The sequence below is a fragment of the Bacteroides sp. ET71 genome (assembly GCF_023336905.1).
GTDB lineage: Bacteria > Bacteroidota > Bacteroidia > Bacteroidales > Bacteroidaceae > Bacteroides.
In genome coordinates, this window is sequence record NZ_JAMBLS010000020.1 from 1 (window position 1) to 57671 (window position 57671).

Sequence of the window (57671 nt, forward strand, 5' to 3'; positions counted from 1 at the left end):
GGAGTAAGGTTAATAGGTTCAAAATTAGTTCAGTGCAAGGTGCAAGCCTATTTATATATATAGGCTCGCACCTTGCACTTGAAAAAAAGGCTGAAAAAATATTGTCAAGAACTTGCATGTTTCAAAAATGTGTAGTACTTTTGCACTCGCAATCGAAAGGTGACACGATGGTGTCATAAGCTACGAAAATTGACAAAATGAAATCGTAACCAAGTCGTAACCATTAAATTTTAGGTTACGCATAAGTTACTGATTAAAAAGATATTATAAGCGGCAGGTACGATTACCGTCCGCACCGCTTCTGAAGAAGTAAGCACTAAGAAAAGCTCTGATTCCCAAGGGAATCGGAGCTTTTTATTTGCTGTCCCCGGCAGCAGGTGGACGATGGCCCGATGTCTTTTCCCTTCAAAATAGCCTTCCTTTCTTGCTCAGATATTTAGGATTGTGTATTTTTGTCATTGCTTATTGAACAGTCGTGATGAAACAGAATTTCTATAAATGCGTAAGGTTGGCGGCGGGGCTGCTGTTGTGTGTGTCGTTGACGTTTTGCTCCGGCAAGGCTGGCGGCAAGCCGGTCTCTTCTTCGTCCCGTTCCGTTGGAGATGCGGAATCGACCCCGCAAAACGTTGCCGGACAAGATGCTTTCCCTTTCCCTGCCATTCCCGAAACGATGACCGAACCGCAGGAGCGCAGAAGTTATCTGCTGCTGCATTATTGGGACAACTACGATTTTGCCGATACGGTGTTGCTGCATCGTGCCGACGTGACGGAGCAAGGGCTGGTGAATTATGTGGCTTTGGCCGGGACTCATCCTGACAAGGCGGAGGCCGACGAAGCATTGGGCGTCTTTTGCGAGAAAATAGTCCTTTCGGCCGAAGCTTGCAAGGAGATGCCTGCCTTGGTGGAGAAATATTTGTATGACCCCATGTCACCCATGCGCGACGAGGAACTTTATGCACGTTTCCTCGATGCCTTGCTGGCTCATGCCCCAGCCGAAGACGTGCGGCGTGAGCGTTGGACATTTTTGCGGAAACTGACTGGACGCAACAATCCCGGGCAGGCGGCGGAAGATTTCACCTATTATTTGCCCGATGGGCAACGGCGGACTCTGTCGTCGACCCAGGTGGAAGCCCCGGTGCTGATACTCTTCTTCTACGACCCCGAGTGTGAGAACTGTCATGCCACGTTGCAGGAGATGAAAGGCAACACGCTCTTTGCCGAAGCTGTCAGCAGCGGGCAGGCCCAGGTGCTGTCCATTTATACGGAAGGGAATCTCCGAGTGTGGCGCGACCGCCTGGATGAAATACCTGCTGACTGGACGGTAGGGACCGACCGCGAACTTATCAAGACGCAAGCTTTGTATGACCTGAAAGCCATGCCGGCGCTCTATCTGCTGGATGCCGACAAACGGGTGCTGCTGAAAGACGCTTCTTTCGCTCAAATCTGCGAAACAATGGGTTGGTGAAACCACGTCTCCATAGGAAAACGCCTTTGTTCTTAGCGTATTTTAATGACATTCTTTAGTCGTTTGTCGGGAAAAAAGCGTAATTTTGCGCCCTGATAATTATCATCATAAATACGACGTATGAAACTGGATGTTTTAACCGCCATCTCTCCGATTGACGGACGATATAGGGGGAAGACGGATGTCTTGGCCGCCTATTTTTCTGAGTATGCATTGATCAGATACCGCGTACGGGTAGAAGTGGAATACTTCATCGCTTTGTGCGAATTGCCCCTTCCTCAACTGAAAAACGTAGATAAAGGCGTATTCGAACGCCTTCGTGCCATCTATCAGAACTTCTCGGAGGAAGATGCTGCCTGCATAAAGGAAATTGAAAGCGTGACGAACCACGACGTGAAGGCTGTCGAATATTTCCTGAAAGAACAGTTCGACAAACTGGATGGCATGGAGCCATATAAGGAATTTATCCATTTCGGACTCACCTCGCAAGACATTAACAACACCTCCGTGCCCCTCTCGGTGAAAGAAGCATTGGAACAAGCCTACTATCCGCAGTTGGAGGAACTCATTGCGCAGTTGGAAGCCTATGCGGCCGAGTGGGCCAATATCCCGATGCTGGCCAAAACACATGGACAGCCCGCATCGCCCACACGCTTGGGAAAGGAAATTAACGTCTTCGCCTACCGCTTGAAACAGCAGTTGACCTTGCTGAAAGCTTGTCCCCTGACTGCCAAGTTCGGTGGAGCCACAGGCAATTACAATGCCCATCATGTAGCCTATCCCGCATATGATTGGAAGGCTTTCGGCAATCGTTTCGTCTCCGAGAAGTTAGGCCTGGAGCGTGAAGAATATACCACGCAGATTTCCAACTATGACAACCTGGCTGCCGTTTTTGACGCCCTGAAGCGCATCAACACTATCATGATAGACATGAACCGTGACTTCTGGCAGTATATTTCGATGGAATATTTCAAACAGCGCATCAAAGCCGGCGAAGTAGGCTCGAGTGCTATGCCCCACAAGGTAAATCCCATTGACTTCGAAAACGCTGAAGGAAACCTCGGAGTGGCTAATGCCTTGTTGAACCACCTCGCCGTGAAACTGCCTGTATCGCGTTTGCAGCGTGATTTGACAGACTCTACCGTGTTGCGCAATGTCGGAGTGCCTTTCGGCCATATACTGATAGCCATACAGAGCTCCTTGAAAGGGCTTCGCAAACTGTTGCTGAACGAGCCGGCCATTTCTCGTGACTTGGATAATTGCTGGAGTGTGGTAGCAGAAGCCATCCAGACCATTTTGCGTCGCGAAGGCTATCCGCATCCTTATGAAGCTTTGAAAGAGCTGACGCGCACGAACCACGTAGTCACCGAGTCTTCCATTAAGGAGTTCATTGAAGGCCTGAATGTCGGAGAAGACATTAAGCAGGAATTGCGGGCTATCACGCCGCATAATTATACTGGAATGTAAACGCTTGAAAGATTCTGATTCTAAAAAACTCAATCTACAATTCATAAGGCCGTGAGGCCAAAGGTTTAATTTTATCTGAATAAAACAATGACAACAGAAAACGAAAACTGGCAGGATGCTTCTCCATCAGCAGAGAACTCTGGTGCCGACCGTGAGGGAACCCAGTCTAATAAAGAGAATAACTATTCGCGTGTGCCTTATAACCGTGAGGGAGGAACCCGCCCTTACCGTCCGCGTTTTAACAGCGAGAATGGTGGCAGTCGCCCACAGCGTGCGTATAGCAGCGACCGGCCCTATCGCCCTCGTTTTAACCCGAACAATGAAAACGGCGATCGGCCGCAGCGCCCTTATGGTGGCGACCGTGTTTATAGCAGTGACCGCCCTTATCGTCCGCGGTATAACAGTCCGGAGAATGGGGGAAATGACCGTCCTCAGCGTCCGTTCCGCCCGCAGCAACGTCCCTACAATGCTGAACAGCGTCCGAACCACCCGAGGTTTAACGGCGAGAATGGCGAGCAGCGTCCGCGCCCGTACAATAACGACCGTGCCGCTTACGGCAACGTAGACCGTACGCTTCGTCCGCGCTATAATTCTGCTTCTGGCGACCGTCCTCAGCGTCCGTTCGGCAACAATGCGGGACGTCCCCGTTTCAATAACTTCAATAACGCCGGCAACCGTCCGTATGGCAACGCTCCCCGTCGTCGTACAAACGATTACGACCCTAACGCAAAGTACAGCAAAAAGAAGCAGATAGAGTATAAGGAACAGTTCGTCGACCCGAACGAGCCGATTCGCTTGAACAAGTTCTTGGCCAATGCAGGTGTTTGCTCTCGTCGCGAAGCCGATGAATTTATCACGGCAGGTGTTGTTTCGGTCAACGGGGAAGTGATTACGGAGTTGGGAACCAAAATCAAGCGCGGAGACGAAGTGAAGTTCCACGACCAGCCTGTCAGCATCGAGCGCAAAATCTACATCCTGCTGAACAAGCCGAAGGACACGGTGACGACTTCCGATGACCCGCAGGCCCGCCGTACGGTGATGGATCTGGTGAAAGGGGCTTGTCCTGAGCGCATTTATCCTGTGGGACGTTTGGACCGTAACACTACCGGTGTGCTGCTGTTGACAAACGACGGTGATTTGGCTTCGAAATTGACACATCCGAAGTATCTGAAGAAGAAAATCTATCACGTACATTTGGACAAAAACTTGACCAAGGCGGACATGGACCAGATTGCTTCCGGTATCCAACTGGACGATGGGGAAATCCATGCCGATGCCATCAGCTACACCGATGAGAACAAGAAGAGCGACGTCGGCATCGAAATCCATTCGGGCAAGAACCGCATTGTCCGCCGTATCTTCGAGTCTTTGGGCTATAAGGTGCAGAAGCTGGACCGTGTTTACTTTGCCGGTCTGACCAAGAAGGGTCTGCGCCGTGGCGAATGGCGTTTCCTCACGGAGCAGGAGGTGAACTTCCTACGCATGGGGTCTTTTGAATGATAAATATAATAATGTATAGAGAAGATGGAAAAGATAAGTAGAACAAAGGTGGTTGACCTCTTGAAGCGCGACGATTTCGGGACTTCGGTCAACGTGAAAGGCTGGGTGCGTACCCGCCGGGGAAGCAAGCAAGTCAGCTTCATTGCGCTGAATGACGGTTCTACCATCAATAACGTACAGATTGTGGTCGATGTGGCCAACTTCGACGAGACGCTGCTGAAGGAGATAACCACGGGTGCCTGTCTGAGCGTGAACGGTGTGCTGACCGAGTCGGTCGGTTCCGGACAGAAAGTTGAGCTGCAAGCCCGCGAGATAGAGCTGCTGGGGGCATGTGACAATACCTACCCGCTGCAAAAGAAGGGGCACTCTATGGAGTTCCTGCGCGAAGTGGCCCATTTGCGCCCCCGTACCAATACGTTTGGTGCGGTGTTCCGTATCCGTCATAACATGGCCATTGCGATTCATAAGTTTTTCCACGAGAAGGGATTCTTCTATTTCCACACGCCTATCATCACGGCTTCCGACTGCGAGGGTGCCGGCCAGATGTTTCAGGTGACAACGATGAATCTCTACGATTTGAAGAAGGATGAGAATGGTTCCATCATCTATGACGATGATTTCTTTGGCAAGCAGGCCAGTCTGACGGTGTCCGGGCAGTTGGAAGGCGAATTGGCGGCCACGGCTCTGGGTGCCATCTATACCTTCGGCCCCACGTTCCGTGCTGAAAATTCGAACACACCGCGCCATTTGGCCGAGTTCTGGATGGTCGAGCCGGAAGTGGCTTTTGCCGACCTGAAGGAGCTGATGGATTTGGAGGAAGAGTTCATTAAGTATTGCGTGCAATGGGCGCTGGACAACTGCAAGGATGACTTGGAGTTCTTGAACAAGATGGTGGACAAGGGCTTGATAGAGCGTCTGCAGAGCGTGGTGAATACCGAATTCGTGCGTCTGCCTTATACGGAAGGTATCAAGATTCTGGAAAAGGCGGTGGCTGCAGGGCGCAAGTTTGAGTTCCCCGTCTACTGGGGCTGCGACCTGGCCAGCGAGCACGAGCGTTACTTGGTGGAGGAGCACTTCCGCAAACCGGTCATCATGACCGATTATCCGAAGGAAATCAAGGCTTTCTACATGAAGCAGAACGAAGATGGGAAGACGGTGCAGGGCACCGACGTGTTGTTCCCGCAGATTGGCGAAATCATCGGCGGCAGTGTCCGTGAAGAGGATTACGGCAAGCTGATGGCGCGCATCGAGGAGTTGCACATCCCGATGAAAGACATGTGGTGGTATCTGGACACCCGCAAGTATGGCACTTGCCCGCACGCCGGTTTCGGTCTGGGTTTTGAACGCCTGCTGCTGTTCGTCACCGGCATGGCCAACATCCGCGACGTCATCCCCTTCCCGCGTACGCCGCGCAATGCTGATTTCTAAGCCTTTTGGCAGATAAAATAAAAGCCCGCTCAGAGCGGGCTTTTATTTTAAGTATCGGCGGTTAGCTGAAGAGCGTGATGCCCATAGGCATGTTCATCATTATGTCCAGTACGATGATGAGGTCTTCGGCCTGTTCGCGGGTGACTGGGCCTGCGATGATGGCTTTTACGGTCACCTGGTTGCCGTTGCGCGAGACTTCGGGGGCTTCACCAAAGATCTCGATGTAGTCTTCGGCCTGCTCGTTGAAGCTCTCCTCCAGAGCCCAGGCCCAGGTGGCGTTGGGCAGGGTCAGCGTGGTGGTGAAGTCGGTCAGGGCATCGCCGTCATACTGCGTGGAGATTTCGTAGCGGCTGTTGGCCAGGCCCATGATGTTGTTGTTGGTGTACCGCCCGGTAGAGGCGTCGTAGGTCCCGAATATGGGTGCGTCGGGCAGGTTGTCTTGGCTGAGTCCGGTGTCCCAGGTTTGCATGACGTATTGCGTCGTTTCGCCGTCTTTTCCCTTGAAGCAATCCAGCTTGAACACGATAACCTTGCCGCTCTGCGTGCAACTGATGCCCAGCAAGTCGGCGCGCGTGGCGGGCACGGTCTTCGCCATTACTTTGCGGAGCGTCTGAAGGTAGCGCAGCGATTGGCCCAGCAATGATTTCTGGTCGGTCGTTGCGGATGCCAGGCTGTATTCCTCGTCGCCCATCAGGTCTTCGAACGTGCCGTTGTTCAGCACATTGCTGATGTATTGGGCTTCCATTTCCGATTCACACACCAGGTCGTACACAGCTTCCTGACACACACCGTCTTTGAAGTCGAAGGCGTAGTAACCGGGGTAGTCTTGATAGTCAACACCTTGCGGCGTGTAGGTGCAGACGCCGTTGTCGGTCGAGCCGGACCATCCGGGCGTGTCGGGCACTTGGTCACTTACCAACGCTCCGTTGTCCACGCCGCCATTGCCGCCTTCGTCGTCGTCGCTGCAGGCACACAAACCAGTCATGACGCCGAACAGGGCGCCAAACATCCATAAAATAGCATTTTTCTTCATTTTGATATAGTTTTTCGTTCCCGGCTGCTTCCTCTGCCGGTGTGATGGATGAGGAGGCACAGAAGCTGGCCCGTAGGTAGTAAGGGCGTGTCTCACATGAAATTGTCTTGTGGTCTTATGAGCGGCAAAGTTAACTATAAATTCTTATTATAAGAAATGAAATGTTTGAAAAAATGAGCTCTGTTTTTCTTACAAGTGCATCCGCCTCTTTTTCGGTTTTCACCCCTTTCGTTGCTCTTTTTCGTTGCCCTTTTGCTTGGTGTGCGTCAGAAGCCCGGCCGGTGCTCGAACGAGCCGCGCCTCTTGTTCGGACAAGGCATGGCCGTTTCGTACTCCGGCGTCGCTTTCCTTTTTAAGACTTTGTTTCTGATGCGAAAATCGGCTGTCTTTGTCCGCGGGTCTATCATGTTGTTATTATGGAAATACACTTCCTAAATCGGATGGACGTGGCTTCTTCCTGTTCGTCCCCGCCGCTTTCGCGACCGACTGTTCGTGTCCGCTCGCTGCATACAGACTGTCACTCAAAAAAATACGCAAAACATTTGCTGTTTGCCGGAAAATCCGTACCTTTGCAAGCCGATTATTATCAAAAAAGGTTAAGCGATTAATTCATAGTAAGTTAATGGAGTGTGTCCAACCCATTGCCTGCTGTGAAAAGCGAATTAGTAGTAACAATTTTAAAAACATTTCAAGAGTGGATACTTTAAGTTACAAGACCATTTCTGCCAACAAAACTACGGTGACCAAAGAATGGGTCGTCGTTGACGCTACGGACCAAGTGCTGGGCCGTCTGGGCGCGAAAGTTGCGAAACTGCTGAGAGGGAAGTACAAACCCAATTTTACCCCTCACGTAGATTGCGGCGATAATGTCATCATTATCAATGCCGATAAGGTGAAAATGACTGGAAACAAGTGGACGGACAAAGTCTACCTGTCTTACACGGGCTACCCCGGCGGTCAGCGTGAAATGACTCCCGCCCGCCTGATGGCAAAACCCAACGGCGAAGACAAGCTGCTGAGAAAAGTAGTAAAAGGCATGCTGCCCAAGAACAAGCTGGGCGCCAAGCTGCTGGGCAATCTGTATGTATATGCAGGCAGTGAGCACAAACATGAAGCTCAAAGCCCCAAAATGATTGATATTAACGCACTTAAATAAGAGATAATGGAAGTAGTAAATGCATTAGGCAGACGTAAAAGTGCTATTGCACGCGTTTTCGTAAGCGAAGGAACAGGCAAGATTACGATAAACAAACGGGATCTCGCAGAATACTTTCCCTCAAGCATCCTCCAGTATGTGGTAAAACAACCGTTGAACAAGCTGGGCGTTGCCGAGAAATATGATATTAAAGTCAACCTTTGTGGCGGTGGCTTCACCGGACAGTCTCAGGCTCTTCGCCTTGCCATTGCCCGTGCCTTGGTAAAAATCAATCCCGAGGACAAGGCTGCCCTGCGTGCCGAAGGCTTCATGACGCGCGACCCCCGTGCCGTTGAACGTAAGAAACCGGGTCGTCCCAAAGCACGTCGCAGATTCCAGTTCAGTAAGCGTTAATCAGTTACTCAAGTTAACAAGTGGACAGGTTAACAAGTTAACGAGGTTTTCCTTGTTGGCAAGTCAACTGATAACTCCGACAACTGAACAGCGTTTAGTATCTAAACTACCGGGACTCTTTCTCAGAAGGCTACCCGGCGGTTGGTTTAGAAGAAAAACAAAAAAGAAAGTAAACGAATTAAAGAAACAAAGACTATGTCAAGAACAAATTTTGATACACTGTTGGAAGCAGGTTGCCACTTCGGCCATCTGAAGCGTAAATGGAACCCTGCAATGGCTCCCTATATTTTCATGGAGCGCAATGGTATCCACATTATCGACCTCAACAAAACCGTTGCCAAAATAGACGAAGCTGCTGAAGCTTTGAAACAAATCGCTAAATCAGGAAAGAAAATCCTGTTTGTTGCTACTAAAAAACAAGCCAAGCAAGTGGTGGCCGACAAAGCTGCCTCTGTGAATATGCCTTATGTAATCGAGCGTTGGCCGGGCGGTATGTTGACAAACTTCCCTACTATCCGTAAGGCAGTGAAAAAGATGGCTACTATCGACAAACTGTCGAACGACGGTACGTATGCCAACCTCTCCAAACGTGAAATCCTGCAGATCTCCCGTCAGCGTGCCAAGTTGGAAAAGAACCTCGGTTCCATCGCCGACCTGACTCGTCTGCCCTCTGCTTTGTTCGTAGTGGACGTAATGAAAGAAAACATTGCCGTGCGCGAGGCCAATCGTCTGGGCATCCCCGTATTCGGCATTGTTGATACGAACTCTGACCCGACTAACGTGGATTTTGTAATCCCCGCCAATGATGATGCAACCAAGTCGGTAGAGGTTATCCTTGATGCTTGCTGCGCTGCCATGCAAGAAGGCCTGGAAGAACGCAAGGCTGAAAAAGTGGACATGGAAGCTGCCGGCGAAGGAGCAGTTGTCAACAAAGGCAAGAAACGTGTTGCCAAAGCCCGCCTCGACAAGTCGGACGAAGAAGCTATCAACGCTTCCAAGGCTGCTGCTTTCATTAAGGAGGAAGAAGAAGCTTAAAACATACGGAAGTAGTTAGCAGTCAGAGGTCAGTAGCCGGTGGAAAAATCGTGCACCATGCGCGTGAAAATTCTCCTTACTGCTTCTTCTTGCTGCTGACTACTTCTTATTTTTATTAACCCATATAAAAAGAAAAAAGATTATGGCTGTAACAATGGCTGATATAACCAAGCTCCGCAAAATGACGGGCGCTGGTATGATGGATTGTAAAAACGCCTTGACACAGGCTGAAGGCGATTTCGACCAAGCTATAAAGATTATCCGTGAGAAAGGACAGGCTGTTGCCGCAAAACGTTCGGACCGTGACGCTGCCGAAGGTTGCGTGCTGGTGAAAGCCGTAGATGGCTTTGGCGCTATGATTGCCTTGAAGTGTGAAACAGACTTCGTGGCTCAGAATGCCGATTTCGTGAAACTGGCTCAGGATATCTTGGATGCTGCTGTTGCCAACAAGTGCAAGACTTTGGATGAAGTAAAGGCTCTGAAACTGGGCGATATGACTGTGGCTGAGGCTGTAACTGACCGTAGCGGCATCACGGGTGAAAAGATGGAACTGGATGGATACCAGACGGTAGAAGGTCCTTCTATCTCTACTTATAACCACCAGAACAAGAACTTCCTTTGCACGATGGTAGTTCTGAACAAAGTGGTTGACGAGAAAGTAGGCCATGAAGTAGCCATGCAGATTGCTGCCATGAACCCGATTGCAGTGAACGAAGCTGGTGTTCCCGAAGATGTGAAGAATAACGAGATGCAAGTGGCTGTTGAAAAGACAAAGGCTGAACAGATTCAGAAAGCTGTAGAGGCTGCTTTGAAGAAGGCTGGTTTCAACCTCTACATTGCTGAAAACGAAGAGCACCTGAACGAAGGCATCATGAAGGGCAATATCACGGAAGCTCAAGCTCAGGAAATCCGTGACTTGAAAGAGAAAGTTGCTGCAGAAAAAGCTGCAAACTTGCCTGCTCAGATGATTGAGAACATTGCCAAGGGGCGTATGGCTAAGTTCTATAAAGAGAACTGTCTGTTGAACCAAGAGTATATTCAGGACGCCAAGATGACCATTGCCGACTATCTGAAGTCGCAAGACAAGGAGCTGACGGTATTGGATTTCAAACGCTTTACGTTGCGTGCTGAATAATAGTTCTTTCAGGACTATATGAGATAAGAGGAGGGTGTGTCCGTTGGATATATCCTCCTCTCTTTTTGATATGGATTGGCCTGATTGCGGAGTTTGGGGTGTCGATTGGCCTGATTTTTTCTTATCCGGCAGTTTTCGTCTGAGTGTATCCGGCTTTCAAAAGCAGTTCGGCTACTTTTTGTTTGAAGTCGCCTTGCACGATAATTTCTCCGTCTTTGGCTGATCCCCCTACGCCACATTTGCTTTTCAACATTTTGCCTAATTCTTTCAGGTCATCGTCAGTACCTACAAAGCCGGTGACAAGGGTCACCACTTTCCCGCCGCGGTTCTTGCGGTCCAGGCTGACGCGTAGACGTTGCTGGGAAGGGGGGAGGGTGCTTTCTTCCTGTTCTGTTTCTGTTTCATAGTGGAAGTTCGGGTTGGTAGAGTATACGATGTTAAGCCGTTCTTTCCAATCGTTATTCTTGTTGTCTTTTCTCATATCGGTAAGGGAGTAGTTGGTTATTCTTCATAGCATTTATGCTCCCCCGGCAGTTCATTGGGGGAGAGCTTACGCTATCACGCTCCAAAAATAGCATATTTTTGCCAGAGTAGGAAAAAAAGTGTACCTTTGCTCTACCATATACTATATATTAAAGGAAAAAGACCATGAACTGCCTCTCGCTTAAAAAAGCTACTCTTCATGTTCCCGAACCGACGTTACGTCGATTACCGTGGTATCTTTCCAATGCCAAGCTGTTGAGAAAGAAAGGGGAGCGCTTTGTCTCGTCTACACGGATAGCGGCAGAAATAAACATTGATGCTTCTCAGGTGGCAAAAGATTTGTCGTATGTGCACATTGTAGGCCGTACACGGGTGGGGTATGAAGTGGATTCATTGATTGCTGTGCTGGAGGACTTCCTGGGGTTTAGCCAGATGCACAAAGCTTTCTTGTTCGGGGCCGGTAGCTTGGGCGGAGCGTTGTTGTGCGATTCCGGATTGCAACATTTCGGGTTGGAGATAGTGGCGGCTTTCGACGTCAATCCTCAACGGATAGGGACAGCGCCAGGAGGCATCCCGGTTTTTCATACCTCTGAGTTTGAGCGGAAGATGAAGGAGTATGACGTGCGCATTGGTGTGCTGACTGTACCTATCGAGATTGCTCAGGAGGTGACAGACATGATGGTGCAAGGAGGCATACGGGCGGTATGGAATTTTACTCCTTTCCGTATCCGTGTGCCCGAGCATATTGTGGTACAGAATACTTCTCTTTATGCCCATTTGGCATTGATGTTTAATCGGTTGAATCTTATTGGTGATAAGGAATGAAAATAATAGCGGTAGGCATGAATTATGCCCGGCATAATGTGGAGCTGGGACATGCCGGGAATGATACGGAGCCGGTCATCTTCTTGAAACCGGATTCTGCGTTGCTGAAAGACGGGAAACCGTTTTTTTTACCTGATTTTTCTTCTGATGTGCAATATGAAGCGGAGGTGGTGGTGCATGTTTGCCGTCTGGGCAAGTGTATAGCTCCGCGTTTTGCCCGTCGGTATTATGATGCTGTGACGGTGGGTATTGATTTCACTGCGCGTGATTGGCAGAACCGTTTTCGTGCCGGGGGATTGCCTTGGGAGTTGTCGAAGGGGTTTGACAATTCGGCCGTTATCGGCCGTTTCCTGCCGTTGGAGCAGTTGGGAGGAGATGTGCAGCGGTTGGACTTCCATCTGGACATAGACGGCCAGACGGTGCAGCAGGGATGGACGGGCGACATGTTGTTCCGTGTGGATGACATCATCGCTTACGTCAGCCGATTTATGACACTGAAGATGGGCGACTTGATTTTCACCGGGACGCCTGCGGGTGTAGGCCCTGTGGCTGTGGGGCAACGTTTGCAAGGCTATTTGGGCGTGGAGAATGTTTTGGACTTTTATGTAAGATAATAATGTTATAAGGGCTTTATGGCAAAGATTCGCGTGGGATTCGGGTATGATGTCCATCGTTTGGTGGAGGGGCGTGAACTGTGGTTGGGTGGCATCCGTCTGGAGCATGACAGGGGCTTGTTGGGACATTCGGATGCGGATGTCCTGATTCATGCTGTTTGCGATGCCCTGTTGGGGGCGGCGAACATGCGTGACATCGGTTATCACTTTCCGGATACGGCCGGGGAGTATGAGAACATTGATAGCAAGGTGTTGCTGCGGAAGACGGTGGCTCTGCTGGCTTCGAAGGGGTATGCCGTGGGCAATGTGGATGTGACGGTCTGTGCCGAACGTCCGAAGTTGAATCCGCATATTCCGCGTATGAAGCAGGTGCTGGCTGCCGTGATGGGGGTGGATGAGGAGGATGTTTCTATCAAGGCTACTACGACGGAGCGGCTGGGCTTTACGGGGCGCGAGGAGGGCATCGCGGCTTATGCCGTGGTGTTGGTAGAGCGGGCGGCCTTGGCTTGTGAGGGCGGGAAGCCTTTGTAGCGGCGGAAGGTGCGGCAGAAGTAGGCCACGTCGTTGAAGCCGCAGGCGTAGCATGTCTGAAGCTCTACGACCTGTCCGTGCGCGAGTAGCTCAAGCGGCACTGGCTGATGAAGACGAAAAGCGCTGCGCCTGCCCGGGCGTGACGTGTGTGTTTATGAACGATGGGAGGGAGGCCGCAGGGTCTCCCTCTTTCCGTTTCGGCCCCTTGCCTCCGGGCGGTGCGATTTTTCCGGAAATATGTGGCTCGGAGATTTGGATTTCTCCGGTCGATTGCCTATATTTGCCTCGTGACCTTCGGACAATCGTCCCATGGTCATGCCAAGCCGGAATGGCGGTGAACCCGGTAACTTCTTGTTCTTTTTTTCTGACAAATTCGGAAGATTCGGGGAGAAAATCCTTCTATTGACCGGAATACTACGTAATCCTTCTGGGAATGGTACGGAACGATTCCCGGAATGGTACGGAACGATTCCCCACCCCCTTCTGTAAGGTGTCAGGAGACGGCTAAACTTATAACTATGCCCTACTATAAGAAAAAGAAGAAAAAAATTAACGGAAAGTGGTATCCACAATCCGTTACCGTGGGCGATCCTGTGACGACTGACGAGATTGCCCAGTTGCTCGCCGATTTCTCGTCGGCCAGCGTAGGCGATACGTACAACGTCCTGAAGAACCTGGCTCGGGCCATGAGCATCTACATGAGCAATGGCCGCTCGGTCAAGTTGGATGGCGTTGGCACGTTCTACTATACGCTGACAGCCGCCGGCCAGGGTGTCGATACCCCCGAGGAGGTGAATGCCAACCAGATCGTAGGCGTGCGCGTGCGTTTCTTGCCGGAATATTCGCGTGCGTCCGACCATACGGCCACGCGAGCCTTAGTGCCCGACAAACTGAAATGGGAAGAGTGGGGCGGCGAGGCGACCGGTTCCACCACCCCCGGCACCGGCGGCGAGGACGGCGACGACAGCGGCCAAGGCACCTTCGGCTGACCATAGCCGCATGAACAAGGAGAGGAGGATATGCTAATCCCCACCGCGGGGGGCATATCCTCCTCTCTTTTCGTTCCAGCCTCCGGCTGCGTGTCACTTGCCGTACGACGCCGGTACGAACGGAGCTTCCAGCAAGTAGTCCAAACTCTGCTCGACGCTCTCGATGACAGGCATCGAATAGCGTTCCACTTCCACCACGATGCCCTCCACGCCGGCCGTCTGCGCGTTGCGGAAGATGGCGTCGAAGCCCACCATGCCGCTCTGCCCGATTTCCATCTCATCCTTGATGTGCAGCAGGCGGAAGCGGCCGGGATACTTCTTGAAATATTCCACCGGGGCAGCCTGTCCGCGCACCACCCAATAGACGTCCATCTCGAAGAATACCAGCGACGGGTCGGTGTGTTGCAACATGTAGTCGTACATCACTTCCTTGTCCTCTATCTTCTGGAATTCGTGCGCATGGTTGTGATAGCCGAACTTCATCCCCGCAGCCTGGCAGCGGCGGCCTATCTCGTTGAAATAATCGCAATACGTCTGCATGTCTTTCAGCGTCTTGGGCACGTCCATCCACGGCATGACAATGTATTTCATGCCTGCGGCTTTGTGGGCGGCAATGGTCTGGTCCCACCATTTCAGCGACTCTTCGCAGTTGCCGCTGGCCAGCTCCTCGTCGCTCAGCGTGCGTCCCACGTGCGACGACAGCACCTCCATGCCATATTTCTCTATCAACGCCTTGAACTCTTCCGGCGTCCGTCCGTACAACTTCCCGTCGCCATAGTTGGCAGCCTCCACGCTCGTGTAGCCCATGGCAGCCAGTTGTTTCACTACCGGCTCCAAACTGTCGGGTTGCGACAACAAGTCGCGTACTGAGTAAAGCTGTACGCATATCTCCTTCTTCTCCTTCGGCGCATCGGTGGCAGCCGCCTGCGTCGTACATGCCGTCTGCACCATGCCCATGCATGCTGCGGCGGCCATTATCATCATTTGTTTTATCTTCATAGTCTTCTGTCTGTTTATTAAGTTGTTTGTCAATAAATGATAACCTATCGGACTGAAAGAACGTGGGGACAAGCTAACTGCCTATCTTGTCCGCTTGCCCCCACACTTTGTCTTTCTGTTAACTCGTTTCCTCGTCAACTCGTCTCCTTGTCAACTCGTCCACTCGTTAACTTGTCTCTTTCTATTAGTCCAGAATCTTCACACGGATATTACGATACCATACATCGTCGCCATGGTCTTGCAGGCCGATGTAACCCTCGTGGTTCTCGCCGCCGCAGTTGTTCAGCAGTTCGAAAGCCAGCGGCCATGCCGTCTCGCTGAACTTGCTGGCCTGCAGCATCTCTGTCCATTTCGGAGTCCACAAGTGATATTCCAATACGTTTTGGTCATTTTGTCCGTGTACCACAGTGCCTTTGTACACCATGATTTTAGCCTTGTTCCATTCGCCGAAAGGTTTTGCGTTCTGCGGAACAGCGGGAATCATGTCATACAGCGAAGCCGACTGGCGGTTGTTGTCCTTGCCCAGCTTGGCATCCGGGTGATTCGCATTGTCCAACACCTGGTATTCGGGAGCCGAGATGTAGATAGGTTCTACTACTGTGTTGCCGTCTTTGTCCTTCGTCGTTACTTCTTGTGCCAGGTAGAGGATACCCGAGTTACCGCCTTTGGAAATCTTCCATTCCAGTTCCAGTTCGAAGTTCTTAAACTTGTGTGAGAAAATCAGGTCGCCACCGTCGCCGGCCTGAGCCTCGCCACCGCCGCTGCCGTTGAACTTGATGCAGCCGTCTTCTACTACCCAGCGTCCGGGCACGGTGTCGCGTCCATAACCACGCCATCCCTTCATGGTCTTGCCGTCGAAGATGGTGATGTAGCCGTCAGCGTCTTTCTGGAACTCGTCCAGATTGGCCTGAGGTTTGTCCATTAAGGCATATTCCGGTGCTGCGGGAGCTTTCGTTTGCGCTTCTGCTTCCGTGTTTTGTGCTTTTTTACCGCCGCATGCTGCCAATGAGAAGGCCAGTGCAGCGCATCCTAATGAATAAAGAACTTGTTTCATACGATTGATTTTTGTTATGTATAAATTTGGTTGTCTGCTGTATGTTTTGTCTCGGCGAAACATTGTCTGTATTTCGCCGAGACGTATTTGTGCTTTTTTATCAGCCTTTTATTTGGGCATGGCCGGCAGTGCCCAGCCTTCGCGGTAAGTGTGCTTGATAAGTTCTTGTGCGAAAGCTTGTGCGTTGACGGGGTCTGTCCACGTCTTGTCGAACGTCGGGTGTCCGTCGTGAATCTTGAAACCGTCTTTGATAACTGTGCGGATGGTTTCGTCCGGGCCGATGTTGGTGAAGCGCATGTTCTCGCCATCCCATTCCAGCGTGCGGTTCAGGGCTTGCAAGCGGATGGCCAATACGCCCATGACAACCATTTCATTCATCGGGCCGGCTTCCGAGAAGTCCGACTTACACGGAACGCGGTTTTCTTTGCTTTCTTTGCAGGCGCGTACCCAGTCCATTTCGTGTGATGTTTTCACGCGGCGGCATACTTTCGGTGCGTTGGGCACACGGCCGGAGAGTAACCATGGATTTTCGCCGTAGCATCCGCAAATCAGCGTGTCTTTGGTACCGTGGAAGATGGTCAGGCCACCGCCGCTCTGCATCAGTTGTTTGCCTTCGGGGAAGCCTTTCGGGCGTTCGGGCATCATGCCGCCGTCGTACCAGTGTACTTCGACTTCGGGCATGGCTACCTTCGGCATGTTCTCGCGGGCGGGGAATATCATCTTGACGTGCTGTGCTTGCGGCGCGCAGGCGTTCAGCAGCAGCGTAGAAGAGCCTTCTACTTTCGTGGGATATTTCAATTTCAGTGCACGGAAGGGCTGGTGCAGGATGTGGCAAGCCATGTCGCCCAATGCGCCTGTTCCGTAGTCCCACCAGCCGCGCCAGTTCCAGGGGTGGTAGATGGGGTTGTAGGGGTTCAGCTTGGCCGGACCAGTGAAGAGATCCCAGTTCAGTGTCTTGGGGATGCGTTCTTCTTTCTCGGGCACGTTCAGACCTTGGGGCCAGATGGGGCGGTCTGTGGCACATTCTACCTTGTAGACGTCGCCTATTTCGCCGTTCCAAATCCATTCGCAGACGAGGTCGGTGCCTTCGCCGGACGAACCTTGGTTACCCATCTGCGTGACAACGCCTGTACTTTCTGCCAGTTTGGTCAGCAGACGTGATTCATATACAGAGTGGGTGAGGGGTTTCTGGCAGTAAACGTGTTTGCCCAATGTCATGGCATCGGCCGTGATGATGGCATGTGTGTGGTCGGCGGTGGCAATGATGACGCCGTCGATGCTCTTGCCCATTTCGTCAAACATCTTGCGGTAGTCCCAGTAGCGTTTTGCGTTGGGGAACTCGTCAAATACGCCTTTGGCATATTTCCAGTCTACGTCGCACAAGGCAACGATGTTCTCAGTGCCTTTCACTGCGTTGATGTTGGCGTGTCCCATGCCTCCGATACCGACGGCGGCAATGTTCATTTTGTCGCTGGGAGGAATGTGTCCGTGACTGCGCCCCAGGATGCTGCTCGGGGCAATGGTCAGACCGGCCAAGGCTAAGCCTCCGGTCTTCAGAAATTCTCTGCGTGTGAATTTCGACATGTTCGTTAGTTTTTAAAAGTTAGTTTGATTATTGATTTAGTACAATTTGGTTTCTTATTCTTTGTTGTGTCTCAGCAGTCCGTAGCCGTTGGTCATGTGGCGGCGGCGTTCCCTGATTTCTTCCAGCGTTTCCAGGTTGCCTATGGCGGGCAGGTCATGGGCGCGGGCATCGTCCAGGAAGTCCCACGCGTGTTGTGAGGCGATGGCCGAGTCACGCATCCGCGGCATCCGAGGGTCGCGTTGGCCGCTCAGGATGGACTCCGCCATCAGGGCGCACAGCTTGTCCAGGTTCTTCCCTCCGAAGGGCTTTTCAATGCGCAGCGTACGGTTGACCCCGTGCAGGTCGACAACGGCTGTCTTGAAGTCGTGCGTCATGCGCACGATGCCTTTGGTGCCGATGATGTCTGTATAGGAGTTGTGGGTTTGCTGTTGGGAGAGTTGCCCGTAGACGAAGCCTTGTGTGATGTCGTAGACGATGCCGTTTTCGAACGTGCCATGGCATTGCAGCCACCAGGGGTCTTTGTAGGACCACATGCGCAGCCCTTGGGCGTGCCAGGTTTTGTATTCGCTGCCGGCATACCAGCGTGCGATGTCGACGTAGTGCATGCCGCAATCGTGGAAGGCGGGGCCTTCGTATTCGTGCCCTTCGCCGGGGGCCAGTCCAGGAGTCATGTGGCAGATGCGTATGATGGCCAATTCACCTATTTCGCCTTCTTCGATGAACTGCTTCATGGTTTGATGGTACCACGAGTTGCGCAGATAGAGGTTGACGGTGGCAAACACGCCGCTGTCTTTCACCAAGTCTACTACTTCCCATTCGTGTTCGATGGTGTCGGCCACGGGCTTTTCAGCGATGATGTGTTTATGGGTTCTGACAGCTTTTTCGATTTGTTCTTTTCGGGAATCAGCCAGTGCGCAAAGGGCGACTGCCCGGATGCTGTCGTCGTTGAAGATTATGTTTTCGTCGGTAATTGTCCGGGTGTTGGGAAACATCTTCTGGGCTTCGGCGCGCGAAGACGGCGAAGGGTCGCAGACGTAGGCTATCTCCCAACGGTTGCTTTGCGCCATAGCCTCCCCGTACATTTTCCCCATTCGGCCAAACCCAATAAGGGCTGCCTTGATCTTAGTCGTGTCTTTCAACATAAGTTCTCTTGTTTATGATTGTGTGGGGACAAATATAGGACAAAACTTTCGATAAGTTGACAATAAGAGTGCTAAAGAAAATAAAAAGAAAGAAGATTCCTGCGCTCTTTCAGACCAATGCTGCGACAAACTGCCAGATGAAGTAGCCGCAGACAACGCATTTCAGCACAGTTCCCAGCAGGAATCCCAGCACGGAGCCCAGTCCCGACTTGAGGGCTTGGGCTGTTTCACGGCCTCCCAGCAGCTCGCCCACCACGGCACCGATGAACGGGCCGAGGATGATGCCCCACGGCATGAAGAACAGTCCGATGATGGTACCTACCAGGCAGCCGCGCGTCCCCCACTTGGTGCCGCCCGTATATTTGGTGCCCAGCAGCGGGATGAAGTAGTCCAGCACTTGGATGATGACGACGATGCCCAGCCATACCAGCAGTTGGGTGGTGGTGAACTGGACGCGGTCGGTGATGTGCAGCAACAGCATGCCGCCGTATGCCAGAGGTACGCCGGGCAATACGGGCAGTACGCAGCCCGCCAGTCCGGTGAGCAGGCAGAGGATGCCTACGATGATGAGAAAGATGTCCATAATCGGCAAGATTTAAGTTTACCGTCGGCAAAGATAAGCATTTGTGGCAGGAAGATGGTGCGGAAGGAGGGAAAAAAGTGAGGCGGTGCGTCGCTTTTTCGGTTTGGATGCGGAAGAGGCTCCGCCTTTGTCCGGACAGAGCGGCTGGTTCCGGAGCTGCTCTCCAGCCTGCACGGCTGGTTCCGGAGCTGCTCTCCAGCCTGCACGGCTGGTATCCTTCTCCAAGCATATCTCTGTTCGGCGCAAGAAGAATTTATACCAAGCAAACGAAAGTCTGAAAAGCACTCTTTGCGCTTGATGTTGCCTCTTTCCGCTACGATTCCTGCGAAAGAAGTCTTCTTACGTTTCCGTTTTTCACCTCAAACTTCTATCTTTGCGGCATAGTAACAGATATATCAAAAAAAGAGAACAATGGAAAATCAAAGACCTTTGATACTCGTCTCTAACGACGATGGCATCACTGCCAAAGGAATCAGCGAACTGATTAAGTTTCTGCGCCCGCTGGGCGAAATCGTAGTAATGGCTCCCGACACGCCCCGTTCGGGCACGGCTTGCTCGCTGACGGTGAAAGAGCCCATTCATTACCAACTCTTGCGCAAAGAAGTGGGCCTGACTGTCTACAAATGTTCGGGAACACCGACCGATTGCGTCAAGCTGGCTTTCCACACCGTGCTCGAACGCAAACCCGACCTCGTCATTGGCGGCATCAACCACGGAGACAATTCTGCCGTCAATGTGCACTATTCCGGCACGATGGGTGTCGTGATGGAAGGCTGCCTGAAAGGAGTGCCTTCGGTTGCATTCTCCCTGTGCAGCCACGAGGCGGATGCTGATTTCGAACCCGCCGGTGAATACATTCGCGACATTGTGCGCAAACTGTTGGAAAAAGGACTTCCGCCTTTGACCTGCCTCAATGTCAACATTCCCAACACCAAGGAACTGAAAGGAGTGAGAATATGCCAGCAGAGCCAGGGACAGTGGGTGAATGAATGGGAACACTTTGCCCATCGCGAAGATACGCAGTATTATTGGCTGACAGGCGAGTTCCAGCAGACCGACACTGAAAACGAAAAGAGCGACCGCTGGGCCTTGGCCAATGACTACATCGCCATCACACCTACCACCGCAGATATGACGGCTTATGAACTGATGGACGAACTGCAAACCTGGTTCTAACCCCATGAAGTATTACCTCATAGTCGGCGAAGCCTCCGGCGATTTGCACGCCTCGCATCTCATGGCAGCCTTGCAGGCAGAAGACCCGCAGGCGGAATTCCGCTTCTTCGGGGGAGACCTGATGACGGCCGTGGGCGGCACCCGGGTGAAGCATTATAAGGAACTGGCCTATATGGGCTTCGTCCCCGTGCTGTTGCACCTGCGTACCATTTTTGCTGCCATGAAACAGTGCAAGGCCGATATTACGGCTTGGCGTCCCGACGTGGTGATACTGGTAGACTATCCGGGATTCAACCTGAAGATTGCCCGTTATGTGCATGCACACACCCATATTCCAGTCTATTATTACATCTCACCTAAAATATGGGCGTGGAAAGAATACCGCATCAAGAATATCAAGCGCGATGTGGATGAGCTCTTCTCTATTTTACCTTTCGAGGTAGATTTCTTTGAGAACAAGCACGACTATCCCATTCATTACGTTGGCAACCCGACGGTAGATGAAATAGCGGCTTTCAAAAAGACTTACGTCGAGACATTTGAGGAATTTTCCGCTTCCAATGGCCTGAGCCGGCAGCCTGTCATTGCCTTATTGGCCGGCAGCCGCAAACAGGAAATCAAAGACAATCTTCCCGATATGATTCGGGCTGCTTCTTCCATCCCCGGCATGCAGATGGTCGTGGCCGGAGCGCCAGGCATTACCTCCGAGTTCTATCAGCCGTACTTAAACCATGCTCATGTGAAAGTGCTGTTTGGCCGCACTTATCCGTTGTTGGCTCATGCTACGGTTGCTTTGGTCACTTCGGGGACTGCAACCTTGGAGACAGCTCTCTTCGGAGTGCCGCAAGCCGTTTGTTACCATACCCCCGTGCCTAAATTGATAGCTTTCTTGAAACGCCACATCCTGAAGGTTCCTTATATCTCGTTGGTGAACCTGATAGCAGGCAAAGAAGTCGTGAAAGAATTGGTGGCAGACAAGATGACGGTAGAGCAGATGACGGATGAACTGCAACGTTTGCTGTACGACACACAACGGAAAGAATCTGTCCGTATGGGTTACGATGAAATGGCCCGCTGTCTGGGGGCACCAGGTGCGCCAGTCCGGGCTGCCCGTATGATGGTGGAGCTTCTGACCAGGAGACGGCACGAATCCTGAGTGTGTAATTATATGTTAAACCTTCACGAGCCGGTGCAGTAAATGCCCGGCTCGTGTGTTTTTTCAGTAAACGGTTGTTATATAGGATTGTTTATGAAAAAGATTGTTTATCTGTGGGGCATTGTTTGCCTGGTCGCGATGTTGAGCTTGCAGTCTTGCAGCGATGATGAAGGATATTCGTTGGGCGATTTTACTGCTCCTCAATTGGCTACTGTGCGTACCATATCGGGCACGGGTTTTTATTTGGATTGCGATGTCTGGGGAACTTGTTGGCCGGTCAATACCAATATGGGATGGTATGTTCCTATCGACGGACAGCGGGTGGTAGTAACCTTTAACCCTTTGTGGGATGACTATGGCGGGTTTGACCATGCAGTGATGATTCTGGATATGACGGATGTGCTGACCAGTTGTGTAGAATCCATGTCGCCTGCTGACGAAGAGGAAATGGGCCATGAAGCTATTCCTACCACTGCCGGTGACATAACCATCAGTAACGGGTATCTGAATGTATGGTTCCTTCGCCGCCTGCCGTTTTCTACCGCCGTCAGATTAGTATATCCACAACCAGATGCTGCCCAGACAACTTCTATGGGTGCATCGGACGACGGCTACATCCATTTGGAGCTGCGTTGCAATACACAGACCGATACGGATACACCCGGCACTTACAGCCTTATCTCTTACAGCCTGAACGAATTGCAGGTGACGGCCGAAACCAAAGGGATAAAACTGAAATTGAATATGGAAGGTGCCGGTGAAGAAGAACTGACCTTCGATCTGGTGACCGTATCAGAGAGTCAGAATAATCTGACTGCGCATAGGTAAATCACCGCAGCCGGGATGGCCATTAACGCGCTGTCAAAGCGGTCCAGCATGCCGCCATGTCCCGGCAATATGTTGCCTGAATCCTTTATTCCCAGTTGGCGTTTCATGAGCGATTCTGTCAGGTCGCCCCATGTGCCGAAAACAACGACGGTAAAGGCCAGTCCCATCCACTCGGCTAAGTGGAGGAAGGGAAAGTAATGGGCGAATACGAGTGAGGAAGCAATGGAAAAGGCTCCCCCGCCAATGCTGCCTTCCCACGACTTCTTGGGCGAGATGCGTTCAAACAAGCGGTGTTTCCCGATAAGTGAACCTACGCAATAAGCCCCCGTGTCGCTGAGCCAGATGAAAACGAATACCGAGAGCGGTAAAACAGGATTATAGCTTACACTGCTGGATGCCACATCGTTGTGGAAGGCCAAAATGTTGAGCAAGGCAAAAGGCAAAGCTATATACAACTGGCTCAACATTGTAAAGGCCCAGTTTCCCAGTGGATTTTCTTTCTTCAGGTATAATTCTGTAATCATCAGGTAGAGCAGCAACAGCAAGTAAGGCAGAAATACTTGTGCATCTGTCGCCCCGGTGCAAAAAGCCATCACAGCCAGAAACAAGTAGGCTCCGGCCAGGCTGGTGATTTTTTTGTTGATTGCCACTTGCTTGCTTTTGTCCATCAGTTGCCCGAACTCATATACAGACAATGCGCTGATGAGGGCGAACAAGATGCCAAACGAAATGGGGGTCAGTAAGATGCACCCCACCAATATAACAACGAACAAGATGCCTGTGATGGTGCGTTGCACGAAATTGCTCTTCATGATTACGGTCTAAATATTATTGAGGTTCATTCGACAAAGTTTCTCCTTCCCCTTCGGGTTGTGTCTTGCTTTTATCCGGCAAGGCTTTCCCCTTTTGAGCTTCTACGTCTTTCTCCGTCTGAGTGGCATTTTGGGCTTCTTGTTCTGCCAGTTCTTTCATTTCTTTAGAAGTCTTGTTGGCAGCCATGATTTCTTCTGAACGTGAAGTCCAAGGACGGGGACCGAAAATCTGTTCCACGTCGTCGGCAAAGATGACTTCCTTGTCTATCAGTATTTGAGCCAGTCTTTGGTGTCCTTCCTTGTGCTCAGACAAAATCTGTTTGGCACGGTCATATTGTTCGTTGACCATCCTCTTCACTTCTTCGTCAATCAGTTCTGCCGTCTTTTCACTATACGGGCGGTTGAAGGAATATTCATCGTTGCTGTAATAGCATAAGTTGGGCAACCTTTCGCTCATGCCGAAATAGGCTATCATGCTGTAAGCCTGTTTCGTCACACGCTCCAGGTCGTTCATGGCTCCGGTCGATATCCGTCCTAAGAACAATTCTTCGGCAGCCCGTCCGCCTAAGGTGGCGCACATTTCGTCCAGCATTTGTTCTTTGGTGGTCAACTGGCGTTCTTCCGGCAGATACCAGGCGGCGCCCAATGCCCGGCCACGCGGAACAATGGTTACTTTGATAAGCGGGTTGGCATATTCCAACAGCCAGGAGATGGACGCATGTCCGGCCTCGTGTGTGGCGATGGAGCGGCGTTCTTCTTCGGTGGTAATTTTGGTTTTCTTTTCCAGGCCGCCCACAATGCGGTCAATGGCTTCCAGGAAATCTTGCTTGCCCACGAACTTTCTGCTGTGCCGTGCAGCTATGAGGGCAGCCTCGTTGCATACGTTAGCAATGTCTGCACCCGAGAAGCCCGGCGTTTGCCGTGCCAAGAGGTCGATGTCCACACTGTTGTCTATCTTGATGGGACGCAGGTGTACGCCGAATATTTCTTTCCGTTCATTCAGGTCGGGCAAGTCTACGTGAATTTGTCTGTCGAAACGTCCGGCACGCAGCAGGGCTTTGTCCAGCACGTCCACGCGGTTGGTGGCAGCCAGGATGATGACTCCACTGTTTGAACCGAAACCGTCCATCTCTGTCAACAGTTGGTTCAGCGTGTTTTCACGTTCGTCGTTTCCACCCATGGCAGCGGCTTTTGAGCGGGCGCGGCCTACGGCATCTATCTCGTCAATGAAGACGATGCACGGGGCTTTTTCTTTGGCTTGCCGGAAGAGGTCGCGTACACGCGAGGCTCCTACGCCCACGAACATTTCTACGAAGTCGGAACCTGCCAGCGAGAAAAACGGTACGTCAGCCTCACCAGCCACAGCTTTGGCCAGCAGGGTCTTACCTGTGCCCGGAGGGCCTACCAGCAAGGCACCCTTGGGTATCTTGCCGCCCAAGTCTGTGTATTTTTGCGGTTCTTTCAGAAATTCTACAATCTCTTCCACCTCTTGTTTGGCGCCGGCCAGGCCTGCCACGTCTTTGAACGTGACTTTGGTCGAGTTGCCTCCTTTTTCAAACAGTTGTGCCTTCGACTTGCCCACGTTGAAGATGCCTCCACCGCCCATGCCGCCTCCGCCGCTCCAACGGCGTGAGATGAATATCCAGAAACCTATGATAAAGGCAATGGGGAGCACTTGCCAGAGGATGATGCCGATGTAGTTCTGTTTCTTCTTATAGCTGATGGTGCCGTCGAAGTGCGACTCGTTCTTTTCTTTTTCCAGAAACTCGTTCAGGCTGTCGTTCGAGGGTGCTTCGGTGACGACCATGGGGCTTTTGCCCACGCGGGTGGAGTCTTGCCCGAAGATGTTTCCCACGTGCTGAGGCTTGACGTACGCTTCCACGGAGTTGTCGTCGTAGCCGATAACTTCGCTGATGTAGCCCTTCTGCACGTATTGTTGGAACTCACTGTAAGAGATTTCCTTCGTGTTCAGCCCTTTGTCGCCTGTAAACACCAGAAACAGCAGCATCAGGGCTATGATGGAGAACATCCAGTTCAGGTTGAACTTAGGCATGTTCGGCTTGTTGGCAGGCTTTTGGTTTATATTTTTCTTGTCCATACGTCTGTTAATCGAGGTCGGGGATTGAGGTTAGTTTGGCATCAGCCCAGAGAGTCTCCAGGTTATAAAAATCTCTTGCTTCCGGCAGGAACACGTGCACCAGCACATCGCTATAATCCATGGCCACCCATTCGGCATTGCGTAAGCCGTCAATGGAATAAGGCTTGACATGTGCTCCTTTACGGGCGAAATCCTTTACCGATTCCACAATGGCTGTGACTTGGCTGGGAGAGTTTCCTTGGCAGATGACGAAATAACTGCAAATGGTATCGTCTATTTTAGTCAGATCGGCAATGACGATCTTTTTTCCTTTTTTATCTTGAATTCCTTCTGTGATTTGTTGAATAAGTTTTTCTGCTTCGTTCATTCTATATTGAATCTGGTTAAAATTAAGGGCAAAGATACGCTGATTTCCTGTATCGAGCACGTAAAACAGCGAAAGACTTCGTTTTTTTACTTTTTTTAGGTAATGCAACCGGTTTGCATCGGTTTCTCTATTTGATTCATTATCGGCAGGGTATAAACAAAAACTAAACAAACCCTAATGCTGCCACCGGTATGTGCCTGTTTTTTTTATTGAATCCTCCTTTGGGGTGTTTATGGTTCTCTGTTTCCAAACAGAGGATTTCCATGGACTTTATTCGTACCTCCTCCCTACCTGGTCCTTGTCATATAACAGGGACGAGGTAGGGAGCAGGTAGGGAGGAGAAACGAGTTTGGTAGGTGGAAAAGCGGTGGGGATACTTTTGTAGAATTTAAGACAGTATTTTTCTTTTAAGGAAAACGAGACTATATCATGAGTTGTCTGACATTTCAGGAAATCAATGAGCTTTGGCAGGAAAGTGGCTTGGGTTATGGCGGTGAATTACCGTTGAAGTGCAGTTAAACTACGGATTGGTGGTCGGCTGTTTAAATATGTTTACATTGTACAGGTGTCCGTCTCTTTGTGTCTTTATTGCACACTGCTGCATCATTGCTATTCCTCTGATGTCGAATCGGACAAATAGCAGTGTTGTAGCGAAGGTGTAGCGAAGGTGAAGCGAAGGTGTAGCGAAGGTGAAGTGGAGAATTGTTTGGAGAATGTAAGAAATGTTTTTTTGGTGGGGAGTTGTATAAATCCTTGATAAATAATGCAATATTTGTTTTCGATGGAAAGTCTGATAGTTTGTATGGACTTCGGTTTTTATTTGTTTCATGGCTCGTTGGGGGCGTTTGACGTTTGCACACCGGTTCGGAGAATGGTTGCTCATATCATTTTTTGTATTGGTAAAATAATTGTACTTATTGCAGACGGTACCCCTTAGTCAGCCTCTATCGTTCTATACGGAGAATCCTAAAAGGAGCTTTTTTTCTATACTTTTTCGAGAAAAAGTCTTCAAAAGTTTGCTATATCCAAAAACGTTCGTACCTTTGCAACCGCAAAACCGAAAGGGATAGCAAGTTTGGGCTATGGTGTAATGGTAACACTACAGATTCTGGTCCTGTCATTCCTGGTTCGAATCCAGGTAGCCCAACCAAACAAAAAGGAAGCCATACGCAGTGATGGCTTCCTTTTTTGTATATGGACAAAGCTCTCCCGGTTCCGTGGAAAGGGTCCGGCTGACAACCGGTGTCCGCTTTGATAGGAGGCGCGGATCCCGCAGGTCGCACAAAGCTGATGGCGCTGTGCAAACCGCGGAATCCGCGCCTTTTGTTTGCTTATTTATATGTCTGCGTACGTTCGTCGTTGATGACGCCCGACCAGTTCAGGCCATAGGCGAAGTCGTACGTATGCCCGTCGGCATCCGTGTGGCAACGCATGTCGCGCGGCGTGTCTTCGGCTTGTGCCTCGACGGTCTCCATGTCGGCCGGCATCTGGAAGGGCAACAGGCCGGAAGGCTCATGCTTGCCGCAGACAAGCTCCAGGACGACTTGGTTCTGCACGTCGAACGTGAGGAACAGGGCGTCGGCGTAGGGTTCGATTTCCTTCAGCACGGGCGGGTTGCTTATGTTGATGGCTACCACCACCGGACGGTTGCCCATGGCCTTCTTGGTGTTTCTCACCAGGTCCATGTCGCCTTTGTTGATGGTGCGTACGGTCTTGCCGCGGTAGCTGCGGTTGTCGAACTTCTCGAAGGGGTCGCCTCCGGCCAGGCTTTTGGCGCGTGCCGTGGTGGCGGTGTAGTCGCTGTACTGCAGGCTGATGGGCACATATCCGTTGCCGCCGCGCTTCAGGTCGGCCATGTCATAGCCCCAGCCGCTGTTGGGCGAGTCGATGAAGACGATGGCCAGGTCGGCCTCGGCGGGCGTATCCACCACGTCGAAGTAGCGGGAGGCCAGTTCGCGGCTGACAGGCGTGATGTCACGAGCCTCTATCGGGTTGTGCCAGAAGCCCGTGTAGGCCGGGTAGTGGCGTTGCGGGATGTAGACTTTTTTCTTGCCTTTCACGGGCAGTACGTTGTCGTGGTTCTTCAGCATGATGGTGCTTTTCACCTGGGCGTCGTAGCCCTCGGTCATGTAGTCGGGGCAACCTACCACTTGTGCGGTGTGTGCCGGGTCGAGGTACGGGTTTTCGAAGAGGCCCGTGTGGAAGATATTCGTCAGCAGGCGACGTGCCGAGGTGCGCATGCGTTCCGTCATCCATTCTTCACCGTGTTCCTTGATTCCCATCTCATAAGCTTCCAGGATGGGCTGCTTGTCGTTGTTGCCGCCGAACTGGTCCACGCCGGCCATCAGGGCCTTGTAGTGCCGCTGTGCCACGGTCAGGCCTTCCACACCCCAAGGTTTGCCGGCGTGGATGCCCGGGTGCGTCACGTCGGCCGTCACTCCCCAGTCTGTGCAGACAATGCCGTCGAAGCCGGCTTCTTCACGCAGCTGGCGTGTGATGATGTCTGGGTCGTAGCAGTTGGCTACTTTCTCGCTGCCCTGTCCTACGGAGATGGTGTAGTAGGGCATCACGGCCGATGCTTTCCGCGTCTTTCCCTCCAGTTTGAATGCACCTTCCACGAAAGCCTTCTTGTGGAGCGGTAGGTTGTTGTTGGGGAAGACGGCGTATTTGCCGAAGCCGTAGTGGGCGTCGCGTCCGGCCTCACCGGAACCGCCTCCGGGCCAGTGCTTCACCATCGTGTTCACGCTTTGGTAGCCCCAGCCGTCGGCAATCTCCGCGTCGCCCTCCGAGGTCTGGAAACCGTCGCAGTAGGCACGGGCCAGGTCGGTGACCAGTTTGGGGTCTTCTCCCATCGTGCCGTTGAAGCGATTCCAGCGCGGGTCGGTGGCAATGTCTACCTGGGGCGACAGGCTGGTGGCGAATCCTAAGGCTCTGTACTCTTCGGAAGCAATCTGTCCGAAACGCTTCATCAGTTGGGGCGAGAACGTGGCCGCCATGCCTAGCGAGCTGGGCCAGGTGGAAATCTGGCCGCCACCGCCGGCGTTGTACTCTGCGTCGGCACGTGCCGAGTGGCGCGGGTCGGACGAGTTGTTGGCGGGAATGCCGTGCTCCAGTCCTTCCACATAGGCTTGCAGGGCATTGTTCCAGCGGGCAGCGATTTCGGGCGATTCTACGGAAGTTACCAGTACATGGCGCAGGTGGTCTTCTTTTAAGAACTTTTTCTGCTGGTCGGTCAGTTCCCAAGGCTGGGCGCCGCTTTCGGCATACGGCTTCCCGCTGTAGGTGAACTGGTCGGAATTGTTGGCGGGGATGGCCTGGTGATTGCTGTAAAGCATCAGTCCGGCAATCTCTTCGATGGAGAGTTGGTCGGCCAGATTCTTTACGCGTTGTTCCAGAGGCTGGCGCCAGTCTTCGTAGATGTCCAGCTTCCCGTTGCGGTTAAGGTCTTTGAAGGCATAGCCATCCTCATGCAGGATGGTAATGCCCGATTCGGGCGAATAGCCTAGCGTGGCACCGCCTTTTTGGGTGATAAGACGGTAACCGTCACACTCTTGTTCGTTCCACTTCTGCGTGTTGCAGGAGCTTAAAGCTAGGGCAGCCGCGCAGGCTGCTAAGAAAATAGGTTTCATGGTCGTATTTGGTTGTTAATGGTAATATGTTTGTTATTTTTGGTCGTTCTCTCGGATTTCCACGCGACGGATTTTTCCGCTGATGGTCTTGGGCAGTTCGTCCACAAACTCTATGACGCGCGGATACTTGTAGGGGGCGGTCACCTTTTTCACGTGGTTCTGCAGCTCCTTCACCAGTGCGTCGCCAGCCTTGTCCTTGTAGTCTTTGGAGAGGACGATGGTGGCCTTGACAACCTGGCCTCGTATCTCGTCGGGCACGCCGGTGATGGCACATTCCACCACGGCGGGGTGGGTCATCAGGGCGCTTTCCACTTCGAACGGGCCGATGCGGTAGCCCGAACTCTTGATGACATCGTCGGCACGGCCCACGAACCACAGGTAGCCGTCTTCGTCCTTCCAGGCCACGTCGCCCGTGTAGTAGATGCCGTCGTGCCAGGCCTCGCGGGTGCGCTCCGGGTCGCGGTAGTATTCCTTGAAGAGGCCGAGGGGTTTGCCCTTGTCTGTGCGGATGACAATCTGGCCTTGCTCACCGGCTTCGACGGAGCGGCCGTCGTTGTCGATGAGGTCTACGTCATATTGCGGGTTGGGCAGGCCCATGCTGCCGGGTTTGGGTTCCATCCAGGGCATGGTGGCCACGGTCAGGGTGGTCTCCGTCTGTCCGAAGCCTTCCATCAGCTTGATGCCTGTCAGTTTCTTGAAGGTCTCGAATACGGCGGGGTTCAGTGCCTCGCCGGCGATGGTGCAGTATTGCAGGTGGCTGAGGTCGAACTTCGTCAGGTCTTCGTGGATGAGGAAGCGGAAGATGGTGGGCGGAGCGCAGAGCGAGGTGACGTGATAGTCTTGTATCTTCTGCAGGATGTCGTGGGGCGTGAACTTCTCGTGGTCATAGACGAAGACCGTGGCGCCGGCTATCCATTGTCCGTACAACTTGCCCCAGACGGCTTTGCCCCAGCCGGTATCGGCGATGGTGAGGTGGAGGCTGTCTTTGTGGAGGTTGTGCCAGAAGACGCCTGTGACGATGTGTCCGAGGGGATAGGTGAAGTCATGCGCCACCATCTTGGGTTCGCCCGTGGTGCCGCTGGTGAAGTACATCAGCGAGATGTCGTCGTTGGTGTTGGGGTGTTCGGGACGGACGAAGGGGGCGGCGTGGTCGATGCCTTGGTGGAAGTCCTCGTAGCCTTCGGGCACTTCGGGACCTACGCTGACCAGGGTCTTCACGCTGGGCGACTGGGGCATGGCGGCGGTGATGTGGTCGGTGATGACCGTCTCGCCGGCGCAGACTATCATCTTGATGTCCGCGGCATTGCAGCGGTAGACGATGTCCTTCTTCGTCAGCAGGTGGGTGGCGGGGATGACCACGGCACCCAGCTTGTGGAGGGCGATGATGCTGAACCAGAACTCGTAGCGGCGTTTCAGGATGAGCATCACCATGTCGCCGTGGCCGATGCCGAGGCTTTGGAAGTAGGCGGCGGTGCGGTCGGTCTCGCGTTTCATGTCGGCGAAGGTGAAGCGGCGGCACTCGCCCTTGTCGTTGGTCCAGAGCAGGGCCAGTTTGTCGGGCTCTTCGGCAGCCCAGGCGTCTACGACGTCATAGCCGAAGTTGAAGTTTTCCGGCACACGGATGTGCAGGTTCTTGATGAAATCTTCTTGCGATGTAAATGTGGTTTGAGTCAGAAATCTTTCTACCATTGTTCAATTGAAAATTGAGAGTTGAGAATTAAAAAAATGAGAGTTGAGAATTGAAAAATAGAAGTATATGAGATATTGCCTGTCGCTTCTATTTCTTAATTCTCAATTCTCCATTTTTAATTTATAGGATGATTGCCAGGAAGCGCACGGTCTGTCCGTCGAGCGCCTTCATGCCGTGGGGCAGGCGGGAGTCGAAGTAGATGCTGTCGCCTGGGTTGAGTGTCAGCTCTTTGCCGCCGATGCTCAGGAGCAGGCGGCCTTCGATGACGAGGTTGAACTCTTGTCCGTCGTGCGTGTTGTAGTGCATGGGGCGGTCGCCGGGTTCGACGGTGACGATGAAGGGGTCGGCCTTGCGGTTGCGGAAGCCGGCGGCCAGGGCTTGGTACTTGTAGACCTTGGTGCGCTCTACGCTGACGCCATGTCCGGCGCGGGTGAGGAAGTAGGTGCTCATCTTGGGCTCTTCGCCAAACATGAGGGCGTCGAGTGCGATGCCGTAGTGGCGGGCTATCTGCTGGAGCATGCTGACGGAGATGTCGTGCTCGCCGGATTCGGCGCGTTCATACTCGGCTTGGTTGATGCCGCAGTCGGCGGCCACTTCGGCGGTGGATAGCTCCATGGCGTCGCGCAGGCCACGGAGTCGTTCGGCTATTTGTCTGATTTGTTCGTCCACTTTGTTAATGGTTAATTGTTAATGATAAATGGTTAATATGTGTGGAGGGTTACTCCGTTCTTATTTTTCGTTTGGCGGTTTTTATACTTGCCGTTAGGATTTTGATAAGATCCGTCGCATCGTCTAATATGCTCTTATAGGCTTTTGCTTCCAAGTAGTTGGTTGCATGAAGAAGTTTTAGCCAGTAGATGGTTTCATTGGCTTCTTTCTGAGCGATGGCCAGCTTATGTATAAAATCCATTTTGCTTTCACTGTGTTCACTTTCACTAATCATGGCACCGATTGATGTACCGGAGCGTAGGATTTGCTCGGATAGGACTTGTTCATTTTGTTCTTTGGTCAGGAACTTATAAAGGTTGACAATCCTGATTGCAAATTCAAAGCTCTTTTCCCCTAAGATGTTGGCGGTGCTCATGTAATTAATGGTTAGTGACAAATGGTTAATGGTTAATGTTAAATGGTTAATGGTAAGTGGTTAATGGTTAATGATATTCAGGAACGGCTCCTCGTGCGCAACCTGATTAACCATTAACCGTTAACCATTAATCTTTAACTATTCGTGCGCAGCCTAATCAACCATTAATCATTAACCATTAACCATTGCATATTACACGCTTGCCTTGATGGCCCGGATGATGGCGCTGGCGAACCCGGCGTGCTCCAGTTCGTTGATGCCGCGGATGGTGTAGCCGCCCGGTGTGCAGACTTTCTCTATCTCTGTGGCGGGATGGGTGTCGGGGTTGTCTTGCAGGAGGGCGGCGGCGCCCATCACGCATTGGGTCACCATCTGGAGGGCGTCTTGAGGGGTGAGGCCCAGCTCGATGCCTGCCTGGGTGGCGGCCTGGATGTATCGCATGGCGTAGGCTGTGCCGCACGAGGCCAGGGCGGTGGCGGCGGGCAGCTTGTCTTCGGGTACGAGCATGGTGGGGCCGAGGGGGTTGAGGAGGTCGAGCATGAGTTGTTGTTGCTTGGGGTTGGCGGCCATGGAGGAGATGAGGGTCATGCTTTGTCCGATGGCGGCGGCGGTGTTGGGCACGATGCGGAAGTAGGTGAGGTCGGGCATCTGTGTGCGCTCGTATTTGACGGACAGGATGCTGACGATGGAGTGGATGCTTCGCCCGGCTACGACGGAGGCCAGCATTTGTCCGTCGCGCCAGGGGAGTTCCATGAGTACGTCGTCCAGCACCCAGGGTTTGACGGCCAGGATGATGATGTCGGCGTCGCCGGCGGCTTTGATGTTGGAGGGGGTGGTGGTGAGGTCGGGGATGTCGGCCTGCAGGGCGTCGAGTTTGCCCTGTGAGGGGTTGGAGACGGTGATGTCTTCTGGCTGTACCTGCTTGCTTCGGGCCAGCCCGCGGGTGATGGCGCTGCCCATGTTGCCCGCTCCGATGATGGCTATTTTCATATCTTTGTACTGTTTGGTATTATGCTTGCAAAGGTAGGAAATCTGGATGATAATGCAAGGAAGATGGGGTAATTTGCGTATATTTGTCCACAAAAAGCGAGAATTTATGGATGAAACTTTCGACTATGGCCAGGTTCCGGGCTATTTCGTGCATTGCTTCAACGGCGGGTGCCGGCGGGCGGGGGAGTGTCTGAGGCAGTTGGCGGCGCGGCATGTGGAGGCCACGAGGCCGACGATTGAGGTGGTCAGTCCCGCCGTGTGGCCTGCCGACGGCGCGGCGTGCGCGTGGTTCAAGCCCATCCGCCGTGTCCGCATGGCCTGGGGCGTGCGCGATGCCATCGGGCGGCTGCCTTACAATGAGGGGCGGTTGGTGGTGAGGGCGTTGAACCAGATGTATCCGAAGGTGACGCTGAACCGTATTTCGACCCACGAGCGGCCCCTGCCGCCTGCCGAGCAGAGGCGGATTGAGGCCTTGTTTGCCCGCTACGGGGTGACGGGTGGACAGGTGTTCGACCGTGTGGAGATGGGGTATGAGTGGTAGGGTGAGGCGGTGTGGGTGCCGGGGTGTGAGGAGTTCCGTGCCGGATGGAACTTGGTTTCGTGCGGGATGGAACTTAGTTCCATGCCGGATGGAACTGTTGTCGACCTGCGTGTGATGTGCGGACACTTGCCGTCTGACGCGGGAAGCCCCGCCGGGAGTGCATGGCTCGCACGGCGGGGCTTTGTCGTAGGGTGCTGATTATTAATCGTCTTACAACACCTTCCTGAACCGTTCGAGGAACGTGTCAGCCTCCTCCATCGACAGGCACAGCGGCGGAAGCAGCCGGATGACGTTCGTCCCGCTGACGCCCGTAAACACCTTCTGCTCGTGCAAGAGGCGCGAACGCAGCTCCTTGATGGGCCGCTCGAACTCCAGGCCAATCATCAACCCCCGGCCCCGCACCTCGCGAATCTGCGGCAGCTTCCTCAGCTCCTCCAGCAGATGCGTGCCCACGCGGCCGGCGTTTTCTATCAATCCCTCGCCCTCGATGACATCCAGCACCGCCAGCGCCGCCGCGCACGCCAGGTGGTTGCCGCCGAACGTCGTGCCCAGTTGCCCGTAGACAGGCCGGAACATCGGGCTGATGAGCACGCCGCCCATCGGGAACCCGTTGCCAATGCCCTTGGCCACGGTGATGATGTCCGGCCGCACCCCCGTCCACTGGTGGGCAAAGAAGCGCCCCGTCCGCCCGTAGCCACTCTGAATCTCATCCAAGATGAGCACCGTCCCCGTCTGCGTACACTCCTCGCGCAAGGCCTGCATGAACGCCGTGTCGGGCACGCAGATGCCACCTACGCCCTGGATTCCCTCCACGACGACGGCGCAGACATCGCCCTTGCGAAGCTCCGTCCGCATGGCCTCCACATCATTCAGCGGCAAGAACGTCGTATGCCCGTTGGCATTGATAGGCGCGATGATTTTCGGATTGTCCGTCACCTCCACCGCCAGCGACGTGCGCCCGTGGAACGCCTTTCCGAACGACACCACCCGGGTGCGCCCGTTATGGAACGAGGCCAACTTCAGCGCATTCTCGTTCGCTTCCGCCCCCGAGTTGATGAGGAACAACTGATAGTCGTCATATCCGCAGGCCCGACCCAGCCGCTCGGCCAGCTCCACCTGCAGTTTGTTGATGACCGAGTTGGAGTAGAAGCCCAACTGCGCCACCTGCTTACTAATCATCTCCACATAATGCGGATGGGCATGGCCGATGGAAATGACGGCATGCCCGCCGTAAAGGTCGAGGTACTCCGTGCCCCCTTCGTCCCATACGTGGCAACCTTTGCCCCGCACGATGCAGATGTCGAATAATGGATATACGTCAAAGAGTTTCATTGTCTTAGTATTTTAGTTTTAATTGATTCTTGTTCGTCCTGTCATCCCGAGCGCAGCCGAGGGATCTCACCATCAGTTTCAGTCGTGTTAGTAAGATGTCTCGGCTTCGCTCGACATGACAGGGCTGATTGTTTTCCTCCCGTTCGTCCTGTCATCCCGAGCGTAGTCGAGGGATCTCACCATCAGTTTCAGTCGTGTTAGTAAGCTGTCTCGGCTTCGCTCGACATGACAGGGCTGATTGGTTTCCTCCCGTTCGTCCTGTCATCCCGAGCGTAGTCGAGGGATCTCACCATCAGTTTCAGTCGTGTTAGTAAGCTGTCTCGGCTTCGTTCGACATGACAGGGCTGATTGTTTTCCTCCCGTTCGTCCTGTCATCCCGAGCGCAGTCGAGGGATCTCAAGAAGGACTTTGTATCAAAAGAAAAAAGCACCTAAGTCTTCCATCTTCGGGTTCAGACGCCTTATCAGAACATATTTCTTTGCCCTTGACCAGTTTTTCAACTGCTTCTCTCGCGCTATGGCATCTTCTATCCGTTGGTATTCTTCGTAATAAACCAAGCAATGGCAGTTGTATTTCTTGGTAAAGCCTTCCAGCATGCCATTCCGATGCTCTTGATAACGGCGGGGCAGGTTGTTGGTCACGCCGATGTAGAGAACATACCTGTAAGCATTGGTCATGATGTAAACCCAGTATGACATGCAGACGTCTTTACGTTAGTGAGATCCCTCGACTTCGCTCGGGATGACAGCGCAAACGGGAATTATTGTTTACTTCATTCTTCATTAAAAAGCGCTTGGCTTCAGCCTCAGCCCCACCGTCTCCTCCAGGTTGAACATCAGGTTCATGTTGTGAACGGCCTGGCCGCTGGCACCCTTCAGCAGATTGTCGATGCAGGAGATGATGAGCAACTTGTCCCCGTGCTTCTCCAGGTGGAGGAGGCACTTGTTCGTGTTCACCACCTGCTTCAGGTCGATGTTCTTGTCAACGAGGAAGGTAAAGGAATCCTCCGCATAATACTCCTCGTAGATGCGCGTCAGCTCCTCGATGCTGCACTTGTTCTTCACCACGATGGTCGCGAAGATGCCCCGGGGGAAGTCGCCGCGGTAGGGGATGAAGTCGATGCTGGAGTCGAAGCTGTTCTGCAACTGCTTCAGGCTCTGCCGTATCTCCGGCACGTGCTGGTGCTCGAACGCCTTGTAGACGCTCAGGTTATTGTTGCGCCAACTGAAGTGGCTCGTCGCGCCCGGCTTGACACCCGCTCCGGTGCTGCCCGTGATGGCGTTCACCATGATGTCGTCGTTCAGCATCAGGTGCTTGGCCAGGGGGAGCAGTCCCAGTTGGATGCAGGTGGCGAAGCAGCCAGGGTTGGCCACGTGCAGGGCGGTGCAGGTGGCGCGGCGGTTCAGTTCCGGCAGGCCGTAGACGAAGTCGTTGCCCTCGGCCTTCAGCCGGTAGTCCATGGAGAGGTCGATGACCCGCAGCCCTTCCGGCAGGTTGTGGCTTTCGATGAACTTGCGCGTGTCGCCGTGGGCGGTGCAGAAGAAGAGACAGTCTATCTCGTCCAGCGGCAGGCGGTCGGTGAAGCGCAGGTCCGTTTCGCCATAGAGACCCTCGTGCACGTCGGTCACGCGGTTGCCCGCATGGCTGGAGCTGTTGATGAAGACAATCTCTGCCTCCGGGTGGTTGATGAGCAGGCGGATAAGCTCGCCAGCCGTGTAGCCGGCCCCGCCGATGATTCCTATCTTTATCATGGGTTTAATGAAGAATTAAGAATGATGAATGAAGAATTATGCTGCCGTGCGGCCTTACAGCGTGTCCTGGTAGCTCTCCGACGGGATGACCATCCACAATACCAGGTAGAGGATGATGCCCGTGAAGAGGGTGAATACGGTGAACACAGCGAAGCCTACCCGCATGACAGTCGAGTCGATGCTGAAGAACTTGGCCAGGCCGGCGCATACGCCTCCCACCTTGCGGTCGTTCATGGAGCGGCGGAGTTTCCTTGGTTCGTTCATGTGATGATGTTTTTATGGTTGTTGATAAATGTTTACACTTGGTTCGTCCGGCCATCGGACGGCGTCCGTGGCAGTCACAAACGGCGTCCGTGTCCGGCAACCTCGCCACCCGTTCCACAGATGCTCCCGGGGCGGGTGGGGAGGTTTGCCGGTCCGTTTGGAATCTTTTACAGGTGTAGGCTTACTCCATCTCGTCGCGGTGGCAGGCGTAGTAGGCGCGCAGCGGGGTTGAGAGCACCTTGATGAAGCCCTTGGCATCCTCGGCCGTCCAGCCCTTCTGCATCTCGCCGTATTCGCCGAACTTGTTCTTCACCAGGTCGTCCGCGCTCTCCACGCCCACGGTGTGGAAGCCGTAGGGGCGCAGTTCGAGGATGGCCGTGCCGTTGACGTTGCGCTGGCTGGAGGTGAGCATGGCCTCGATGTCGCGCATCACCGGCTCCAGGTATTCGCTCTCGTGCAGGAACATGCCGTACCAGTTGGCCACCTGGTCCTTCCAGTACTGCTGCCATTTGCTCAGCGTGTACTTCTCCAAGAACCTGTGCGCGCCAATAATCAACATCGGTGCGGCGGCCTCGAAGCCCACGCGTCCCTTGATGCCGATGATGGTGTCGCCCACGTGCATGTCGCGGCCGATGGCATAGGCGGCTCCAATCTCCTCCACCTTCTGGATGGCCCGGATGGGGTCGTCGATGCGTTCGCCGTTCACGGCCTTCAGTTCGCCCTGCTCGAAGGTCAGCTTCAACTGTTCCGTGCCTTCCTTGGTGCAGTGCTTCAGGTAGGCACTCTCCGGCAGTCCTTGTGCCGAGTCGAGGATTTCTCCTCCGCAGATGCTCGTGCCCCAGATGCCTACGTTATAGGAATACTTCAGCTTGGCAAAGTCGGCGGCAAAGCCGTGCTTGTTCAGGTAGTCAATCTCCTCCTGGCGGCTCAGGGCCATGTCGCGGGTCAGGGTGATAATCTCCACGCCCGGTGCCATCACGAGGAACGTCATGTCGAAGCGCACCTGGTCGTTGCCCGCGCCTGTCGAGCCGTGGGCAATGGCGTCCGCGCCTATCTCGTTGGCATAGCGGGCGATGGCCAGTGCCTGGAAGATGCGCTCCGAGCTGACCGAGATGGGGTAGGTGCCGTTGCGCAGCACGTTGCCGAAGACCATGTACTTCAGGCTCTTCTCGTAATACTCGTGCGTCACGTCCAGGGTGACATATTTCGTGGCGCCCAGCTTGTAGGCGTTCTCCTCGTTGGTCTTGAGCTGTTCGGCACTGAATCCGCCCGTGTTGGCGCAGGCCGCATGTACTTCATATCCTTTCTCCTTGGCCAGATACATCACGGTGAACGAGGTGTCCAGCCCGCCGCTGAAGGCGACTACTACTTTCTTTTTCTTCTGTTCCATACTTATTGAATTGAGAATTGAGAATTGAGAATTGAGAAATAATGCCTGTTTGGGGTGGGGGGTGTCCCGCTCTCCTTACGTATTTTTCAATTTTTAATTCTCAATTTATAATTAAATCTTGTCTTCCTCGTGCAGCTTGGGGTCGTAGAGCATGGCCGTGCAGATGCAGAACTTGCGGTTTTTGGCCACCAGAATGTCGTGGTTGATGCAGCCCTCGCACCCTTTCCAGAATGCCTCGTCGTCGGTCAGCTCGTTGAAGGTGACGGGCACGTATCCCAGCTCGGTGTTCATCTTCATCACGGCCGCGCCGCTGGTCAGGCTGAATATCTTGGCCCAAGGCCAGCGCAGCCGTGCCAGCCGGAACGACGCCTGCTTGATGCGCTTGGCCAGGCCGATGCCCTGGTACTTGGGGTGTACGATGAGGCCCGACGTGGCCACATACTGCTTGTTTCCCCAGCTCTCTATGTAGGTGAAGCCGGCAAACTCGTCGCCGTTCAGGGCGATGATGGCCTTGCCTTCTTTCATCTTGGTTGCTAAATACTCGTGTGTGCGTTCGGCGATGCCGGTGCCGCGTTTTTTGGCCGCCTCTCTGATGGTGTCCAGAATTGTATCTACATAAACTTCGTGTGAGGCATCTGCCACCATCACGTCAATCTGCATTACGTCCATTTCTTTATTTTGCTAAATCTTATGTTTGTCCTATTCTTGTTGTCAGTCCGGTCAGTCCCTCAGGTTGGGGATGACGCCGGCCAGGAATTGCCTTATCTCGCCGTGTGTCACCTGCTCGGCCAGCACCAGCATGATGGTGTCGTCGCCCGCGATGGTCCCGAGGATGGCGGGGCAGTCGCGGTTGTCGATGTCGTAGGCGATGCTGCTGGCATAGCCCGGCCGTGTGCGTACGACGGCGATGTTGTGCGAGAATTGCAAGGAGATGAAGCCGTTGCTCTGCATCATCTCTGCGGCCGTCTGGTGGCTCGGGCGCTTGTACAGGATGTCGTTGGGCAGCACGTAGACGTAGCGGCCGTACACGTTGGCCGCTTTGGCCACTTTCAGTTGCTTCAAGTCGCGCGACAGGGTGGCCTGCGTCAGCTCGAAGCCTTCCTGTGCCAGTGCTTGCAGCAGCTCTTCCTGCGAGCCGATTTCCTGGCTCGAGATAAGCATCTTGATAGCATCCTGCCTGTCGGCTTTTTTCTTGTTGTTCTGCATAAATATTCCTTATTTGCGCTGCAAAAGTAGTTATTATTGGAAGAATATGCAAACATTGCCCGCGTTTTTGTCGGCTGTATGCAATTTTAACGTTCTTTCTGCCGGGACAGGCCGGAGGAAGGGGTGCACGGCGGCTTTGCTCCTTCCGGACAAGAAGCACGCTTCTTCCGCACAAGAGCCGGGCTTTTGTTTCGGCGTTTGCAAACAATCTGTGCCGAAAGCTTGCATGCTTCAAGAAATCTATCTATATTTGCTTCGTTGTTAGATTATGAAACACAAACCCACAGACAGAACCATGAAAGGCAAACTGCTTTGGATGACTTTCGCAGTCATCATCTTTGGCATGCTTCCGGCATGTGCCCGGGGAGTGCATGTCGTTTCCTTGAAAACGGAAATGCGCGTCAATCCGGTGGGGATAGACAATCCTGCCCCTATGTTGAGTTGGCAACTGGCCTCCGACCGCAATGATGTTTCCCAACAATCTTACCGCATCCTGGTAGCTTCGTCACTCCGCAATTTGTCCGACGACGTGGGCGACTTGTGGGATTCGGGCGAAGTCCGTTCCTCGCAGACACTCTACATCCCCTACGGCGGACGCCCGCTGGAAGGCGGCATGAAGTGCTATTGGAAGGTTCAGGTGCGTACCAATCGCGGACGCTCGGCCTGGAGCGTGCCCGCCACGTGGGTCACCGGCATGATGGCTCCCCTGTCGTGGAAAGCACATTGGCTGGGCGGAAGCTTCCCCGGCGATGACCGCATGAGCCACGTGCCCGCCCGTCATTTCCGCAAGACTTTCACCCTCGACGGACCGGTCCGCCAGGCCACTCTCTTCGTCTGCGGGCAAGGACTGTACGAAGCTTGGGTGAACGGCCGGAAGACAGGGAACTACGAGTTGGCTCCCGCCTCCACTGAATACGAGAAGAAACTATATTATAATGTGTATGACGTGACCCGCCACCTCTGCAAAGGTTGGAACACCTTGGGCGTGTTGGTGGGCAACGGCCCTTTCGTGAAAGAGCGCATCCAGAACCGGGGCGATGGTTACGGCCTGCCTACGATGCTGGCACAACTGGAGCTGGTGTACGAAGACGGAAGGCGCGAGACCATCGTGTCGGACACCAGTTGGAAGTGCACCGTCGACGGCCCCATCCGCGCCAACAGCGAGTTTGACGGCGAGGTCTATGACGCCCGCCGCGAGATGTCTGGCTGGACGCGGTCAGGGTTCGACGATTCCTCCTGGGAGGCAGCCCGGCCGGTCAATGCCCCTTCGGGCGGGCAACTGGCCTACCAGTTCAGTCCGCTCATGAAGGTGCAAGCCACCCTCCGACCCCTCAGCATCCGCCCGTTGCGTCCCGGCGTCTACGTCATGGACATGGGGCAGAACATGACCGGCTGGGTACGTGCCCGCCTGAAAGGCACGCAGGCAGGTGACACCCTGCGTATGCGCTTTGCCGAGACGCTCCGTCCCGACGGTTCGCTCTACACGGACAACCTGCGCTCGGCCCGTCCTTGCGATGTCTACATAGCCAAAGGAGCCGAAGAAGAAACCTGGCGGCCCACGTTCACCTACCACGGCTTCCGCTACGTCGAGCTGCAAGGCTTCCGTACCCCGCCCGAACCCGCAGACTTCGAAGGAGAGATGGTCTACGACGAAATGCCCACTACCGGACACATCGAAACCTCGGATACACTGTTCAACCAAATCTGCCGCAACGCCTGGTGGAGCATAGCAGGCAACTACAAGGGCTTGCCCCTCGACTGTCCGCAGCGCGACGAGCGGATGGGTTGGTTGGGCGACCGCGTTACCGGCTCCTTGGGCGAAGCCTATTTCTTCGACAACCACCTGCTCTACGCCAAGTGGCTGGACGACATCCGCGATGCCCAGCGCGACAACGGCAGCATCAGCGATGTTTCCCCCAGCTATTGGGATGTCTACAACGATGACGTCAGTTGGCCCGCCGCCTACTTCACCGTGGCGCAGATGCTCTACCACCAATACGGCGACCTCCGCCCCCTGCACCGCCACTACTCCTCCATGAAGAAGTGGATGGACTACATGCGCGATGGCTACCTGAAAGACGGCCTGATGCCCCGCGATACCTACGGCGACTGGTGTCTGCCGCCCGAACGTCAGGAACTGATACATTCGCAAGACTCGACCCGCATCACCGACGGCACCCTTATCGGTACCGCTTTCTACTATCATTTGTCGTGCTTGATGGCGCGCAATGCCGGCTTGTTGGGACAATCGGCCGATTCTGTTGCCTTTGCGGCTCAGGCCGGGCAGGTTAAGGCCGCTTTCAACCGCACCTTCTTCCACCCCGAACAAGGTTGTTACGACAACAACACCGTTACGGCCAACATCCTTCCCCTGCGCTTCGGCATGGTGCCCGAAGGATATGAGCGTCAAGTCTTCGGCCACATTGTCCAAAAGACTGAAAACGATTGGCAAAGCCATATCAGTACAGGCGTCGTAGGCGGCCAGCATTTGATGCGCGGCCTTTCGGACTACGGGCGTACTGACCTGGCGTGGCGTATCGCCACCAACGATACTTACCCCAGTTGGGGCTACATGGCTCGCAACGGGGCCACCACCATCTGGGAATTGTGGAACGGAAACACGGCCGATCCCTCCATGAACTCCGGTAACCATGTGATGTTGTTGGGCGATCTCATGCTCTGGGCCTACCATTACTTGGGCGGCATAGGCAATGCGCCGGGGTACGTCGGTTTCGAACGCTTGCAACTGAAGCCCTACCTTACGCCGGGGCTGGACTACGTAAACGCTTCTTATGAATCGGTACACGGACGTATCGTCAGTTCTTGGCGGGTGGAGAACGGATACTTCCATTGGGAGATACAGATTCCGTGCAATACCTCCGCCTTCGTCTACATTCCTCTGGAAGACGGAAATCTGGCCGATGCCGACCGTCGTCAGGTGGAAAAAGCAGGCGGGGTTTTCCTTCGGACGGAGCACGGATATGCTGTTTTCACCTTCCCTTCGGGACACTATCGGCTGAAAATTTCCTATAAAAAACGCTAAGGAATACCACAAATTGTGCGTGAAAAAGGTAGTAAAATGAAAGAAAACTATTAAAAAAAAGAAAAAATGCTTCTGAGAAACAGGCAATTAACTTTCTAAGAACAAAAACTGTTATTTTTTGACCAATTTTTTGCATAGACGCAGAGGCGGTTATGTTACTTTTGCCGAGTCAAATTAATGTAGGTTCTTAAATTTTTTATCATGAATCTAAAGAAAGTTTTAATTGTTTGTTTTCTATGCTACGGAGCTGGCGCACTCGCTTTGCCGCCGGCTTATGCAGAAGCTCCCGCCACGGTGAATGTACCGGATCAGGCGCGGGGTAGTATCCAAATCAGTGGTACAGTCATGGACAAGGAGAAGTTTCCGCTTCCCGGAGTAAACATCGTTGTCGAAGGACAAAACGCAGCGACTGGCGTTGTGACCGATATCGATGGACACTTCTACATGAAAGTGCCGAGTGAAGAATCTGCTATTATTATCAGTTATGTGGGCTTCAAGTCACAACGCATTGTGGTGGGCAACAACATCAACTTCAATGTCGTGCTTGAAGAAGATGTGGAAACCCTCGATGAAGTAGTAGTAACGGGTTACGGCAGCCAGAAGCGTATGTCGGTTATCGGTTCGGTGGAAACCCTCGAACCTGCCCGCTTGCAGACGGGGTCGACGCGCTCGTTGTCTAACAATCTGGCAGGACAGTTGGCGGGCGTCATCGCTGTGCAGCGTTCGGGTGAACCGGGTTATGATTCGTCCAATTTCTGGATTCGAGGCATCGCCTCCTTCTCGGGCAATCAGAATCCTTTGGTGTTGGTCGACGGTATCGAACGCGACCTGAACAACATCGACCCGGCGGAAATCGAGTCTTTCTCGGTGCTGAAAGACGCATCTGCCAGCGCCATGTACGGTGTGCGCGGTGCCAACGGTGTCATCGTCATTAACACGAAGCGTGGTAAAATCGGTGCCCCGCAGGTGAATTTCCGCGTGGAGCACTCCATTACCGAGCCAACCAAATTGCCTGAGTTCATCGGAGCCGCCGACTACATGCAGTTGCTTAACGACTTGGCCGACCCCTCGCGTCGTCCTTTCACCGATGAACAAATCTATCGTACGCGCATCGGCTATGACCGCGACCTCTATCCGGATGTCGATTGGATGGATGCCATAACGAAAGATTATGCGTACTCTACCCGTGCCAATATCGATGTGTCCGGCGGTTCGGATTTCCTGCGCTATTCGTTGGTGGGTTCGTACTTCGGTGAAAAAGGTATCATGGAGACTGACCAGGATTTACCTTACGATACTGGTACAAAGTTGACGCGTTACAATCTTCGCGCCAATGTTGACCTTGATGTGACCAAAACTACTACCTTGCGCGTTAATGTCGGTGGCTATTTGCAGACCTTACGCAAACAAAACTATTCTACGGAGCAGGCCTTTGAACAAGCCTTTATGACGCCGCCTCATGTTCACCCCATCCGTTACAGTGATGGTGCTATTCCTGTGGTAACCAACCGTGAGAATCCTTGGGCGAATGTTACGCAGCGTGGTTATGAGACAGAGACCCAGTCGCAAATCCAGTCTTTGTTCGCAGTCGAGCAGAACTTGAAAATGCTGACGCCGGGCTTGAAGGCCAAGATTACCTTCTCGTTCGACCGTTGGAACAAGAGCACGATGGAACGTGGTATGCAACCTACTTTTTATAACGTAGCCACGGGGCGCGATGTGGAGGGCAACTTGTTGCATACCATCCTGTCTTACGGTGATGAAGCTTTAGGCCACAGCAGTGGAGGTGAGTATGGTAACACACGCGTGTATTTCGAAGGAACATTGACCTATAATCGTACTTTCGGTGGCAAGCATGATGTGGACGCTCTCTTCCTTTACAATCAGCAGAGTTACGACGACGGTGGCATCCAGCCCTACCGCAAACAGGGTATTGCCGGACGTCTGTCTTACACTTTCGACCGCCGTTATATCAGTGAGTTCAACTTCGGTTACAATGGTTCCGAGAACTTCGCCAAAGGTCAGCGTTTTGGCTTCTTCCCCTCCATCGCTTTGGGATGGTTGATTTCAGAAGAGCCTTTCATGGAACGCTTCAGAGGTACGTTGAGCAAACTGAAAATCAGAGGCTCTATCGGTAAGGTTGGTAATGACAACATTGGTGGGAACCGTCGCTTTGCTTATATCACGACGCTGAATACAAATGCAGACAGCTACAACTGGGGTGAAACAGGTCAGATTGGCCGTACAGGTATTGCGGAAGGTGAGGTTGGCGTAGAAAACCTGACGTGGGAAACTGCTCTCAAGATGAATTTAGGCTTTGAAGTGGGGCTGTGGGATGCACTGAATTTGCAAGTGGATATCTTCAAGGAAAGACGTACTGACATCTTCATGCAACGTGCTACCATTCCTACACAGACCGGTTTCCTGACCAATCCGTGGGCAAACTACGGAGAAGTGACCAATCGTGGCACCGAGTTCTCGTTAAACTTCAATAAACAGCTCAACAAAGACTGGTATGTGGGTTTCTATGCAAACTTTACCTATGCTATCAACCGTGTGGAAGAACGTGACGAACCGGCTAGTGTGAAAGGTACTTACCGTGCTATGACGGGGCGTTCGCTTAATACCCTTTGGGGCTTGCAGGCTGAAAGATTGTTTACAGAAGACGACTTCGATGCCAATGGTAACCTGAAGTTTGGTATCCCGACACAAGATGTCGGATCTGCTACGGTTCGTCCGGGTGATATCAAGTACAAGGATATGAACGGTGACGGTGTCATCACCGATGCCGACGAAGGTTACATTGGTGGTACAGTCGATCCCCGTATTGTCTATGGTTTCGGTGGTAACGTTAGTTATAAGAATTGGGACTTAAACTTCTTCTTCCAAGGAGTAGGCGATACGTGGCGCGTCATCGGTAATACACAATATTTCATTCCGGGTAGCGGACAAGGTGTTCAAGGCAATGTTTACAGTAATTACTTGGATCGCTGGACGGAAGACAATCCTTCGCAAGACGTATTCTGGCCCCGTCTCTCCGAGACATCCAATCAGAACAACTATCGTGCTTCTACGTGGTGGAAGAAGAACATGAGCTTCTTGCGCTTGAAGACCTTGGAAATCGGTTATACCTTGCCCAAGGAAATCACCGACAAGATTTGCTCGAAGGGCATCCGTATCTACTTGAGCGGAAACAACTTGTTCTGCTTCTCGCCGTTTGACATGTGGGATCCGGAATTGGATTCTAATACAGGTCTGAAGTATCCGACCATGCGCTCGTTCATGGTAGGCGTTAACTTGAATTTCTAATCAACATTAAAAACGGACAACAAATGAAACTGAATAAATACATCGCCATGGGACTGTTGGCGTGTCTGCCGTTTTCGTCTTGTTCTTACTTGGACAAAGAACCGGACACGGAAATCACTATCGACATGGTGTTTGAGAATAAGAGAAATGTAGAATCTTGGTTGGCTAATATCTACGATGGTATTCCCAATCCGAGTAGAGGTTGGTTGGTTGGCGAAAGTTGGGAAATCTTTGCCGACGACTTGACACCTTCTTATCGTTGGTATCAGTGGGAGTTCAGCGATTTGACTAAGATGGTTAATGGCGGTACGTGGACGCCCAACACGAAGTGGGGTGGAAATCTGTGGCAACGCATGCCGCAAAAGATTCGTGAGGCTTATATTTTTATAGAACGTGTACACGCTCTGCCTTCAGACGACCTGTCGGAAGAAGAGGTGAACTACATGAAGGCCGAAGCCCGCTTCCTGGCTGCTTATTACTGGTGGCAGTTGGCCGAAACCTACGGTCCCATTCCCTTCAAGCCTGACTACATCGCTCCGACTGATTTCGACCTGACCGAGTTGATGGTGGGACAACGTCCATTCGATGAAGTGGTCGACTATTGCGATAAAGAAATGCTGGCTGCCGCCCAGCAGTTACCTCCCGTATGGCAGACCAATGAGAAATATGGACGAATTACTTCTGTTATGGCACTGACCATCCGTGCCAAGATGCTGCTTTTTGCTGCCAGCCCCTTGGTCAACGGCAATGAGTGGTATGCCAGCCATAAGAACCGGGAAGGCGAAAACTTGTTCAGCACGACTTATGACCCCAACAAGTGGGTGCGTGCAGCCGAAGCTTGCAAGATGTTGATAGATGAGGCTGAAGGTGCCGGCTACGAATTATTTAAGGTGTACAATGATGATGGAACCATCGACCCCTTCTTGTCGGCTACGGAAGTCTGGTTTACTTCTTTCCAGGACGGTAACCGAGAAATATTGTTCCCTTATACCAAGAACAATAATGACGGAAATTTCGAGTTCTATTCTACTAAAGTCATTACGAAAGAATTCGGTGGTGGCGGTGGCCTGGGTGTATACCAAGGCTTGGTAGATGCTTTCTTTATGAAGAACGGCTTGCCCATTGACGATCCTAATTCGGGCTATGTAGAAGAAGGATTCTCTACGGAAAAGGAAACTCGTAACACGGCTTGGAAATATGGTACAGGCGTAGAAGGTGAGATCACCGACACACATACTTATAATATGTATTGTAACCGTGAGCCTCGCTTCTATACTACCGTCAGCTACAATGGTTCTTGGTATGACCTGGCCGGTCGTAAGTATGACTTCTTGAATGGAGGTAAGGACAATGACTACACGCATGATGCTCCGCAAAACGGCTATTTGGTGCGTAAGAAAGTACATCCGGAAGATAACAAACGCGATGGAAACTTCCCTTGGCGTCAAGCCTTCCTCTACCGCTTGGCTTCTGTCTATTTGGACTATGCCGAGGCTTTGAACGAAGCGTATGATGACAATACACATCGCCGCGAGGCACTGGAATACGTGAATCGTATTCGCGAACGTGCCGGTGTGCGCCAATACACAACCGACGGGGTGTCTGTGAGTGATGAGAAATACATCCACGTGGATGACACGAAAGAGGCTGTGCGCAAAGTCATCCGTATGGAGCGTCGTGTGGAACTTTGTTGCGAAGGTTCACGCTGGATGGACATCCGCCGCTGGAGAACTGTTGCCCAGGGTGATAATCCGTATGACCCGAATGATTATCTGCCTGAAATGTGCGGTGAAGATTATGGTATGGATTATAGCGCCAGAACCGAAGAAGACTTTTACAAGCGTACCGTTTACCAGACCCGTACGTGGAGGCAATGTTACTATTGGATGCCTGTTTACATCGACGAGATTAACAAGAACCCGAACTTGGTTCAGGCTCCTTTCTGGAATTAACCTTTAAGAACGAATCGAGATTATGAAGACAATATTGAAATATACAGGGTTGCTATGCCTGTTGCTGGGGATGGCAAGCTGCAACGAAGAACAAGAATACTATACACTGGAGGTTCCTGCCGACCAGATGTTTCTGACTGCCTCGTCTACCGACATTGTGTTGACGAAGCCTCAGGAGGCAGAGACGGCTGTCACCTTCACGTGGAACGAAGCCACCAACCGTGGCGAGGGTACGTCCATCACCTACCTGTTTCGCATGTGGATGGTGGAACAGACTACCAATGTGAGTGAAACATTTGAAATTCCTGCCGGCGAACGTAGCATTAGTTTCACGCACCTGCAATTGAACGACATTTTGGCCGAATGGAACATAACGCCCGGTGACGTGACAACCATCGAAGCCGAAGTTATTGCACAAGTGAACTGCGATACGCAATATATGAAACCGGAACTTTCTACTACGCGTCTGGACGTGACGGGTTATGCGAAGAATCTCGAAGCTCTTTACTTGACTATGACGGACGAGGCCGGTGCTGTCAGCACAATGCGCATGGCAGAGGTACGGACGGGTACGGGTATTTACCGTACGACGGTGGAGAACTTGGTTCCCTGCTCTTATTTCTTCGCCACCAGTTCGGAGGAATCTTACCCGGCTTACGTGAGGGGTGAAGACGATAATACGCTGGCATATGCCGTGGACGAGAGTGCAGCTTCTCCGTTTGAGAACACGCTGACCGGTGCTTACGACATCATCGTCGACCTGAACGCTCTGACCGTGCGCGTCATTCCGAAGATTTATGACTTGCCGGCCGATGGCATGTGGCTGGTGGGTGACGCCGTACCATCCATCGGTTACGATATGCCGACGGCTTATGCCAACGGCGCCTTTACGAATGATGATTTGGCTTATCCGGAAATCTGGAAGTTTACGGGCGAGTTCTCTTCTTCCAACGGCGAACATTCCTTCAAGATTTTTGCCACGGCCAGCGGCGGATGGAACGATGTCTGCTTCTTCGCTCCGTTCAACGGTGCCGACCCGATGGAGGAACACACATTCCTGCCCGCACGTAGCCAAGGCGACGGCGGTGACCTGAAATGGTTCTCCAACGTCGATGGCATGTACACCGTCGTCATCGACCTGAGCCAGATGACCATTGACATGGTGTCTGCCGAATAAACAAGAGTAGTAATCCTTGAAAATACCAATGAAATGAAGAAGATACAAACAACTTTATTTAAACTGATGGCGTTCGCTGCCTTGCTCCTGACTTGGACGGCGTGTGGCGACGTGGAACACGAGGGGACCCCTCAGCCGCGCAATCCGGAAATTACGGTAGAAGCGGAAGAGTATTATGTGCAAATTGCGACGGAGAACGTGGACGGTTATGCCTTCATCTACCGCTGGCTCGATTTGGACGGCGTGACGTGGCACATCACCGTCAGCAACGTCAGCCCTGATGAGGCCGACCCGGACAACACGGGCGCAGTGCCAGAAGGCATCGAGATAACCGACCAAAGCATCCTGACTTATAACGGTGTGCGCGAATTGCAAATAAACAACCGCGACATCCTGAACTATTTGCAAGAACTTGGTTTGTTCCAGGCCGACTCGAAGAGCACGCTTTACCTCTATCTGGCCGGAACCAATGCCGACGGTACGTCTGTCCTTACTGCCGACGGGCTGCCTTCATACTGTTCAACCATCCATGTCACGGTAGGTCCGGGCGTTGAGTAAAAACAACAGGTGCAGGCGTTCGGCCGCCCCTAACCTGGTAGCTTCTCCACCCCTAACCGGGTGGTTCGGCCATCCCTAACCGGGTGGTTCGGCCGGACCGGATGCCTGTGCCGTCCATTTGATAACAACCATTTTTTACAGATAAACAGAAAAACAATGAAACCCATGTTACTATCCATAGGACAATTGGCAGCCGCCAGCCTCTTCACTTTCATGGCCGCCGGATGCAGCGACAACGACAACAAAGGCGGGGCAGTGCAAGAACCCCTGGCCGACACCAAGACTTATTACACCAACCCCGTCATTGGCCCTGACACGCCCGACCCCACGGTCATCAAGGCTGACGACGGCTACTTCTACCTTTACAACACGGGCGGAAACTGCTATTTCGACCGCTCTAAAGACTTGGTGAACTGGGAGTTCCTGGGCACCGCTTTTACGGAAGAAGACAAACCCGCTTGGGAACCCGATGCCGGCATATGGGCCCCGGATATTAATTACATCAACGGCAAATACGTGCTTTACTACGCCATGTCGAAGTGGGGCGGAGGTGCAACGTGCGGTATTGGCGTAGCTGTGGCCGACACGCCGACGGGGCCTTTCACCGACTTGGGCAAAATGTTCCGCAGCAATGAAATAGACGTGCACAACAGCATCGACCCCTTCTACATCGAAGACAACGGCAAGAAGTACCTCTTCTGGGGTAGCTGGTGGGGCATCTGGGGGGTAGAACTCACCGAAGACGGCCTCGCTCTGGCCGGCGGCATCGAACAGGCCAAAGCCAACAAGTTCCAGGTGGCCTGGGGCTCGGAAGGTACCGATTCTTACGAGGCACCCTACATCTTGAAGCGTGGTGATTACTACTACCTGTTCTGCTCGACAGGCACTTGCTGCGATGGCCTGAACAGTACTTATACTACGGTCGTAGCCCGCTCCACCAGCCTTTTCGGCCCCTACGTCAATGCCGAAGGCAAAAGCATGCTCGAAGGCCGCAATCACGAAGTGGTCATCTTGAAGAATGAAGACTTTGTGGGCACGGGTCACAATGCTGAAATCGTGCAGGACGATGCCGGCAATGATTGGATAATCTACCATGCTTATGTAGCTGGTGTCGACCAAGGCCGCGTCATCTGCCTCGACCGCCTCTATTGGGATGAAGACGGCTGGCCTTATGTATTGGGCAATGGTCCGGCTGTGAAAGCAGAAGCACCGGTGTTTAATAATAAATAAATGGGAATTTAGTTGACGAGGAGACAAGTTAACGAGGCTACAAGGACAGGACTTATCCCTTTTCAACTACACAAGACCTGGTTGACTCGTTAACTTGTCCTTTTTTCAACTACAACAAGACCTCGTTGACTCGTTAACTTGTCCCCTTGTCAACTTATAAATTAACAACATGAAAAAGATACTTATCTCTCTGCTGTGCTTCTTGGCATTTTGTGGTTGCCTGGATGCGCAAAACTTGCAGAAGAACATTGCTTACGAAGACGCGAATGTGCGCTTCACTGTTATCTCCGACGGCGTTATTCGCATGGAATATGCTCCCGACGGCCAATTTGTCGACGATAAATCATTTATTGTCGTCAACCGCCAATATCCGGCTGTGGACTACAAACTGAAGACGCGTGGCCGTTGGGTGGAAATAGCCACGGCGAAAATGGTGATGCGTTACAAGAAAGGCAGCGGCGCTTTTTCGGCCGAGAATCTCAGTATCGTGTCCGCCAAAGGTACACGGCCTTTCAGTTGGAAGCCTGGCATGAAGCAGACGGAGAATTTGAAGGGAACCTTCCGCACGTTGGACGGGTTTGACGGCGACGTGCAGACGCAGGGATATGTGAGAGACTCTAAACCCGGTGAGAAACTACAATTGGAAGACGGCCTGTTGGCTAAAGATGGCTGGACGCTTATCGACGATTCGAAGGGATTGCTTTTCGATGGAGATGCCGACTGGGAATGGGTGAAGCAACGTCCCGATAACGGTGGGCAAGACTGGTATTTCATGGCTTATGGGCACGATTATAAGGCTGCGCTGAAGGACTATACGCTTTTTGCCGGACAAGTGCCCCTGCCGCCGCGCTTTGTTTTCGGATACTGGTGGTCACGCTATTGGATGTATTCCGACCGCGAGTTCCGTGAGTTGGTAAAGAATTTCCAGTCTTACCGTATCCCGTTGGATGTATTGGTGGTGGATATGGACTGGCATTATACGGAGCCGGGCAAAGGCGGCTGGACGGGCTGGACATGGAATCGCGACCTCTTCCCCAATCCCGCAGGTTTCTTGGGCTATTTGAAAGACAATGGCCTGAAGATTACACTGAACCTGCATCCTGCTGACGGCGTGGCCTCGTATGATGAGCAATACCCCCTGTTGGCCAAGGATATGGGCATCGACCCGGCCAGCAAACAGACTGTGCCTTGGGTCAACTCCAGTAAGCGTTTCATGACCAATATCTTCAAAGATGTGCTGACGCCGATGGAGAAAGACGGGGTGGACTTCTGGTGGCTCGACTGGCAGCAAGACCTCTTCGACTCGAAGATGAAGAATCTGAACAATACGTGGTGGATTAACTACGCGTTCTTCAGCCAGATGGAACGGACACGCGACACACGCCCCCTTATCTACCACCGTTGGGGCGGCCTGGGCAACCACCGCTATCAGATTGGCTTTTCGGGCGATGCCACGGCCACGTGGAAATCGCTGGACTATCAGCCGTATTTCAACTCAACGGCCTCGAACGTGCTCTACGGCTATTGGGGGCATGACATCGGCGGACACATCGGCAACCACATCGACCCGGAACTGTATGTGCGTTGGATGCAGTTCGGCGCATTGACGCCCATCATGCGCACCCATTCGCAGAAAAATGCGGGGATGAACAAAGAGCCGTGGGTGTTCGACACGGAGCATAGCCGCATCATCACCCGGACCATTCGTCAGCGTTACGAGATGGCACCTTACATCTATACGATGGCACGCAAGGCGTATGACGAAGGCCTGTCGTTGTGCCGTCCCATGTATTACGATTATCCCGAAGACAACGAGGCGTACGATTTCCGTAACCAATACATGTTCGGTGATGACATGCTGGTGGCTCCCATCACTGCTCCCGGACAGGATGGATATGCCACGTTGAAGATTTGGTTGCCCCAGGGTGAGTGGTATGAGATGTCTACCGGAACGCTGTTGCAGGGCGGACAAGTGGTAGAACGCTCGTTTGCTCTTGACGAATATCCTGTCTATGTGAAGGCCGGTGCCGTGCTGCCCATGTACACCGACGAGGTGATGAACCTGAGCGGCAACGACGAGACGGTAGTCGTGACGGTATTTCCCGGTGCGGCGGCAGATACTTTCCAACTGTATGAAGACAATGGCAACGACAAAGACTATGCTTCGGCTTATGCCACGACGACTCTCTCTGCTTCTTGCTCGGGAAGGGAACAGACCATCGTCGTTGGCCGGCGCGAAGGCCGCTTCGACGGCATGAAGGCGGCCCGCAAGTTGCAGGTGAAGGTCCTGCCTGCTCAGGCTCCGCAGAGCGTGACGATGGATGGTCGGGCTGTGGACTATGATTATGCGGGCGAAGAGTTCGCCATCGTTGTCGACCTGGGCGAAGTGCCCAACGACCGGGAAACCGTGGTCAAGATAACTTATCCTGCCGAGACGGCAGACATGAACGGCCTGCTGGGTGCCACCCGCCGCATGGCCCGTGCCATGGAAGGCTTGAAGTACCGCGATGCCGGCATCATCTTCAAGGAAGAGTTCGGGCGGATGGGCAGTCTGAGTGAGGCCGTCATGTATGCTCCCGGGCAGATGCCTGAACGGGTCGGTGAGTTCTGGACGGGCTTCCGCAACCTGCCGCAAGTGCTCCAACGCCAGGGATTGAACGAGGAACATACGAAATGGTTCCTGAAATCTGTCCACTGGCAGAACTGATAACGATACACGTACACGAATAGCACGAGAAAACTGACGGAACAGGGGAGGAGGCATTGGACTGAATCCCCTGTTTTTGTATCTTTGCCCGAGGTTGGGAGGAACAATAGACCGGAATGACGATGCGGAACGTTTCCTCCTCCCAATGCGGAACGTTTCCTCCTTCCGATGCGGAATGTTTCCTCCTTCCGATGCGGAATGTTTCCTCCTCTCAATGCGGAACGTTTCCTCCTCCTAATGGAGAACATTTCTTCCGGAAGAGGAAGGGAAATAAAAAAGAAACTTTGAGCTTGAGAAGAATATAAACGATAACTAAAAACATAGATTTATGACCATCCTCCGCCGCTTTCTCCTACTCCTGTTGCCGGGACTGCTGTGTGCCGGCTTTGTGCGCTCCGCCTCGACCGACGACGCCCAATATGTTTTCCGTTCCATCGACAGCAGCCGGGGCCTGTCCAACAATTCGGTCAACGCCATCCTGCAAGACCGCTTCGGTTTCATGTGGTTCGGCACCAAAGACGGGCTGGACCGCTATGACGGCCTGTCCTTCCTGTCGTTCACCAAAGAAAAAGGCACGCTGGGCAACAACTTCGTCACCTCGCTGTATGAGGACGAGCAAGGCTTCATCTGGATAGGAACCGACCTGGGGGTATATATCTATTCGCCGCAAACGGAAAGCATCCGCCGCTTCACACACCGGAGCAACCGGAACACACTGGTCGACAATGCCGTGAACTACATCACCGGCGATAAAAGCGGGCGCGTCTGGATGGCTGTCCAGTCGCAAGGCATCTTCTGTTACGACTCCTCGGCCGACAGCCTGGTGCATCGGCAGACAGACGGGAGCGGGAACATCGTGTTCCACGGGTTGGAACGCATCTGTTTTGACAACGATAACGTGTGCTGGCTGGACCTGCATGACGGGAACCTGTATTATTCAGACAACAATCTGGAGACACTGACTCCGGTCGCCTGGCAGGGAGAAAAGCCTCGTTGGAGCTATTCGACCAAAATCATAGCCGGCCCTTACAATTGCCTTTACCTGGGCACGGTGGCCGGACTGCAAGAAATCAACCTGACCACCAAAAGCGTCCGGACTTTGTTGGGGAAAGCACGCTCTGGCAGAGACGATATCTTTGTGCGCGACATGTATTTCTATTCCGACGACAAGCTGTGGGCAGGCACCGAATCGGGTGTTTATATCTACAACCTGCGCACGAACAAAACCACCCACCTGCCTTGTGTCGAGGGCGACCCCTATTCCATTTCGGACAATGCCGTTTATGCACTTTGCAAAGATAAGGAAGGAGGCATGTGGATAGGTACCTATTTCGGAGGCGTGAACTATTTCCCAAAGACGTATACTTGTTTCCATAAGTTCTATCCCAATGCTCTTACAGACAGTTTCGGGAAACGGGTGCGTGAGTTTTGCGCCGATTCCGATGGCCAATTGTGGATTGGCACCGAAGACAAGGGGCTTTTCCATTACAATCCCCGCACAGACGAGGCGACACCTTTCCGCCATCCGGCCATCACGCACAACGTGCACGGGCTTTGCCTGGACGGGAAATACCTTTGGGTCAGCAACTTCGCCGGCATCCTGCACCGCATAGACCTGAATACTTCCAGCGTGAAGAACTACGACAACTGCAAGGACGTTTTCTCCATCTGCCGCACTCATACCGGGCAGATATATCTGGGCACCACCAATGGAGTGATGTGTTATGATGCCTCTTCCGATTCATTCTCTTACATCTCCAAGCTGTCGGGAGTGTTCATCTATTATATAAAAGAAGACAAGCAAGGCAATCTCTGGGTAGCCACTTACGTGGACGGGCTTTACAAATGGAATGTGCGCACCGACGAATGGAAACACTTTGTCTATGACGCCGGCAATCCGAAAAGCCTTTCGTCCAACAAAGTGTTGAATGTCTTCGAGGACAGCCGGCACCGCATCTGGATTACCACGCAGGGAGGAGGCTTTTGCCTGTTCAACCCGGAGACAGAAGACTTCACCCGTTATGATTCCGATTTAGGATTGCCCAGCAACGTGGCCTACCGGATAGAGGAAGACGATGAAGGCTGCCTTTGGGTGACGACCAACAAAGGTCTGTTGCATTTTACCCCAGATACCCGGGAGTTCAAAGTCTATACCATGAGCAACGGATTGTTGAGTGACCAGTTCAATTACCAGTCCAGCTACAAGGACAAAGACGGGCGCATCTATTTCGGTTGCATCAATGGTTTCATTTCCTTTGAGCCCCGTTCTTTCTCCAGTAACAATTATTTGCCACCGGTGGTGATAACCAGTTTCTCCCTGTTCAACAAAGAAGTGCCGGTAGGCAAAGACGATTCGCCTCTGAAAACCAGCATTACCCTGACCGACTATCTGGAATTGAAATCCAACCAGAATACCTTTTCTTTCCGGGTGGCGGCACTGAGCTATCAATCGCCCGACATGAACAAACTGCTTTATAAACTGGATGGTTATGATACAGAGTGGTATGCAGCAGGCAAGATTCCTATCACCTATTCCAACCTGCCATACCGCACCTATACACTGATGGTGAAAGGAGCCAACAGTGACGGTGTCTGGAATCCGGAAATGCGCATGCTGAAAATCCGGATACTGCCGCCCTTTTATCTTTCCGTTTGGGCTTATGTCTTCTATGTCTTGCTGGCTGTCGGGCTATTGTTTGGCCTCATTACCTACTTCCGGCGGCGTACCTTGACCAAGCACCGGTATGAGATGGAGAAATTCGAGCAAAAGAAAGAACGAGAGCTTTATATGGCCAAGATAGACTTCTTTACCAACGTGGCACACGAAATCCGAACGCCACTTACCTTGATAAAGAGTCCGTTGGAAAGCATCCTGAAAGACAATGTACTGTCCGACGAAGTGAAGGTGGAATTGGAAATCATGGACCAGAACGCCCAGCGCTTGCTGAACTTGGTGAACCAGTTGCTCGACTTCCGCAAGACCGAGAACAAAGGCTTTAAGTTGAATCCCGAGGAATGTAACTTGTGCGGGCTGATGCAATTTACCTGCAAACGCTTCACTGCCTTGGCCAAGCAGAGAGGGGTGAACTTGACTTGCCAAGTGCCGGAAAAGGAGGTCTGGGCCTCGGTAGATAAGGAGGCCTTGACCAAGATTATCAGTAATCTGCTGACCAATGCCTTGAAATACGGGAAGACTTTTGCCCGTTTCCAATTGACGGTGGACGAAAAGGAAGAGCATTTCCGGGTAACGGCAAGCAACGATGGAAAGATTATACCTTTGGACATGCGTGAAGAAATATTCCGGCCTTTCGTGCGGTATAGGGATGGGAAGAACATTGTGCAGGGAACAGGCATCGGACTGGCTTTGGCACGCTCTCTGGCAGAGTTGCACCACGGCAAACTGGCTATGGATGACAATATGGAGATGAATTGTTTCGTATTGGACATTCCCATCGTCCACCAGGTGGCCCCACATAGAGAATCGGAACCGGTCGAGACAAGCGGCCGTGCCGATGTACCGGACAACATAGAAGTGATGCCGGACGTGGATAAAGAAGAAAAGGAAGAACGTCCTTGCATCTTGATTGTGGAAGACAATAAAGATATGCAGGATTTCATTGCACGCCAATTATCATCCCTATACAATGTATTGACAGCCGGAAATGGTCATGAAGCCTGGGACTTGTTAGAGCAGTATGACGTGGATTTGGTGGTGAGTGACATCATGATGCCGGAGATGGATGGCTTGGAGTTGTGCGGCAAGTTGAAGTCTGATTTGAATTACAACCATATTCCCATTATCCTTCTGACAGCCAAGACTGCCCTCGAGTCGAAAATCGAAGGCCTGGAGCAAGGGGCGGATGCCTATATCGAGAAACCTTTCTCGGTGGAGTACCTGCGTGTGAACATTGCCAACCTGTTAAGCAACCGTGAGCGTTTGCGCCGCCGGTTTATTGAGTCACCG

At 52.8% G+C, this 57671-nt stretch carries 46 protein-coding genes and 1 tRNA gene (1 of these 47 running past the window's edge); 25 read left to right on the plus strand and 22 right to left on the minus strand.

Annotation, left to right across the window (positions count from 1 at the left end; genetic code table 11):
• Positions 1-478 precede the first annotated feature (478 nt).
• From M3090_RS10565 to asnS, 4 genes are all read left to right on the plus strand, one after another.
• Positions 479-1465, plus strand: a complete 987-nt coding sequence (locus M3090_RS10565) for a DUF5106 domain-containing protein (protein WP_249056029.1) — start codon at positions 479-481, stop codon at positions 1463-1465.
• A gap of 120 nt (positions 1466-1585) precedes the next feature.
• Positions 1586-2932 carry an adenylosuccinate lyase gene (gene purB, locus M3090_RS10570; RefSeq protein WP_249056031.1) on the plus strand — a complete coding sequence of 449 codons (1347 nt, stop codon included), beginning with the start codon at positions 1586-1588 and terminating at the stop codon, positions 2930-2932.
• An 87-nt stretch (positions 2933-3019) separates the two neighbouring features.
• Positions 3020-4432: a pseudouridine synthase gene (locus M3090_RS10575; RefSeq protein ID WP_249056033.1), complete on the plus strand. Its 1413-nt coding sequence runs from the start codon at positions 3020-3022 to the stop codon at positions 4430-4432.
• 24 nt (positions 4433-4456) lie between these two features.
• Entirely contained in the window at positions 4457-5860 is a 1404-nt protein-coding gene (gene asnS / locus M3090_RS10580; protein WP_249056035.1) for an asparagine--tRNA ligase, read from the plus strand.
• 61 nt (positions 5861-5921) lie between these two features.
• Here asnS and M3090_RS10585 read toward each other — a convergent pair whose 3' ends face one another.
• Positions 5922-6893 (minus strand): hypothetical protein, encoded by a 972-nt coding sequence (locus M3090_RS10585; protein WP_249056037.1) that lies wholly within the window; start codon positions 6891-6893, stop codon positions 5922-5924.
• 694 nt (positions 6894-7587) lie between these two features.
• Here M3090_RS10585 and rplM point away from each other — a divergent pair.
• The 4 genes from rplM to tsf all read left to right on the plus strand — a co-directional run bounded on the left by rplM (position 7588) and on the right by tsf (position 10612).
• Positions 7588-8049, plus strand: a complete 462-nt coding sequence (gene rplM, locus M3090_RS10590) for a 50S ribosomal protein L13 (RefSeq protein ID WP_249056039.1) — start codon at positions 7588-7590, stop codon at positions 8047-8049.
• A 6-nt stretch (positions 8050-8055) separates the two neighbouring features.
• Positions 8056-8442: a 30S ribosomal protein S9 gene (gene rpsI / locus M3090_RS10595; protein ID WP_249056041.1), complete on the plus strand. Its 387-nt coding sequence runs from the start codon at positions 8056-8058 to the stop codon at positions 8440-8442.
• 195 nt (positions 8443-8637) lie between these two features.
• Positions 8638-9477, plus strand: coding sequence for a 30S ribosomal protein S2 (gene rpsB, locus M3090_RS10600; protein ID WP_249056043.1), 840 nt, complete (start codon positions 8638-8640; stop codon positions 9475-9477).
• Positions 9478-9619: 142 nt separating this feature from the next.
• Entirely contained in the window at positions 9620-10612 is a 993-nt protein-coding gene (gene tsf / locus M3090_RS10605; protein ID WP_249056046.1) for a translation elongation factor Ts, read from the plus strand.
• A gap of 121 nt (positions 10613-10733) precedes the next feature.
• Here tsf and M3090_RS10610 read toward each other — a convergent pair whose 3' ends face one another.
• Positions 10734-11093 (minus strand): translation initiation factor, encoded by a 360-nt coding sequence (locus tag M3090_RS10610; protein WP_249056048.1) that lies wholly within the window; start codon positions 11091-11093, stop codon positions 10734-10736.
• Between the two features lie 167 nt (positions 11094-11260).
• Between M3090_RS10610 and M3090_RS10615 the strand changes: the two genes are divergently transcribed.
• The 4 genes from M3090_RS10615 to M3090_RS10630 all read left to right on the plus strand — a co-directional run bounded on the left by M3090_RS10615 (position 11261) and on the right by M3090_RS10630 (position 14054).
• Complete coding sequence (locus M3090_RS10615; RefSeq protein WP_249056050.1) at positions 11261-11920, plus strand: redox-sensing transcriptional repressor Rex; 660 nt, start codon at positions 11261-11263, stop codon at positions 11918-11920.
• Positions 11917-12534 (plus strand): fumarylacetoacetate hydrolase family protein, encoded by a 618-nt coding sequence (locus M3090_RS10620; protein WP_249056054.1) that lies wholly within the window; start codon positions 11917-11919, stop codon positions 12532-12534. The genes M3090_RS10615 and M3090_RS10620 overlap by 4 nt, the downstream gene beginning before the upstream one ends.
• Positions 12535-12552: 18 nt before the next feature.
• Positions 12553-13065 carry a 2-C-methyl-D-erythritol 2,4-cyclodiphosphate synthase gene (gene ispF / locus M3090_RS10625; protein ID WP_249056056.1) on the plus strand — a complete coding sequence of 171 codons (513 nt, stop codon included), beginning with the start codon at positions 12553-12555 and terminating at the stop codon, positions 13063-13065.
• A gap of 518 nt (positions 13066-13583) precedes the next feature.
• Entirely contained in the window at positions 13584-14054 is a 471-nt protein-coding gene (locus M3090_RS10630) for an HU family DNA-binding protein (RefSeq protein WP_249056059.1), read from the plus strand.
• Between the two features lie 93 nt (positions 14055-14147).
• On the opposite strand, the gene M3090_RS10635 is transcribed toward M3090_RS10630, so the two are convergent.
• From M3090_RS10635 to M3090_RS10655, 5 genes are all read right to left on the minus strand, one after another.
• Positions 14148-15047, minus strand: a complete 900-nt coding sequence (locus tag M3090_RS10635) for a sugar phosphate isomerase/epimerase family protein (RefSeq protein WP_410553235.1) — start codon at positions 15045-15047, stop codon at positions 14148-14150.
• Between the two features lie 190 nt (positions 15048-15237).
• Positions 15238-16107, minus strand: coding sequence for a DUF1080 domain-containing protein (locus tag M3090_RS10640; protein WP_249056061.1), 870 nt, complete (start codon positions 16105-16107; stop codon positions 15238-15240).
• A 108-nt stretch (positions 16108-16215) separates the two neighbouring features.
• Positions 16216-17691, minus strand: a complete 1476-nt coding sequence (locus M3090_RS10645) for a Gfo/Idh/MocA family oxidoreductase (protein WP_249056063.1) — start codon at positions 17689-17691, stop codon at positions 16216-16218.
• Positions 17692-17745: 54 nt separating this feature from the next.
• Positions 17746-18834, minus strand: coding sequence for a Gfo/Idh/MocA family protein (locus M3090_RS10650; protein ID WP_249056065.1), 1089 nt, complete (start codon positions 18832-18834; stop codon positions 17746-17748).
• A gap of 109 nt (positions 18835-18943) precedes the next feature.
• Complete coding sequence (locus M3090_RS10655; protein ID WP_249056067.1) at positions 18944-19417, minus strand: DUF456 domain-containing protein; 474 nt, start codon at positions 19415-19417, stop codon at positions 18944-18946.
• 411 nt (positions 19418-19828) lie between these two features.
• On the opposite strand from M3090_RS10655, the gene surE reads away from it, so the two are divergent.
• From surE to M3090_RS10670, 3 genes are all read left to right on the plus strand, one after another.
• Entirely contained in the window at positions 19829-20593 is a 765-nt protein-coding gene (gene surE / locus M3090_RS10660) for a 5'/3'-nucleotidase SurE (RefSeq protein ID WP_249056068.1), read from the plus strand.
• Between the two features lie 4 nt (positions 20594-20597).
• Positions 20598-21749 (plus strand): lipid-A-disaccharide synthase, encoded by a 1152-nt coding sequence (gene lpxB / locus M3090_RS10665; protein WP_249056070.1) that lies wholly within the window; start codon positions 20598-20600, stop codon positions 21747-21749.
• 93 nt (positions 21750-21842) lie between these two features.
• On the plus strand, positions 21843-22577 hold the full coding sequence (locus M3090_RS10670) for a hypothetical protein (RefSeq protein WP_249056072.1): 735 nt from the start codon (positions 21843-21845) through the stop codon (positions 22575-22577).
• Here the strand turns inward: M3090_RS10670 and M3090_RS10675 are convergent.
• The 3 genes from M3090_RS10675 to rsfS are packed head-to-tail and all read right to left on the minus strand — an operon-like array spanning position 22550 to position 25854.
• Positions 22550-23389: a phosphatidate cytidylyltransferase gene (locus M3090_RS10675; RefSeq protein ID WP_249056074.1), complete on the minus strand. Its 840-nt coding sequence runs from the start codon at positions 23387-23389 to the stop codon at positions 22550-22552. The genes M3090_RS10670 and M3090_RS10675 overlap by 28 nt on opposite strands.
• A gap of 16 nt (positions 23390-23405) precedes the next feature.
• Positions 23406-25487 (minus strand): ATP-dependent zinc metalloprotease FtsH, encoded by a 2082-nt coding sequence (gene ftsH / locus M3090_RS10680; protein WP_249056076.1) that lies wholly within the window; start codon positions 25485-25487, stop codon positions 23406-23408.
• A 7-nt stretch (positions 25488-25494) separates the two neighbouring features.
• Positions 25495-25854, minus strand: coding sequence for a ribosome silencing factor (rsfS, locus tag M3090_RS10685; RefSeq protein ID WP_249056078.1), 360 nt, complete (start codon positions 25852-25854; stop codon positions 25495-25497).
• Positions 25855-26930: 1076 nt separating this feature from the next.
• Here rsfS and M3090_RS10690 point away from each other — a divergent pair.
• A tRNA-Gln gene (locus M3090_RS10690) sits at positions 26931-27004 on the plus strand.
• A gap of 181 nt (positions 27005-27185) precedes the next feature.
• On the opposite strand, the gene M3090_RS10695 is transcribed toward M3090_RS10690, so the two are convergent.
• The 5 genes from M3090_RS10695 to proC form a co-directional block, all read right to left on the minus strand.
• Positions 27186-29483, minus strand: a complete 2298-nt coding sequence (locus M3090_RS10695) for a glycoside hydrolase family 3 protein (protein WP_249056080.1) — start codon at positions 29481-29483, stop codon at positions 27186-27188.
• 33 nt (positions 29484-29516) lie between these two features.
• Positions 29517-31172 carry an AMP-binding protein gene (locus tag M3090_RS10700; RefSeq protein ID WP_249056081.1) on the minus strand — a complete coding sequence of 552 codons (1656 nt, stop codon included), beginning with the start codon at positions 31170-31172 and terminating at the stop codon, positions 29517-29519.
• A 121-nt stretch (positions 31173-31293) separates the two neighbouring features.
• Positions 31294-31842 (minus strand): helix-turn-helix domain-containing protein, encoded by a 549-nt coding sequence (locus tag M3090_RS10705; protein ID WP_249056083.1) that lies wholly within the window; start codon positions 31840-31842, stop codon positions 31294-31296.
• A gap of 49 nt (positions 31843-31891) precedes the next feature.
• Positions 31892-32257, minus strand: coding sequence for a four helix bundle protein (locus M3090_RS10710; protein ID WP_249056086.1), 366 nt, complete (start codon positions 32255-32257; stop codon positions 31892-31894).
• Positions 32258-32449: 192 nt separating this feature from the next.
• The gene (gene proC, locus M3090_RS10715) at positions 32450-33289 is read right to left on the minus strand and encodes a pyrroline-5-carboxylate reductase (protein ID WP_317239241.1); all 840 of its coding nucleotides are present in this window, start codon (positions 33287-33289) and stop codon (positions 32450-32452) included.
• Positions 33290-33299: 10 nt separating this feature from the next.
• On the opposite strand from proC, the gene M3090_RS10720 reads away from it, so the two are divergent.
• Entirely contained in the window at positions 33300-33788 is a 489-nt protein-coding gene (locus M3090_RS10720; protein ID WP_249056091.1) for a DUF6078 family protein, read from the plus strand.
• Between the two features lie 210 nt (positions 33789-33998).
• Here M3090_RS10720 and M3090_RS10725 read toward each other — a convergent pair whose 3' ends face one another.
• From M3090_RS10725 to M3090_RS10755, 7 genes are all read right to left on the minus strand, one after another.
• The gene (locus tag M3090_RS10725) at positions 33999-35120 is read right to left on the minus strand and encodes an aspartate aminotransferase family protein (RefSeq protein WP_249056093.1); all 1122 of its coding nucleotides are present in this window, start codon (positions 35118-35120) and stop codon (positions 33999-34001) included.
• Positions 35121-35533: 413 nt separating this feature from the next.
• Positions 35534-35818, minus strand: a complete 285-nt coding sequence (locus M3090_RS10730; RefSeq protein WP_249056095.1) for a GIY-YIG nuclease family protein — start codon at positions 35816-35818, stop codon at positions 35534-35536.
• An 84-nt stretch (positions 35819-35902) separates the two neighbouring features.
• Positions 35903-36871: an N-acetyl-gamma-glutamyl-phosphate reductase gene (argC, locus tag M3090_RS10735; protein WP_249056098.1), complete on the minus strand. Its 969-nt coding sequence runs from the start codon at positions 36869-36871 to the stop codon at positions 35903-35905.
• 54 nt (positions 36872-36925) lie between these two features.
• A complete protein-coding gene (locus tag M3090_RS10740) occupies positions 36926-37135 on the minus strand; it encodes a PspC domain-containing protein (protein WP_249056101.1) in 210 nt (69 codons plus the stop codon).
• Between the two features lie 181 nt (positions 37136-37316).
• Positions 37317-38525: an argininosuccinate synthase gene (locus M3090_RS10745; protein ID WP_249056103.1), complete on the minus strand. Its 1209-nt coding sequence runs from the start codon at positions 38523-38525 to the stop codon at positions 37317-37319.
• A 111-nt stretch (positions 38526-38636) separates the two neighbouring features.
• Positions 38637-39194: a GNAT family N-acetyltransferase gene (locus tag M3090_RS10750; RefSeq protein ID WP_249056105.1), complete on the minus strand. Its 558-nt coding sequence runs from the start codon at positions 39192-39194 to the stop codon at positions 38637-38639.
• A gap of 51 nt (positions 39195-39245) precedes the next feature.
• Complete coding sequence (locus M3090_RS10755; protein ID WP_249056107.1) at positions 39246-39731, minus strand: arginine repressor; 486 nt, start codon at positions 39729-39731, stop codon at positions 39246-39248.
• A 268-nt stretch (positions 39732-39999) separates the two neighbouring features.
• Between M3090_RS10755 and M3090_RS10760 the strand changes: the two genes are divergently transcribed.
• The 8 genes from M3090_RS10760 to M3090_RS10795 form a co-directional block, all read left to right on the plus strand.
• A complete protein-coding gene (locus M3090_RS10760) occupies positions 40000-42774 on the plus strand; it encodes an alpha-L-rhamnosidase (RefSeq protein ID WP_249056109.1) in 2775 nt (924 codons plus the stop codon).
• A 201-nt stretch (positions 42775-42975) separates the two neighbouring features.
• Positions 42976-46083, plus strand: a complete 3108-nt coding sequence (locus M3090_RS10765; protein ID WP_249056112.1) for a SusC/RagA family TonB-linked outer membrane protein — start codon at positions 42976-42978, stop codon at positions 46081-46083.
• A gap of 23 nt (positions 46084-46106) precedes the next feature.
• A complete protein-coding gene (locus M3090_RS10770; RefSeq protein ID WP_249056114.1) occupies positions 46107-48035 on the plus strand; it encodes a RagB/SusD family nutrient uptake outer membrane protein in 1929 nt (642 codons plus the stop codon).
• Positions 48036-48057: 22 nt separating this feature from the next.
• Entirely contained in the window at positions 48058-49212 is a 1155-nt protein-coding gene (locus tag M3090_RS10775; protein WP_249056116.1) for a SusE domain-containing protein, read from the plus strand.
• 33 nt (positions 49213-49245) lie between these two features.
• A complete protein-coding gene (locus M3090_RS10780) occupies positions 49246-49770 on the plus strand; it encodes a hypothetical protein (protein ID WP_249056118.1) in 525 nt (174 codons plus the stop codon).
• 165 nt (positions 49771-49935) lie between these two features.
• Positions 49936-51000: a family 43 glycosylhydrolase gene (locus M3090_RS10785; RefSeq protein ID WP_249056120.1), complete on the plus strand. Its 1065-nt coding sequence runs from the start codon at positions 49936-49938 to the stop codon at positions 50998-51000.
• Between the two features lie 169 nt (positions 51001-51169).
• On the plus strand, positions 51170-53707 hold the full coding sequence (locus tag M3090_RS10790; protein WP_249056123.1) for a glycoside hydrolase family 31 protein: 2538 nt from the start codon (positions 51170-51172) through the stop codon (positions 53705-53707).
• Between the two features lie 328 nt (positions 53708-54035).
• Positions 54036-57671, plus strand: the 5' portion of a protein-coding gene (locus tag M3090_RS10795; protein ID WP_249056126.1) for a hybrid sensor histidine kinase/response regulator transcription factor. It continues 354 nt past the right edge of the window; 3636 of the gene's 3990 nt are visible here — the first part of the coding sequence; the start codon lies at positions 54036-54038; its stop codon lies beyond the right edge, outside the window.

Bases quoted from the DNA above. Each gene is read 5' to 3' on its own strand.
- M3090_RS10755 (WP_249056107.1), bottom strand. From the start codon at position 39,731: ATGCAGAACAACAAGAAAAAAGCCGACAGGCAGGATGCTATCAAGATG.
- ftsH (WP_249056076.1), bottom strand. From the start codon at position 25,487: ATGGACAAGAAAAATATAAACCAAAAGCCTGCCAACAAGCCGAACATG.
- M3090_RS10565 (WP_249056029.1), top strand. From the start codon at position 479: ATGAAACAGAATTTCTATAAATGCGTAAGGTTGGCGGCGGGGCTGCTG.
- M3090_RS10670 (WP_249056072.1), top strand. From the start codon at position 21,843: ATGAAAAAGATTGTTTATCTGTGGGGCATTGTTTGCCTGGTCGCGATG.
- M3090_RS10725 (WP_249056093.1), bottom strand. From the start codon at position 35,120: ATGAAACTCTTTGACGTATATCCATTATTCGACATCTGCATCGTGCGG.
- M3090_RS10645 (WP_249056063.1), bottom strand. From the start codon at position 17,691: ATGTCGAAATTCACACGCAGAGAATTTCTGAAGACCGGAGGCTTAGCC.
- M3090_RS10745 (WP_249056103.1), bottom strand. From the start codon at position 38,525: ATGGAACAGAAGAAAAAGAAAGTAGTAGTCGCCTTCAGCGGCGGGCTG.
- M3090_RS10650 (WP_249056065.1), bottom strand. From the start codon at position 18,834: ATGTTGAAAGACACGACTAAGATCAAGGCAGCCCTTATTGGGTTTGGC.
- M3090_RS10575 (WP_249056033.1), top strand. From the start codon at position 3,020: ATGACAACAGAAAACGAAAACTGGCAGGATGCTTCTCCATCAGCAGAG.
- M3090_RS10630 (WP_249056059.1), top strand. From the start codon at position 13,584: ATGCCCTACTATAAGAAAAAGAAGAAAAAAATTAACGGAAAGTGGTAT.
- rsfS (WP_249056078.1), bottom strand. From the start codon at position 25,854: ATGAACGAAGCAGAAAAACTTATTCAACAAATCACAGAAGGAATTCAA.
- M3090_RS10620 (WP_249056054.1), top strand. From the start codon at position 11,917: ATGAAAATAATAGCGGTAGGCATGAATTATGCCCGGCATAATGTGGAG.
- surE (WP_249056068.1), top strand. From the start codon at position 19,829: ATGGAAAATCAAAGACCTTTGATACTCGTCTCTAACGACGATGGCATC.
- tsf (WP_249056046.1), top strand. From the start codon at position 9,620: ATGGCTGTAACAATGGCTGATATAACCAAGCTCCGCAAAATGACGGGC.
- M3090_RS10770 (WP_249056114.1), top strand. From the start codon at position 46,107: ATGAAACTGAATAAATACATCGCCATGGGACTGTTGGCGTGTCTGCCG.
- M3090_RS10585 (WP_249056037.1), bottom strand. From the start codon at position 6,893: ATGAAGAAAAATGCTATTTTATGGATGTTTGGCGCCCTGTTCGGCGTC.
- M3090_RS10790 (WP_249056123.1), top strand. From the start codon at position 51,170: ATGAAAAAGATACTTATCTCTCTGCTGTGCTTCTTGGCATTTTGTGGT.
- M3090_RS10765 (WP_249056112.1), top strand. From the start codon at position 42,976: ATGAATCTAAAGAAAGTTTTAATTGTTTGTTTTCTATGCTACGGAGCT.
- M3090_RS10610 (WP_249056048.1), bottom strand. From the start codon at position 11,093: ATGAGAAAAGACAACAAGAATAACGATTGGAAAGAACGGCTTAACATC.
- argC (WP_249056098.1), bottom strand. From the start codon at position 36,871: ATGATAAAGATAGGAATCATCGGCGGGGCCGGCTACACGGCTGGCGAG.
- rpsB (WP_249056043.1), top strand. From the start codon at position 8,638: ATGTCAAGAACAAATTTTGATACACTGTTGGAAGCAGGTTGCCACTTC.
- M3090_RS10760 (WP_249056109.1), top strand. From the start codon at position 40,000: ATGAAACACAAACCCACAGACAGAACCATGAAAGGCAAACTGCTTTGG.
- M3090_RS10780 (WP_249056118.1), top strand. From the start codon at position 49,246: ATGAAGAAGATACAAACAACTTTATTTAAACTGATGGCGTTCGCTGCC.
- M3090_RS10740 (WP_249056101.1), bottom strand. From the start codon at position 37,135: ATGAACGAACCAAGGAAACTCCGCCGCTCCATGAACGACCGCAAGGTG.
- asnS (WP_249056035.1), top strand. From the start codon at position 4,457: ATGGAAAAGATAAGTAGAACAAAGGTGGTTGACCTCTTGAAGCGCGAC.
- ispF (WP_249056056.1), top strand. From the start codon at position 12,553: ATGGCAAAGATTCGCGTGGGATTCGGGTATGATGTCCATCGTTTGGTG.
- M3090_RS10695 (WP_249056080.1), bottom strand. From the start codon at position 29,483: ATGAAACCTATTTTCTTAGCAGCCTGCGCGGCTGCCCTAGCTTTAAGC.
- M3090_RS10615 (WP_249056050.1), top strand. From the start codon at position 11,261: ATGAACTGCCTCTCGCTTAAAAAAGCTACTCTTCATGTTCCCGAACCG.
- M3090_RS10750 (WP_249056105.1), bottom strand. From the start codon at position 39,194: ATGGACGTAATGCAGATTGACGTGATGGTGGCAGATGCCTCACACGAA.
- M3090_RS10700 (WP_249056081.1), bottom strand. From the start codon at position 31,172: ATGGTAGAAAGATTTCTGACTCAAACCACATTTACATCGCAAGAAGAT.
- M3090_RS10675 (WP_249056074.1), bottom strand. From the start codon at position 23,389: ATGAAGAGCAATTTCGTGCAACGCACCATCACAGGCATCTTGTTCGTT.
- purB (WP_249056031.1), top strand. From the start codon at position 1,586: ATGAAACTGGATGTTTTAACCGCCATCTCTCCGATTGACGGACGATAT.
- M3090_RS10775 (WP_249056116.1), top strand. From the start codon at position 48,058: ATGAAGACAATATTGAAATATACAGGGTTGCTATGCCTGTTGCTGGGG.
- lpxB (WP_249056070.1), top strand. From the start codon at position 20,598: ATGAAGTATTACCTCATAGTCGGCGAAGCCTCCGGCGATTTGCACGCC.
- M3090_RS10655 (WP_249056067.1), bottom strand. From the start codon at position 19,417: ATGGACATCTTTCTCATCATCGTAGGCATCCTCTGCCTGCTCACCGGA.
- M3090_RS10730 (WP_249056095.1), bottom strand. From the start codon at position 35,818: ATGTCATACTGGGTTTACATCATGACCAATGCTTACAGGTATGTTCTC.
- M3090_RS10710 (WP_249056086.1), bottom strand. From the start codon at position 32,257: ATGAGCACCGCCAACATCTTAGGGGAAAAGAGCTTTGAATTTGCAATC.
- M3090_RS10785 (WP_249056120.1), top strand. From the start codon at position 49,936: ATGTTACTATCCATAGGACAATTGGCAGCCGCCAGCCTCTTCACTTTC.
- M3090_RS10720 (WP_249056091.1), top strand. From the start codon at position 33,300: ATGCAAGGAAGATGGGGTAATTTGCGTATATTTGTCCACAAAAAGCGA.
- M3090_RS10640 (WP_249056061.1), bottom strand. From the start codon at position 16,107: ATGAAACAAGTTCTTTATTCATTAGGATGCGCTGCACTGGCCTTCTCA.
- rpsI (WP_249056041.1), top strand. From the start codon at position 8,056: ATGGAAGTAGTAAATGCATTAGGCAGACGTAAAAGTGCTATTGCACGC.